General features: G+C 51.0%; 56 protein-coding genes (1 of these 56 running past the window's edge). 39 read left to right on the forward strand and 17 right to left on the reverse strand.

The window, feature by feature from the left end:
- Positions 1-277 precede the first annotated feature (277 nt).
- Positions 278-742 carry a tRNA (uridine(34)/cytosine(34)/5-carboxymethylaminomethyluridine(34)-2'-O)-methyltransferase TrmL gene (gene trmL, locus B3355_RS00785; protein WP_019881303.1) on the reverse strand — a complete coding sequence of 155 codons (465 nt, stop codon included), beginning with the start codon at positions 740-742 and terminating at the stop codon, positions 278-280.
- A gap of 143 nt (positions 743-885) precedes the next feature.
- Between trmL and B3355_RS00790 the strand changes: the two genes are divergently transcribed.
- From B3355_RS00790 to B3355_RS00860, 15 genes are all read left to right on the forward strand, one after another.
- A complete protein-coding gene (locus B3355_RS00790; RefSeq protein ID WP_349679989.1) occupies positions 886-2,538 on the forward strand; it encodes a GspE/PulE family protein in 1,653 nt (550 codons plus the stop codon).
- 22 nt (positions 2,539-2,560) lie between these two features.
- On the forward strand, positions 2,561-3,775 hold the full coding sequence (locus B3355_RS00795; RefSeq protein ID WP_292779267.1) for a type II secretion system F family protein: 1,215 nt from the start codon (positions 2,561-2,563) through the stop codon (positions 3,773-3,775).
- A gap of 149 nt (positions 3,776-3,924) precedes the next feature.
- Positions 3,925-4,368 carry a pilus assembly FimT family protein gene (locus B3355_RS00800; RefSeq protein WP_292779270.1) on the forward strand — a complete coding sequence of 148 codons (444 nt, stop codon included), beginning with the start codon at positions 3,925-3,927 and terminating at the stop codon, positions 4,366-4,368.
- Positions 4,369-4,376: 8 nt separating this feature from the next.
- On the forward strand, positions 4,377-4,850 hold the full coding sequence (locus tag B3355_RS00805) for a prepilin-type N-terminal cleavage/methylation domain-containing protein (RefSeq protein WP_019881307.1): 474 nt from the start codon (positions 4,377-4,379) through the stop codon (positions 4,848-4,850).
- Between the two features lie 32 nt (positions 4,851-4,882).
- Entirely contained in the window at positions 4,883-5,503 is a 621-nt protein-coding gene (locus B3355_RS00810; RefSeq protein ID WP_292779273.1) for a type II secretion system protein, read from the forward strand.
- 16 nt (positions 5,504-5,519) lie between these two features.
- On the forward strand, positions 5,520-6,263 hold the full coding sequence (locus B3355_RS00815) for a prepilin-type N-terminal cleavage/methylation domain-containing protein (RefSeq protein ID WP_047514930.1): 744 nt from the start codon (positions 5,520-5,522) through the stop codon (positions 6,261-6,263).
- Positions 6,260-6,730: a hypothetical protein gene (locus B3355_RS00820; protein ID WP_019881310.1), complete on the forward strand. Its 471-nt coding sequence runs from the start codon at positions 6,260-6,262 to the stop codon at positions 6,728-6,730. Before B3355_RS00815 ends, B3355_RS00820 begins: the two co-directional genes overlap by 4 nt.
- Before the next feature lie 12 nt (positions 6,731-6,742).
- Positions 6,743-9,757: a DUF6701 domain-containing protein gene (locus tag B3355_RS00825; protein ID WP_292779279.1), complete on the forward strand. Its 3,015-nt coding sequence runs from the start codon at positions 6,743-6,745 to the stop codon at positions 9,755-9,757.
- A 275-nt stretch (positions 9,758-10,032) separates the two neighbouring features.
- The gene (locus B3355_RS00830; protein ID WP_019881312.1) at positions 10,033-10,971 is read left to right on the forward strand and encodes a hypothetical protein; all 939 of its coding nucleotides are present in this window, start codon (positions 10,033-10,035) and stop codon (positions 10,969-10,971) included.
- On the forward strand, positions 10,968-11,816 hold the full coding sequence (locus B3355_RS00835) for a PilN domain-containing protein (protein WP_292779282.1): 849 nt from the start codon (positions 10,968-10,970) through the stop codon (positions 11,814-11,816). The genes B3355_RS00830 and B3355_RS00835 overlap by 4 nt, the downstream gene beginning before the upstream one ends.
- Positions 11,817-11,819: 3 nt before the next feature.
- Positions 11,820-12,539 carry a type II secretion system protein GspM gene (gspM, locus tag B3355_RS00840; protein ID WP_292779285.1) on the forward strand — a complete coding sequence of 240 codons (720 nt, stop codon included), beginning with the start codon at positions 11,820-11,822 and terminating at the stop codon, positions 12,537-12,539.
- 1 nt (position 12,540) lies between these two features.
- Entirely contained in the window at positions 12,541-12,933 is a 393-nt protein-coding gene (locus tag B3355_RS00845; RefSeq protein ID WP_292779288.1) for a hypothetical protein, read from the forward strand.
- A gap of 65 nt (positions 12,934-12,998) precedes the next feature.
- The gene (gene mshL / locus B3355_RS00850; RefSeq protein WP_292779291.1) at positions 12,999-14,774 is read left to right on the forward strand and encodes a pilus (MSHA type) biogenesis protein MshL; all 1,776 of its coding nucleotides are present in this window, start codon (positions 12,999-13,001) and stop codon (positions 14,772-14,774) included.
- An 8-nt stretch (positions 14,775-14,782) separates the two neighbouring features.
- Positions 14,783-15,673, forward strand: a complete 891-nt coding sequence (locus tag B3355_RS00855; RefSeq protein ID WP_019881319.1) for an ExeA family protein — start codon at positions 14,783-14,785, stop codon at positions 15,671-15,673.
- 19 nt (positions 15,674-15,692) lie between these two features.
- Positions 15,693-16,895, forward strand: a complete 1,203-nt coding sequence (locus tag B3355_RS00860; protein WP_292779296.1) for a tetratricopeptide repeat protein — start codon at positions 15,693-15,695, stop codon at positions 16,893-16,895.
- Positions 16,896-16,901: 6 nt separating this feature from the next.
- Here the strand turns inward: B3355_RS00860 and B3355_RS00865 are convergent, their stop codons facing one another.
- Positions 16,902-17,582, reverse strand: coding sequence for a ComF family protein (locus B3355_RS00865; protein ID WP_292779299.1), 681 nt, complete (start codon positions 17,580-17,582; stop codon positions 16,902-16,904).
- Positions 17,583-17,723: 141 nt separating this feature from the next.
- Here B3355_RS00865 and bioB point away from each other — a divergent pair, with 141 nt between their 5' ends.
- Genes bioB through B3355_RS00895 form a run of 6 tightly spaced genes read left to right on the forward strand, consistent with a single transcriptional unit; the run spans position 17,724 to position 23,303 of the window.
- Entirely contained in the window at positions 17,724-18,755 is a 1,032-nt protein-coding gene (gene bioB, locus B3355_RS00870) for a biotin synthase BioB (protein WP_024929417.1), read from the forward strand.
- A complete protein-coding gene (gene bioF / locus B3355_RS00875) occupies positions 18,755-19,939 on the forward strand; it encodes an 8-amino-7-oxononanoate synthase (RefSeq protein WP_292779304.1) in 1,185 nt (394 codons plus the stop codon). The genes bioB and bioF overlap by 1 nt, the downstream gene beginning before the upstream one ends.
- Positions 19,936-20,727: a pimeloyl-ACP methyl ester esterase BioH gene (gene bioH / locus B3355_RS00880; protein WP_292779307.1), complete on the forward strand. Its 792-nt coding sequence runs from the start codon at positions 19,936-19,938 to the stop codon at positions 20,725-20,727. The genes bioF and bioH overlap by 4 nt, the downstream gene beginning before the upstream one ends.
- Positions 20,728-21,603, forward strand: coding sequence for a malonyl-ACP O-methyltransferase BioC (gene bioC, locus B3355_RS00885; protein WP_292779310.1), 876 nt, complete (start codon positions 20,728-20,730; stop codon positions 21,601-21,603).
- A gap of 2 nt (positions 21,604-21,605) precedes the next feature.
- Entirely contained in the window at positions 21,606-22,250 is a 645-nt protein-coding gene (bioD, locus tag B3355_RS00890) for a dethiobiotin synthase (RefSeq protein WP_292779313.1), read from the forward strand.
- Positions 22,251-23,303, forward strand: coding sequence for a rhomboid family intramembrane serine protease (locus B3355_RS00895; protein WP_292779317.1), 1,053 nt, complete (start codon positions 22,251-22,253; stop codon positions 23,301-23,303).
- Here B3355_RS00895 and B3355_RS00900 read toward each other — a convergent pair.
- Entirely contained in the window at positions 23,293-24,432 is a 1,140-nt protein-coding gene (locus B3355_RS00900) for a glycosyltransferase family 4 protein (RefSeq protein ID WP_292779320.1), read from the reverse strand. The genes B3355_RS00895 and B3355_RS00900 overlap by 11 nt on opposite strands.
- A gap of 3 nt (positions 24,433-24,435) precedes the next feature.
- Here B3355_RS00900 and waaC point away from each other — a divergent pair, with 3 nt between their 5' ends.
- From waaC to B3355_RS00925, 5 genes are all read left to right on the forward strand, one after another.
- The gene (gene waaC, locus B3355_RS00905; RefSeq protein ID WP_292779322.1) at positions 24,436-25,431 is read left to right on the forward strand and encodes a lipopolysaccharide heptosyltransferase I; all 996 of its coding nucleotides are present in this window, start codon (positions 24,436-24,438) and stop codon (positions 25,429-25,431) included.
- A 151-nt stretch (positions 25,432-25,582) separates the two neighbouring features.
- Entirely contained in the window at positions 25,583-26,116 is a 534-nt protein-coding gene (gene grpE, locus B3355_RS00910) for a nucleotide exchange factor GrpE (RefSeq protein WP_292779325.1), read from the forward strand.
- Between the two features lie 103 nt (positions 26,117-26,219).
- Complete coding sequence (gene dnaK / locus B3355_RS00915; RefSeq protein ID WP_019881334.1) at positions 26,220-28,142, forward strand: molecular chaperone DnaK; 1,923 nt, start codon at positions 26,220-26,222, stop codon at positions 28,140-28,142.
- 117 nt (positions 28,143-28,259) lie between these two features.
- Complete coding sequence (gene dnaJ, locus B3355_RS00920; RefSeq protein ID WP_024929426.1) at positions 28,260-29,384, forward strand: molecular chaperone DnaJ; 1,125 nt, start codon at positions 28,260-28,262, stop codon at positions 29,382-29,384.
- A 457-nt stretch (positions 29,385-29,841) separates the two neighbouring features.
- Entirely contained in the window at positions 29,842-30,633 is a 792-nt protein-coding gene (locus tag B3355_RS00925) for a ParA family protein (RefSeq protein WP_292779332.1), read from the forward strand.
- A 4-nt stretch (positions 30,634-30,637) separates the two neighbouring features.
- Here B3355_RS00925 and corA read toward each other — a convergent pair whose 3' ends face one another.
- Positions 30,638-31,729 (reverse strand): magnesium/cobalt transporter CorA, encoded by a 1,092-nt coding sequence (gene corA, locus B3355_RS00930; RefSeq protein ID WP_292779335.1) that lies wholly within the window; start codon positions 31,727-31,729, stop codon positions 30,638-30,640.
- Positions 31,730-31,849: 120 nt separating this feature from the next.
- Here corA and aroC point away from each other — a divergent pair, with 120 nt between their 5' ends.
- Positions 31,850-32,941 carry a chorismate synthase gene (aroC, locus tag B3355_RS00935; protein WP_292779338.1) on the forward strand — a complete coding sequence of 364 codons (1,092 nt, stop codon included), beginning with the start codon at positions 31,850-31,852 and terminating at the stop codon, positions 32,939-32,941.
- A 57-nt stretch (positions 32,942-32,998) separates the two neighbouring features.
- Positions 32,999-34,171 carry an MFS transporter gene (locus tag B3355_RS00940; protein WP_292779341.1) on the forward strand — a complete coding sequence of 391 codons (1,173 nt, stop codon included), beginning with the start codon at positions 32,999-33,001 and terminating at the stop codon, positions 34,169-34,171.
- Between the two features lie 65 nt (positions 34,172-34,236).
- Here B3355_RS00940 and folE2 read toward each other — a convergent pair whose 3' ends face one another.
- The 8 genes from folE2 to B3355_RS00980 form a co-directional block, all read right to left on the reverse strand.
- Positions 34,237-35,043: a GTP cyclohydrolase FolE2 gene (folE2, locus tag B3355_RS00945; protein ID WP_019881342.1), complete on the reverse strand. Its 807-nt coding sequence runs from the start codon at positions 35,041-35,043 to the stop codon at positions 34,237-34,239.
- 49 nt (positions 35,044-35,092) lie between these two features.
- Entirely contained in the window at positions 35,093-36,937 is a 1,845-nt protein-coding gene (gene dxs / locus B3355_RS00950) for a 1-deoxy-D-xylulose-5-phosphate synthase (RefSeq protein ID WP_292779346.1), read from the reverse strand.
- Between the two features lie 2 nt (positions 36,938-36,939).
- Positions 36,940-37,830: a polyprenyl synthetase family protein gene (locus tag B3355_RS00955; RefSeq protein ID WP_292779349.1), complete on the reverse strand. Its 891-nt coding sequence runs from the start codon at positions 37,828-37,830 to the stop codon at positions 36,940-36,942.
- A gap of 27 nt (positions 37,831-37,857) precedes the next feature.
- A complete protein-coding gene (gene xseB / locus B3355_RS00960) occupies positions 37,858-38,103 on the reverse strand; it encodes an exodeoxyribonuclease VII small subunit (protein WP_292779352.1) in 246 nt (81 codons plus the stop codon).
- 83 nt (positions 38,104-38,186) lie between these two features.
- Positions 38,187-38,855 (reverse strand): alpha/beta hydrolase, encoded by a 669-nt coding sequence (locus tag B3355_RS00965; protein ID WP_414683404.1) that lies wholly within the window; start codon positions 38,853-38,855, stop codon positions 38,187-38,189.
- A 283-nt stretch (positions 38,856-39,138) separates the two neighbouring features.
- Positions 39,139-39,483 carry a pilin gene (locus B3355_RS00970; RefSeq protein ID WP_292779355.1) on the reverse strand — a complete coding sequence of 115 codons (345 nt, stop codon included), beginning with the start codon at positions 39,481-39,483 and terminating at the stop codon, positions 39,139-39,141.
- 456 nt (positions 39,484-39,939) lie between these two features.
- Positions 39,940-40,485: an SRPBCC family protein gene (locus B3355_RS00975; RefSeq protein ID WP_292779358.1), complete on the reverse strand. Its 546-nt coding sequence runs from the start codon at positions 40,483-40,485 to the stop codon at positions 39,940-39,942.
- A 157-nt stretch (positions 40,486-40,642) separates the two neighbouring features.
- On the reverse strand, positions 40,643-41,629 hold the full coding sequence (locus tag B3355_RS00980) for a beta-propeller fold lactonase family protein (RefSeq protein WP_292779361.1): 987 nt from the start codon (positions 41,627-41,629) through the stop codon (positions 40,643-40,645).
- A gap of 229 nt (positions 41,630-41,858) precedes the next feature.
- Here B3355_RS00980 and B3355_RS00985 point away from each other — a divergent pair, with 229 nt between their 5' ends.
- Positions 41,859-42,581 carry a hypothetical protein gene (locus B3355_RS00985; protein WP_047514859.1) on the forward strand — a complete coding sequence of 241 codons (723 nt, stop codon included), beginning with the start codon at positions 41,859-41,861 and terminating at the stop codon, positions 42,579-42,581.
- A gap of 152 nt (positions 42,582-42,733) precedes the next feature.
- A complete protein-coding gene (locus B3355_RS00990; RefSeq protein ID WP_024929439.1) occupies positions 42,734-43,282 on the forward strand; it encodes an RNA pyrophosphohydrolase in 549 nt (182 codons plus the stop codon).
- A gap of 1 nt (position 43,283) precedes the next feature.
- Here B3355_RS00990 and msrA read toward each other — a convergent pair whose 3' ends face one another.
- Positions 43,284-43,799 carry a peptide-methionine (S)-S-oxide reductase MsrA gene (msrA, locus tag B3355_RS00995; RefSeq protein ID WP_292779368.1) on the reverse strand — a complete coding sequence of 172 codons (516 nt, stop codon included), beginning with the start codon at positions 43,797-43,799 and terminating at the stop codon, positions 43,284-43,286.
- Positions 43,800-43,962: 163 nt separating this feature from the next.
- Between msrA and gap (B3355_RS01000) the strand changes: the two genes are divergently transcribed.
- A complete protein-coding gene (gap, locus tag B3355_RS01000) occupies positions 43,963-44,964 on the forward strand; it encodes a type I glyceraldehyde-3-phosphate dehydrogenase (protein ID WP_019881355.1) in 1,002 nt (333 codons plus the stop codon).
- Between the two features lie 99 nt (positions 44,965-45,063).
- Positions 45,064-46,257, forward strand: a complete 1,194-nt coding sequence (locus tag B3355_RS01005; RefSeq protein ID WP_292779374.1) for a phosphoglycerate kinase — start codon at positions 45,064-45,066, stop codon at positions 46,255-46,257.
- A gap of 39 nt (positions 46,258-46,296) precedes the next feature.
- Here B3355_RS01005 and B3355_RS01010 read toward each other — a convergent pair whose 3' ends face one another.
- Positions 46,297-47,286, reverse strand: a complete 990-nt coding sequence (locus B3355_RS01010) for a GGDEF domain-containing protein (protein ID WP_292779377.1) — start codon at positions 47,284-47,286, stop codon at positions 46,297-46,299.
- A 146-nt stretch (positions 47,287-47,432) separates the two neighbouring features.
- Between B3355_RS01010 and gap (B3355_RS01015) the strand changes: the two genes are divergently transcribed.
- From gap (B3355_RS01015) to ppa, 4 genes are all read left to right on the forward strand, one after another.
- On the forward strand, positions 47,433-48,494 hold the full coding sequence (gene gap / locus B3355_RS01015; RefSeq protein WP_292779380.1) for a type I glyceraldehyde-3-phosphate dehydrogenase: 1,062 nt from the start codon (positions 47,433-47,435) through the stop codon (positions 48,492-48,494).
- A 102-nt stretch (positions 48,495-48,596) separates the two neighbouring features.
- Complete coding sequence (locus tag B3355_RS01020) at positions 48,597-49,496, forward strand: phosphoribosylaminoimidazolesuccinocarboxamide synthase (RefSeq protein WP_292779383.1); 900 nt, start codon at positions 48,597-48,599, stop codon at positions 49,494-49,496.
- Positions 49,497-49,539: 43 nt separating this feature from the next.
- On the forward strand, positions 49,540-49,836 hold the full coding sequence (locus tag B3355_RS01025; protein WP_019881360.1) for a YkvA family protein: 297 nt from the start codon (positions 49,540-49,542) through the stop codon (positions 49,834-49,836).
- A gap of 71 nt (positions 49,837-49,907) precedes the next feature.
- Positions 49,908-50,456 (forward strand): inorganic diphosphatase, encoded by a 549-nt coding sequence (gene ppa, locus B3355_RS01030; RefSeq protein WP_019881361.1) that lies wholly within the window; start codon positions 49,908-49,910, stop codon positions 50,454-50,456.
- Between the two features lie 65 nt (positions 50,457-50,521).
- Here the strand turns inward: ppa and B3355_RS01035 are convergent, their stop codons facing one another.
- The gene (locus B3355_RS01035; protein ID WP_024929445.1) at positions 50,522-52,552 is read right to left on the reverse strand and encodes a sodium-translocating pyrophosphatase; all 2,031 of its coding nucleotides are present in this window, start codon (positions 52,550-52,552) and stop codon (positions 50,522-50,524) included.
- 163 nt (positions 52,553-52,715) lie between these two features.
- On the reverse strand, positions 52,716-53,162 hold the full coding sequence (locus B3355_RS01040; protein WP_024929446.1) for a DUF721 domain-containing protein: 447 nt from the start codon (positions 53,160-53,162) through the stop codon (positions 52,716-52,718).
- 108 nt (positions 53,163-53,270) lie between these two features.
- Between B3355_RS01040 and B3355_RS01045 the strand changes: the two genes are divergently transcribed.
- From B3355_RS01045 to B3355_RS01055, 3 genes are all read left to right on the forward strand, one after another.
- Positions 53,271-54,203 carry a M23 family metallopeptidase gene (locus B3355_RS01045; RefSeq protein ID WP_019881365.1) on the forward strand — a complete coding sequence of 311 codons (933 nt, stop codon included), beginning with the start codon at positions 53,271-53,273 and terminating at the stop codon, positions 54,201-54,203.
- A 135-nt stretch (positions 54,204-54,338) separates the two neighbouring features.
- Positions 54,339-57,071 carry a preprotein translocase subunit SecA gene (secA, locus tag B3355_RS01050; RefSeq protein WP_292779398.1) on the forward strand — a complete coding sequence of 911 codons (2,733 nt, stop codon included), beginning with the start codon at positions 54,339-54,341 and terminating at the stop codon, positions 57,069-57,071.
- A gap of 52 nt (positions 57,072-57,123) precedes the next feature.
- Positions 57,124-57,309, forward strand: a complete 186-nt coding sequence (locus B3355_RS01055) for a DUF1289 domain-containing protein (RefSeq protein WP_019881368.1) — start codon at positions 57,124-57,126, stop codon at positions 57,307-57,309.
- Between the two features lie 73 nt (positions 57,310-57,382).
- Here B3355_RS01055 and B3355_RS01060 read toward each other — a convergent pair whose 3' ends face one another.
- On the reverse strand, positions 57,383-57,671 hold the 3' portion of the coding sequence (locus B3355_RS01060; protein ID WP_029512308.1) for a MarR family winged helix-turn-helix transcriptional regulator. It continues 179 nt past the right edge of the window; only the last 289 of its 468 coding nucleotides appear in the window; its start codon lies off the right edge, out of view; the stop codon is at positions 57,383-57,385.

Below are 57,671 nucleotides of genomic sequence, written 5' to 3' on the forward strand. Positions count from 1 at the left end.
CTCGCCTAGAGGCGAAAAAGGCAGTATGTATGAGTAAGTGCTGACAGACTAAAGAATTGCTTTTTTAGATCATTCTAAGTCAGGTTGCCATGCCCATCCGTACTCAATTAGATTTATGGTGATAAATTATCGGAACTTTTCAAAACGCAGAAGACTCATATCAGCACGATGATGATGAATCATCTTTCCGCTTCTTTCCTCCCTGAGCGGAAGCCTTTACGATGAGGCCTGTTGCCCCGATTTACCCCTTAATCGGGGCTTTTTTTGCCTATTACTTTCACACGCCCCCGGGGAACCCCGTTTGACGCCAGGCTTCATACAGCAAAATGGCGGCTGAGTTTGACAGGTTGAGGCTGCGGCTGTGCGGCAGCATCGGTAGCCTGACGCGATGTTCTGGCGCAAATTGTGCGCGGATGTCTTCTGGCAAGCCGCGCGATTCTGGTCCAAATACAAAGACATCTTCATCTTTAAACTGTAAATCAGTGTGTCGCGTACTGCCTTTGGTGGTGAGTGCAAACATGCGCTTGTCCTGTAATGCTTGCTGGCATTCTGCCCAGTTCTCGTAGACGGTGAGTTCGGCGTATTCGTGGTAATCCAGTCCTGCGCGCTTGAGGTGTTTGTCAGAGAGCTCAAAGCCTAAGGGCTTGACCAGGTGCAGTTTTGCGCCGGCATTGGCACATAAGCGTATGATATTTCCCGTATTGGGCGGAATTTCGGGTTCGAAAAGGACGATATGAAACATTTTTTGCAGCTTGTTTACAAACGTAAGGGTAGAATGTTGGTGATATGATAGACGAAGAAAAGTCTATATAGATAAATAATTACAACGCCATGGCTCGTCCCGAGAAAATTAGATTAGGTGAAATTCTGGTCAGACAGAATTTCATGACCCAAGCTCAGCTCGATCAGGCGCTGGAAGAACAGCGCAAGTCGGGTCGTCGCCTGGGCCGCGTGATTGCTGAAAAAGGCTACGCCAATGAGCGGCAAATTGCCGAGGCTGTCGCTTCTCAGTTGAATATCCCATTTTTGGATCTGGGCCAGTACGAACTGGACGTGAAGCAGGTTCAAAAACTCCCTGAAGTTCAGTCGCGCCGTTTCCGCGCCATCCTGCTCGAAGAGCGCCCCAACAGTTTCCTGATCGCGATGGTTGATCCATCGGATGTGTATGCGTATGACGAGTTGGTCAGGCTGCTCAAACGCGACATTGATATTGTCGTCGTGCAGGAAAGTCTGCTCATGCAGACCATTGACCGCTCTTATCGCCAGACCGAGCAGATTTCTTCATTGGCGCTGGAGCTGCAAGAAGACCTCGCCGCCAGCAATGTTGATCTTGCCAGCCTGATGGGCGTTGACCTGGGCATAGATGACGCGCCTGTTGTTAAGCTGTTGCAGACTATTTTTGAAGATGCCGTGCAAGTGCGCGCGTCTGACGTACATATTGAGCCGCAAGAAAATAAACTGCTGATCCGTTTTCGTATTGATGGTGTGATGCACTTTCAGACGCAATCGGATAGCAAGATTGCCACTGCGCTGGTGATGCGCCTCAAAATCATGGCCGGCCTGGATATCTCTGAGAAGCGCTTGCCGCAAGATGGCCGCTTTGGTTTTACCGTAAAAGGCCGCGCGGTGGATATGCGTATCTCCACCATGCCTACCCAGTATGGCGAAACCGTGGTGATGCGTTTGCTGATCCAGAATACCGGGCATTTCCATCTCGAAAAACTAGGCATGCCGCCGGACTTGCTGGCACGTTTCCGTAAAATGATTGGCCGTCCAAGTGGCATGGTGCTAGTCACCGGTCCGACCGGTAGTGGTAAAACCACTACCTTGTATTCTGCGCTAAGTGAGTTGAATACACCCGAGACCAAGGTGATTACTGTAGAAGACCCGGTAGAGTATCGTTTGCCGGGCATTATTCAAACTCAGGTCAACGAAAAGATTGAGCTGGATTTTCCCAAGTTATTGCGCGCTATTTTGCGTCAGGACCCGGACATCGTATTGGTGGGTGAGATGCGTGATGAGGAAACTGCGCAAACCGGTTTGCGTGCCTCTATGACTGGTCACTTGGTGCTGTCAACATTGCATACCAATGATGCTTCCACCGCCCCAGTACGTTTGATCGATATGGGCGTACCGCGTTTTATGGTCGCCATGTCGCTGTTAGGCGTGTTGGCGCAGCGGCTGGTGCGACTTATTTGCCCACATTGTGCCGTCGAGCATACACCAACTGAGTCAGAGTCGGTCTGGTTAAATCAGGTCATACAGCAACCGGATGTGGTGACGAATTTCCGTCAGGGTAAAGGCTGCCAGCACTGTAACCGCACCGGTTATTTAGGGCGCGTTGGTTTATACGAATTTTTGGAAATGACCGATGAATTGGCGATGGCAGCCAACATGCCAGATACCAATGTCTTCATCAAAAAAGCGCGTGAGCGGCTAAAAGGCAAAACCCTGCGCGATCAGTCATTGCAGCTGGCGATAGATGGCAAGACCACGCTCGATGAAATCATGCGTGTCGATAATCAGTTTGAAGAGTAAGCCTTTTTAAAGAACGCCGCCTATGCCGATATTTGAATATAAAGGACGTACCGACGATGGCATGATGGTCAGTGGCGTACAAGAAGCGGCCGACCTCGACGCGTTGGGTGCAGCACTTATCCTCTCCAGAATTACCCCGATTGAAATCAAGCAAAAAGCGGCTGGTGCAGTTGCCTTTAATTTGTTTGAAGAAAAAGTCACCAGCCTGGATGTCATGCTGTTCAGTAAGCAGATGTATACCTTACTCAAGGCTGGTATCCCAATTATGCGTGCCTTAGCGGGTATTCAAAGCTCGGTTGGTAATGCCAAGCTGGCGCAAGTGGTTGGCCAGCTAAGAGTGAGTTTGGACTCTGGCCGCGAATTGTCAGTCGCTATGACTGAACACCCTAAAGTGTTTGATAGTTTTTATATCAGCATGATCCGTGTCGGTGAAGGCACGGGTAATCTGGATAATATCTTTTTGCGGCTGGCCGAGCATATTGAATTTGAGCGCTTTATGCGCGGGCAAATCAAATCTGCGTTGCAATATCCAACCTTCGTGCTCATCGCGATGGCGATTGCCATTGTCGTGATTAACGTGATGGTGATTCCGCAGTTTGAAAAAGTATTCGCCAACATGCATGCAGATTTACCATTCGTCACCAAAATGTTGATCGCGTTTTCCAGTTTTATGCGTAATTACTGGTTTGTGCTGATTGGCATGATTGTGGCTATCGTCTGGATGTTCAAATCGTACACAAGTACAGATAGCGGGCGTGCTCAATGGGATCGTCACAAGATGCGTATCCCGATTGCGGGAAAAATTATTTTCAAAGGTACCATGGCCAGATTTGCGCGTACCTTTGCTTTATCTACACGTAGCGGTTTGCCGATTCTTTCAGCTTTGCGTCTGGTCTCGCAGACGGTTGAGAATGATTACCTCGGAGCCAAAATTCTCAGTATGTCTGCTGGCATTGAGCGCGGTGAGACCATTTTAAGAACCGCCACGCAAACCGGCGTGTTTAATCCACTGGTGTTACAAATGATTGCCGTGGGCGAAGAGTCTGGCTCGCTCGATGATTTAATGCAAGAAGTTGCCGATATGTATCAAGCTGACGTGGAATATGACGTTAAGACATTAGGTGCGCAAATCGAACCGATTTTGATTATCTTCTTGGGTGCCTTGGTGTTGGTGTTAGCACTGGGTGTGTTCTTGCCGATATGGGATATGAGTTCGGTGATGTTGAAGGGTAGTTAATCATTTGCTCTGGCATATGAATGGTTTGTGATGCGTGATGAATATGGACCAAAATTGTCTGGCATAGATTTTGCTGATGGGTAATTAACGCAGTTATAACCTGCCGCTGTGATGATAAGGGCAGGGACTTTTGATTAGGAGTCTGAGTAATGAAAAAACAAGCTGGTTTTACATTGGTTGAATTGGTAGTGGTAATTGCAGTATTGGGTATTTTGGCAGCAACGGCTTTACCTAGATTTGTTAACGTGCAATCAAATGCGCGAGTGGCAGCGGGTAATGGCCTGGCGGCTTCTTTGCGATCAGCTGCCAATCTGGCACGTGCATCGTGGATTGCAGCTGGAAGTCAGGCTGCTCAAGTACAAGTGCAAATGGATGGTCAGGCCGTCACAGTAAATGCTGCAGGATGGCCAACTGGGGATGCGCCTGGTATCACTGCAGCCTTACAACAATTAGATGGGCAGTTTGTAGGTGGTTACAATAATGGTACTGCGACATATACCGTGGGTGGTTTTGCCGCGTGTACCGTTGTTTATACTGCGGCAGATGGACGTGTGGTCACTAACCTTAGCCCGGCAAATTGCGGCGGTAACTAATTGTTAAGATGCGATATGTTACGCAGGGATTCACTTTAGTTGAGCTAGTGGTTGTGATTGCTTTAACTGGAATACTGGTAGCAGTAGCCGCCCCTAGATTTGCAAGTGGTGATGTCTTCGAAACCCGCGGTGACGCGGGTTTACTTTCTTCTACGCTGCGTTATGCGCAGAAAACGGCCATCGCTCAGCGCAAAAGAGTGTTTGTGATACACAACGATGCAGTCGAGCCCAATACGGTCAGTTTATGTTTTGATCCTAATTGCGGCGCGGCGCAGGTGGTGATTAACCCGGAGACCGCAGGGGCATATGTGCTCACTTTTTCGCGCAGTGTTGTCGTTCAATCTTCTAATAAAGGATTGGGGTTTGATGGCTTGGGCCGTGCGGTCCCCGATGAGTTGGCTACTTATACCGTGACTAATCGCAAAAATGCCTTACAGTCTGTGGGCATTTCGGTCGAAGCAAACACAGGCTATATTCACTAACAAACCATTTGGTGCTTAACCAAATGAGGTACATGACTCAAACAGGCAATCACAACGACCATAAACACATACCAACCAGCAAACAAAACCATCGTGGTTTTTCGCTGGTTGAAATGGTCGTGTTTATTGTCATTGTGACCACTGCGATTGCCGGGGTCATTGGCGCGCTGGCGTTTATGAGTGGGCACTCAGCTGACCCGCTTGCGCGCAAACAAGCCATCGCGATTGCTGAATCACTCATGCAAGAAATCCAGCAAATGCCTTTTACCTTTTGCGATCCGGATGATCCGAATGCGTCTACGGCCAATGCCTCGTCCGATTGCACGACTTCACAAGCCAACCTGGGTGGCCCCTCTCCGGCCGGAGAGAGTCGTTACGGTGCGACAAACCCCTTTGATAATGTGGCTGATTATGGCGGTTTTACCATGCCGGGTGGTGGCTGCACGGGTATTTGCCGTATTGGGGATGCAACCGCAATTGCAGGTTTAAATGCTTATTCAGCTTCTGTTGCTATCGCACAAGCCGGGGGGGCTGGCGCGTTTGCCGGGCTGCCAGCCGATGCTGTGTTGCAAATCGTTGTGACAGTGAACGGGCCAGCCAATACGGTGATCCGCCTCACGGGTTTTAAGGTTCGCTATGCGCCGCGCATTTAAGCAGCCGGGTCTTTCTATGTCTGGTTTCACCTTGGTGGAGCTGGTCATTGTCATTGTTGTCATGGCCATTCTGGGCGGTATCTCAGTCAGTTTTATTAAAAACTCTGTCCTGGCATATGTGAATTCTGAAGCTTATTACGAGCTGGCCGACCGTGCCGATATTTCCTTGCGCCGTATGTCGCGCGATATTCGTAATGCGTTGCCTAACAGCGTGTGGGTGCCGGGTGGCTCCGGTAGTTATGTGCAGTTTGTGCCGATTAAAGCCGGTGGCCGTTATCAGCAGGAGGACTTCGATGCGGGCAGTCTCACACTGGATGTATTAGGGCCGATGGTGAATGTGGATGCCAATGACCAACTGGTGATTTATAACATGGGCATAGCGGGGGCCGATGTGTATGACGGCACCAATATTCGGCCAGTGAGTGCTAACGCAAGTTCGGTCACATATACTGGCGCACTTTTCCCATTTGCGTCACCGGGCGGCCGATTTTACGTGGTAAATGGCGCCGTGATTTATGCCTGCGATCTTGCTAATCGCCGATTGGTGATGTATTCAAATATCCCTATCACCGCCGGGCGTGTGGCTAACTTTAATGGACTGACGGCCAATGTTGTTGCTGAGGATGTGACTGAGTGTAGTTTTACCTATACGGAAGGCGTGATGCAACATTCCAGCGTGGTCACCGCGCAATTGACGCTCGCCAAAAACGGCGGCGTTGCCAGATTGGTTAACTTGATTAATGTGGTGAATTCGCCATGAAAAGCATTGCTTATCGCGCAAAGGGATTTATGTTGCCTGTGGCAATATTTTTACTGGTGACTCTTGCAGCACTGGTGGGGTATTCCATGCGGTTGTCGTTGCTGGCGCAAATGGGCACGATTCAGGATGTGCAAGGTGCCAATGCTTATTTGGCGGCGAGGGCAGGGGTGGAATGGGCTGCTTTTCAGGTGTTGGGGCCGGGTACAAATGCCATGAAATCCTGTATTGCTTCTCCAACAACTTTGACAATTAATAATTTTACTGTGTTGTTAACATGCAGCCGAACCGTACCAAAAGACAAAGGCAATACACAGGATATTGGCATGTATAGCATCACCTCCACTGCCTCGATAGGCGGGATAGGTGCACAAGATCGTATAGAGCGACAAATCGCTGTCACACTTAGTCGATGCTTATACCTAGATCCTGGCGCCCCTCCAGGCACGGTGGCAGAAGAGTGTAATTAACAGGAATTGATTATGAACAGATTGATTAAATATGTATTAATCAATTTATTGTATGTTGTGGTATTTGCCTTTACCGGGAGCGTGCACGCAACTGTAAGAGTGCTTAACAATGGTGGAGGTACTAACGCCAGTAATGCGTTAGAGGTCACTATTGCGGATTCAACGCAAATGCAAATTAAACGGCTTGGTTCCGGGCAGTTGTATCAACCAGGTACTTATCCAAGTGGATCCTATCCCTACAATTCATTATTAGATAATGGCGTGTATATTCGATATAACAATCGAATATATGGCGCTAACCATTTTGCCTATAGTGCCGCAACAATTTACAACAGTTTTAGCATCTCATCAGTGCAGCCAGGGAGCACTTCGCAAGGCGTGACACAATCGACGACCTCCAGTCTTTCGCTCACCTCTTCAATCTTAAGTAGTCCAACGGTGAGTATTGTCTGGAAGTATACGTATCCCCTTGACTACATCACTGCAGAAGTGACCGTCACCATCCCAGCAACAGCAACAGTCAGTACTGGTAATCCAATCCGCTATTATCATGCGGTGGATACCTATTTAGGGGGTAACGATAATGGGTGTGGTGTTCGGTATACCGATACTAATGGCAAGCTAGTAGTGGGTACCTACCCTTTAACGAATGGTACATGCCCTTCCAGTACTTCACTTCCTGCCAATTTGGATGTGGTTGAATCATTCCGTGAACGTAACGGTAAGTTTGACCATCATTGTGTTGGCTACTGGAGTGATTTCTGGAGTACTGCAACGTCAAACCCGCCCGCGTGTTCAATTAGTAAAAGCGGTAGCCTTGCTGACTCCATCACCACGACTTATCAAGATACCGGTGCTGCGATTGAGTTTGATTTTACTGCGCCTGGAATCTACACGTTTAGTTACGACTTTGTCGTTGGTTCCACTTTTGTGCCTAATTACGACCATTTCGAGATTCGTCATGCGGGGACTGCGACACTCTGCCCAACCGAAGTAAAAGTGCTGGCATGCTTATCCTCCACTGTGCCTTGTCCGGACGATCAACTGGTGAGTTCGGGTGAATTAAAAGGTAGTCTGACAGTGTCGCCAACGACACCAACAGTGACTGATACGCCTGATCCGTTCACATTGGGGTCAAATCAGTCCATTGGAACTGTCACGATGCAAGGTAGTGCCGCAGCCACCTATACCTTGGGTGTGAGTGGGCTGACTAAAACGCCACTGAGTGGCGTGAAGTGCTGGAACACGACCACTAGTTCACAGAGCTGTAGTTTTACCTTTACCAATACGCCTTGCGTAAACACGTTTGAGTGTATGGAGAACTCACTGACGTATAACAATCGCACGACCAATAGCTCCTTGCGCAATCCGCTTTATACTAAGGTAATCGGAGCTGATTTTGATATTGATGTGGTCGCGTTGCTGGCAAACGGCAATCAATCAGCATATAACTCAACCACAGGTTTAACTGTGCAGTTGGTGAGTGATAATGCGGGTGCATGCGGTGCTACCGTCGTTGCAACCAAGGCTCTGACTTTCGCAGCTTCTGATGGCGGCCGTAAAAAGGTTACTTTCAGTGCCAGTGATATATTAAGGCCGCACCCTAACTTACGATGCAAGGTTACTGATGCAGGCTTGGCTAAAACGGGATGTTCGTCTGATAACTTTGCGATACGTCCAACATCTTTATCCGTGACTAGTGTGAGTCCGCAACAACTGTCACCGAGCCATACATCTGCCCCTGTTCGTAGAGCTGGAACTGATACTTTTAGTGTGACGGTTTCAACCAATGAGTTAACTTATACAGGGACGCCAAAAGTGGATAGCGGAAAGTTGGAGACCCATGCGGCAGGTGTGACCTCTGTCGGGCAAGTGAATGGTACCTTTGGTGCAGCGAATTTGGGCGTTAGTTCAGGGTCAGCTTTTACTTATTCTGAGGTTGGTCATTTCAGGTTCAAGGTAGAGGGTATTTACGATGATACTTATGCGGCCGTTGATAGTGCCAATGGTGATTGCGAGAACTCTTTTGCAGATACCGATGATACTAGAACACCCAAGAAATTAGGTTGTAAGTTCGGCAATAAGACTGTAAGTAATTATATCGGCCGTTTTATTCCAGATCATTTTAAAGTGACTGCGGGTACTAGTTATACAGATGGCTGCGGAACTTTTACCTACTATGATCAAGACCCTGGCTTGATCACGCCATTCGTTCTGGAGGCTAAAAATGCGGCTGATGTTACTACTCAATATTACACTGGAAACTATGCCGTATTTGGCCTGAGCAACTGGAATAATTATTCGTTTCAGATGAAAACTGATGCGGGTACACCGATAACGAGTGGCGCGACGATAGCTGCCAGTAGTGTGAGCACATCGGGCACCTGGGGGGCTGGCATTGCAAATGTGCAAGCAGGGCATAAAGTCACTCGCCCTGCGAGTGCTGTACCACCAGAGATGATTAGGATTTCTGCGCAGCCAAGCGGTGTTGATGGTGGGGTCACGGTAAGTAGTGCAACCAGAGTAGATGTGTTCACTCTCTCAGCTTCTAATCCTACTTACCCAGCATTTAGGTTTGGTCGCTTGGCTGTGACCTCTGCGCATGGATCAGAGTTGCTGCCGTTGTCAGTTCCCATTGAGGCACAATACTGGAATGGAACTGGGTTTAAACGAAATATCAATGACAGTTGTACAACGATCCCGCTCTCAAGTATTGTCATGACCAATTACAGAGGTAATTTGAATGCCTGTGAGACTCAACTCACTGGTGCGTCTTCTATGAACAAAGGTGTGCTCTATATGCGTTTAAGCGCGCCTGGAATTACTGGAACGACTCCCAATACTGGGAGTGTGGACTTAGAGGTAAATCTGAGGGCGGCTGGTGGCGGCGAGATGACATGTAATAGCGCGTCTCAATCAGCCGCGACCAGTGGTTCAATTCCGTGGTTCGGTACCACGGATCCTATTGGCCGAGCCACCTTCGGTATCTACAAAGCGCCCATTATCTACATGCGAGAAAACTTCTAGCGATCACAAAACCACCTAATCAGGTGGTTTTGTTCTTTTTATCATGGGTTTAAACCATAGGCTCAGGCACTAAAGTTGCTATTGTTAAAATGAACTATCAAGCGTTAACAAAGTGGTATTCAGGCAACGTATGAAATATCAGTTATTTAGCGCAGTGGGTGATGGCTTCACCTGGGGGATTTTTTGTGTATACTAATCTCCGATAAAGCTTGAAGTTGTGGTTGTTATACTTTGATTTTAAATAAAAAAATATTTAGAAAGTCAGACTTACCTCTATGGAATGGTTTAAACGACAAAAGAACAAGCAGCAAGTGGGTATCAGCTACACCGATATGCATGTCAGCACTGTCGCCTTGACGCCGCCATCCGAAGGGGCCAAGCCGGTGGTGTCATTTGCCGCTGTTGAGCAGGTACCACTGCATGCGACGTCCACATTGCGTCACTTTGTGACCAAAAATGACCTCAAGACCTTGCCGTGCAACCTGGTGCTCAATGTTGACCAATACAATATTGTGCAGATTGATAAACCGAATATGCCGGACAACGAAGTGAAACCTGCGTTGCGCTGGAAATTGAAAGGCTTGCTGGACTATTCGGTCGAGCAAGCTGTCGTCGATGGCATTGATGTGCCGGTAGACCCTTCTTACGCTAATCGGCAGCCATTGATGTTGGCAATTTGTGCTAAAAAAGCCATCGTTTCTGCGGTGGGTAATCAATTATCCGAGGCGGGCTTTAATGTGAAGTCAGTCGATGTGCACGCACTGGTACAACGCAATATTGCCCATCTGCTCGAACACGAAGACCGTGCGCTGGTGACGCTCAGCATTTTGCCACGCGGATGTTTGCTGACGTTTACGGCCAAAGGCGAGTTATATCATGCGCGCCTGATTGAGCTCGATCGTGATTTTCTGAATGACCGCGGCGAGTTGTTTAAAAGTAACTTTGACAAACTGGTGCTTGAGCTGCAGCGCTCGCTGGACAGTTTCGACCGCCAGTTCCCTTACCTGAGCCTGAATCGCCTGGTGGTCGCGCCAGTAGCGAATCGCGACTACCTGGTCAGCGGCTTGAGCTCCAGCCTCTATGTGCCGGTGAATGTCTTTAACCTGGAAGATATTGTCGAGCTACCTGCCGACCAGGACTTCTCCAGCCTGGAAAAACAAGCCATGCTGTTACCCGCTTTAGGCGCTGCCTTGCGTCAGGAGACGGCGGCATGAGTCAGCAGATTAACCTGTTTGAAGGTGGGCTGGTTAAATCCAAAGACTGGTTCAATTTACCTTTTGTCGTCGTCATTTATGTGCTGGCAGCTGGCGTGATGTTTTACCTGTCTACCGGCCTTGAAGCAGAAAATGCTGCCTTGCAAACGCAGCGCAATCAGGCCGTGACGCAATATGAAACCATGCAGAAGAAGGTGGATCAGTTTGCGCAGCGCGTGACGCCAATTGATAACAGCAAACTTGAAGTCGAGTTAAAAACCCTCAAAGGCCGCTTTGATATGCAGTCGCAGATTCTGGCGATTTTCCAGCAATCCATCTCTGATGCCTCAAATCACCTGGTTGATTACATGCGTGCCTTTACCGCACAGCAACAAGCAGGGTTATGGTTGACTGGCTTCAGGATTGAGCCTGGTACTCAGCATATTTCACTGACCGGGCAGGCATTGCAGTCTGAAGCTATTCCGCAGTATCTGGATTTGCTGTCTGCACAACGTATTTTTGAGGGCACGCAATTCTCCGGCATCCAATTCAAGCAAGTGGAGTTGCAGCGGCCGCAATCGCCAGCAACGGCGCCTGCCGCTGCCGCATCACCGCCTGCTGCGGTGCCTGAATCAACGCCTGCTGGTAAAGGTGCACCTTATGCGGCTAGTAATGCCGCCCCGGCATCGGTAGCGCCGCCAGCAACCGCGAGCCAAAACGCGCATGAGGAAGAAGCTAAGTTGCAGGTATATGCCTTCGAAGTAAAAGGACGCGATTTGCAAAGCCAGGCAAAACGCGAGAACAGCGTGAGTTGGGATGACTTTGTGCGTCAAACCACCCAAGCTCAGCCGACGCCAGGGAAGTGACCGATGCGATTTGAGCAATTTCAGACAGTGAGTAACAAATGGCTGGCGCTTTCCCAACGGGAGCGCTGGATGATTTTTGGCGCCGGCTTGTTTGCCGTGGTGGGCCTGATGGATACGTTTTTGCTGGAGCCACAGCGTGTGCAACTGGCGAGTACGCAGCAGGAAGTGATTAAGATCCAGAACGATACAACGACCTTGACTGAGCAAATGACGACGATAGCCACGCAGGCCGCGCCGCCGCCAGCCACCAATGCATTGCAGCATGATATTAACGAGGCCACGCAGCGCATTAACAGTCAGTCTGCTGATCTGGTCAAGGTGTCTTCTTATATGGTGCCGCCACAAGACATGGTGGCATTGCTGAAAAAACTATTGCAACAGCATGCCGATGTGCAAGTGGTGGAAATGCAGTCACTGCCTGTGGTCGACTTTATCGAGAAGCAGAGAAAACAATTACAGACACAAGCCGACCCTGCGTCAGGTGGCGCGGCACCTGCTAATGCTGAGGAGGTGTGGAAGAATGTGCCGCACGTGTATCAGCATGCCGTGAAGGTGCGCCTGAAAGGTAAGTATTTTGCATTGATGGCTTATGCACAATCTTTAAAAGCCATTGGGCAAAAGCTGGCCTGGGAAAGTGCTGAACTCAAGGCTCAGTATCCAGACAGCGAATTGACGGTTCAGGTGTATACCCTGAGTGGTGAAAATGCATGGTTGGGGATTTAGCATGCGCTTGTTAATAATAATAGTTGTGATGATAGGCCTGGCACAGTCAGCAATGGCCGATGGCATGGTTGACCCAACCAAGCCGCCGGCATCCGTCATGGAATATTTGCCTAATACGCAGGCCGAGGCAGAAAGGCCCTGGGAGCTGACGGCGATACAGGAAAACGGTAAGAGTGGTTTTGCTGTGGTGAATGGCCAGATGGTACAAGTGGGTAATAGTTACGAGGGCTTTAAATTGTCGTCGGTAAAAAATCAGCAAGCTGTGTTTATCAGCAAGCTGGGCGAGAAGAAAGTACTCAGGATGGGCTTGTCCAGTTTTATGGAACCAGTGCAGCCATTGGCAGGCATCAAAAAAACGGCCAAAAAAATTAAAAGAACAAAGATTGAGAAATAAAGTGACAAACACTTGCAGGTCCCGCTTAACGGGATAAGCAAGGGAACATCAATAGAGAGACTGCTATGAAAACATTTGTGAATACCTTGGGTTTGATGATGATAGGTGCCGGGTTGGCTGGATGTACCAGTAATCCGTTTGCGCCCCCCAATACATCGATTAACCCTAAAATTCAGAACGAATTGGCGACATCAGCGGCCAAGGCTCAAGCGCAGGTGACGCCACCGCCGAAAGAGGTCACAGATGAATTGTTCGAACCACTCAAGATTGAGCCGCCCAAAGCATTAGCCAAACGCGTTGAGCCCAGGTTTGACCTGGTAGTGAACAAAGCACCTGCCGCTCAGGTATTGATGGGCATTGTGTCTGGCAGCCCTTACAGCATTGCATTGAGCCCGGAGCTTAAAGGTGAGATTTCAATCAACTTGCGCGATGTGACCTTGTTTGAAGCCCTCAATGCCTTGCGTGATTTGTATGGCTATGAATACAAAATGAGTGGCAAGCAGATTTTTGTCGAGCCGCAAACTTTGCAGACTCGTGTGTTCCAGGTGAATTACATTACGGGTGCGCGTAGAGGCACTTCCGCAACGCGCGTGACCTCTGGTACTGCCAGTGGCTCTGGTGCCGGTGGCGCGGCAGGCGTAGCTGGTCAGGCGGCAGCCATGACCGGATCAGGGACAGGTAGCGGTACGGGTACTGGCACCGCAGCAGGCAGTGGGAGTTCTGGCGCGTCTAATCTGCAAGTGTATGCCTCTGATGTGAGTATGCGTACCAATAATGACTTCTGGGACGAAGTTGCCGGTTCCCTGAGCAGCCTGATTGGTGAAGAAAACGGCCGTAAAGTCGTGATTAATGCGCAGTCTGGCCTGATCATGGTGAAAGCTATGCCTAAAGAAATCCGCCAGGTTGAGAAGTTTTTGAGCCTGATGCAGGTGACCGTAGACCGCCAGGTGATTCTGGAAGCCAAAATCATCAAGGTGCAGTTAAACAGAAACTCGCAACAAGGTATTAACTGGGCAGCCGCCAGACATACCCGTGGCCGCGATGTGACCTTTGGTAACATCAATGGCAATGCCTCATTGAGTGAAACTGGCGATTTAACCAATGGCACCGTGACGACGACTGAGCCTGGTGCATTAAGTAATAACGCTGTCACTTCTCTTGGCGGCTCAATGTTCGCGCTGGCGGTGCAGGGCAAAGGCTTTTCGGCTTTATTGAACTTCCTCGAAACACAAGGGAATGTAGAAGTGCTTTCCAGTCCGCGTATTGCGACCATTAATAACCAGAAAGCCGTGCTCAAGGTGGGTAATGACGCTTTTTATGTCACTAACGTGAAAACCAATGTGACAACAACAACAGGTGGCGCGATTGTGACACCGGATATTCAGCTGCAACCATACTTCTCTGGTATTTCACTGGACGTGACACCGCAGATTGATAGGGATGACAATATTATTCTGCACGTGCATCCGTTTATCAGTGATGTGACACAAGTGAACCGGACTGTGACTTTGTCCAGTGCCAACGGCGGGACTTACACCATTCCAACGGCGTCGTCTAACATTAACGAAACAGACAGCATTGTGCGTACCAGAGATGGCAGCGTGATTGCCATTGGTGGCCTGATGTCTGAAACTGTCGACAATACCCGTACCAAAGTGCCTGGCCTGGGGGATGTGAAGTTCCTGGGTAACTTATTCCGCCAGAAAGATCTCGCCAGCACCAAAACTGAACTGGTTATTTTGCTGAAATCGACCGTGGTGCGTAGTGGCGAAAGCTGGGCGCAAGATATGCTTGATAGTCAGGACCGGGTTGATAAACTGAAGAGTGATACCAGTTTTTAGGAGCGGGCATGTACCTGCAGCATTTTGGGTTGAAGGAATATCCGTTTACCATCACCCCGGATACCAGTTTTTATTATGCAACGCGTAGCCTGCAAGAGGCGCTGAATACGCTATTGATTGCGATTCAGTCCGGCGAAGGCTTTGTCAAAATTACCGGTGAAGTGGGTACCGGTAAAACCTTGTTGTGCCGCCGCCTGCTCAAGGCGTTGGCGCCCAGTTGCAAGGTGGCATTTATCCCCAATCCTTACCTTGATCCACATGCCTTGCTGATGACGCTGGCGACTGAGTTTGGCGTGGCGTTCAAGCCTGATTTTACCCATCATGACATGATTGATGCGCTTAACCGCAAGCTACTCACATTTGCTGATGAAGGCCGCCACGTGGTGGTGTGCCTGGACGAAGTACAAGCCATGCCGCTGGAAACACTGGAAGCTTTGCGCCTGCTGAGCAACCTCGAAACCGAGAAGCGCAAATTGATACAAGTAGTGATTTTTGGCCAGCCGGAGTTGGAAGAGCGCATTAATCATCCCTCCATTCGCCAGTTACGTCAGCGTATTGGCTTCGAGTATCACCTCAAAGGCCTGCAGTGGTCAGAATTGGGGTTTTACCTGAATCATCGTATGCATATTGCTGGGTATCAGGGAGGCATGGTGTTTACGCCTGCCAGCCTGCGTTTGCTCTACCGCTATGCCAATGGTATTCCCAGGCTGCTGAATATCCTGGCGCATAAATCTTTGCTGTCGGCATTTGGGCGTGGTCAGCAAGGCGTCTCCGCAGAAGATGTCAGGGCCGCCATTATGGATACCCAGGCAAGCGTCAAGGCGCAGCATCGCTGGTTAGGGCATGGCTTTAAATGGTGGGTGACATTACATACGGCCATGGCAGGTCTGGGTCGTTAGTTAACTATTGGGGAAGCACTTGAGCTTAATTAATCAGGTATTGCAAAATGTTGAGGCCCGTCAAGGCGGGGCAACGCTTGATGCCAGCGCTGGCAATGCCTGGGCTGGGCAGGTCAAGCCAGTGTTATCCCATTCAGGATCAGTTGCCACGGCCTGGATCGGTAAACTGGTATGGGGGCTGTTGTTCTTGACGCTGATCGGCGCATTGCTGGTCAATTGGCCAATGCTGGTGGCACGCCTTGATCCGAAGCCAGTGGTTGAACAGCCAGTGCCGTCAGCGGTAGCAATCCCTGTTGTGCCAGCCGCCGGGGCAGAGATCAGCACGGCGGCCGCGGTTGCCACTGCCGACAGTCCAGCTTGGTCGCATCCGCAGTTCACCAAAGCATTATTTAGCGCGTGGCAAACGCCAGTGAAAGACATTGCACAACCATCTCTTAAGCCGGTGGTGACTAAACCGGTCAGCGCTAAAACCATACCGCCGCAAGTGGAGGGGGAGTTTACGATTAACCCCGCTGAAGGTACGGCAGCCAACCCTGTAGTGACTGCCATTGAGCCAGGCAATGCCGTCAAACTCGCTAAAAACAGTGAGGATGAGTCAGGTCCTCGCGGTGTGGTGAACAAGCAGATACGTCCCGAGCAAGAAGTGAACTTGCTGATTCAACGCGCTGTAGACCAAGAGCAAAAAGGGCGTTTGAATGAAGCACTGGTCATCTTGCGCCAGGCCTTAACGACGTATCCGCAGTCAGAGGATGCGCGACAGTTGCTGGCAACTTATTTGTTCGAGTCCAAGCAGGAGCCGGAAGCGGTGGCTGTACTGCAAGCCGGAATCAAGCAGTTTCCGGGGCAAATTGGCTTATCCAAGTCACTGGCCAAATGGCAGTTGTCGCATGCTCAGCCTGAAGCCGTATTGCAAACGCTGAAGCCGGTTGCCAACCTGTTGATACAGGATGCAGAGTCGCAATGGATGCTGGCCATGGCCTATCAGCAGACCGGGCAGCATGCCGCCGCTTTACCGCACTTTGATCGCGCCAACGTGTTGCGGCCCGGGCATGCACAGTGGATAGTGGCTTATGCTATTTCTTTGCAAGCGGCGGGCCAGCCTGCACAGGCCTTGCAGCAGTTGCAACAAGCTTATAACCTGCCGTTAAGTGATCGTTTGTCAGAGTTTGTCGGGCAGCGTATCCGCCAGTTGGGTGGCGTTGCAGTCGTGCGTAGCGAGTAACATCCGTCACGCTTCATTTTTCAAGGTGCGGGCCAGCACCAGCGCCGTCACCTGCGTTGCCCCGGCCTGCTTTAATACTTTGGCCACCGCGTGCATGCTGGCACCCGTGGTCATCACATCATCCACAATCATCACATGCTGGCCTTGCCATGAGCGGTGCGTGGCAAATGCGCCGCGCAAATTGCGTGTTCTGGTTTTCATATCCATGCCTGCCTGTGTCGGCGTATCAATCACACGTACACAGCCTTCAAGATCTAAAACGATGCCACAATGATGATGCACCTGTTTGGCTAATTCCAGCGCATGATTAAATCCGCGCTGTTTAACGCGGTTGATGTGCATGGGCATGGCCATCACCACCTGTGGTCGTGCGGTCTCTGCGAAAATCGACACTTGTGTGAGCAGGCTGTTTGCCAGCACATTGCCCAAAGACAATTGTTGATGGTATTTGAATTGATGCAGCAGGCGATTCAACGGATAGGCGTACCGGAATGGCGTCAGCGTATGATCAAAGGCTGGCGCATGCTGCAGGCAGATGCCGCACAGTGCGCCTGATGAGGTGGGGAGTGCGCATTGCGCACAGCGTGGCGAGGTATACCAGGGCAGCAAGTCAAAGCAGTGACTGCAAAGTGCTGACTTGCGAGCGCTATCTGCGGTGGCTGGTGCATCACACAGTACACAGGGCAAGCTTGAACCAAGCCATTGTTGTAGTTGCTGGTAAAGTTGGATGTGATTAAATTTTAATCTATTGTAAAATTTTTTCACGTCATATTTTAAACAACATATAATTCGCCCGGATTATTCATACAATTTCATTGCGTGGTATTTATGGAACAACAAACCTCTGCTGCCGCTTGTGGCAGCGAAATACAAACCTCTATCATTAACCTGGATGGCTTGAAACCTTCGGCTGCGTGCCACCCGACGGTTGAGCGCTGGCGCGTAGAAGACATCATGGCACTGTTTGAACTGCCATTCAATGACTTGCTGCACAGAGCCCAGACGGTACACAGAGAACACTTTGACCCGAATGCGGTGCAAGTGAGTACTTTGCTATCGATTAAAACCGGTGGTTGCTCTGAGGATTGCGGCTATTGCCCGCAAGCCGCGCGCTATCATACCGAGGTGGAAAATGAGCCATTGATGAAGCTGGACGACGTGCTGGCTGCCGCCAAAGCCGCTAAAGACAGTGGTGCCAGCCGCTTCTGCATGGGTGCTGCCTGGCGTGGCCCCAAACAGCGTGACCTGGATCCGGTGTTAAAAATGATTTCTGAAGTGAAGGCGATGGGCCTGCAAACCTGCGCCACGCTGGGCATGCTTAAAGACGGCCAGGCCGAGCAGCTGAAAGAGGCCGGGCTGGATTACTACAACCACAACCTGGATACGGCGCCAGAGTTTTATGGTGATGTGATTACCACCCGCACTTACCAGGACCGCCTGGATACGCTGGATCGCGTGCGCAGCATGAATATCAATGTTTGTAGTGGCGGCATCATCGGCATGGGCGAAAGCCGTGCGCAACGTGCAGGCCTGGTCGCACAATTGGCCAATATGGAGCAACCGCCAGAGAGCGTACCGATTAACTTGCTGACACAGGTAGAAGGCACGCCATTACATGGTACAGATCCATTGGATCCGCTGGAATTTGTACGTACCATCGCGATTGCGCGTATCACCATGCCAACCAGTTTTGTGCGCTTGTCAGCAGGCCGCCAAAGCATGGGCGAAGCGGTACAGGCTTTGTGCTTCCACGCCGGTGCCAACAGTATTTTCTACGGTGAAAAATTACTCACGACAGGTAACCCGGAAGTGGAGTCGGATAACGCTTTATTCAGCAAACTTGGCCTGAAGAAGATCTAATGAGCGATTTGCTGGAGTCTTTACGCGCCGATCTGGATAAGCGGCAAACACTGGGCCTGATGCGTCAGCGCCGTTTGCTGGATTCGCCACAGGCCGAGCATATTACCGCCAATGGCCAGCCATTTCTGTCATTTTGCAGCAATGATTACCTGAGCCTGGCGAACGATACTGCGCTGGTGACTGCGCTGCAAGAAGCTGCGGCAGAGGCGGGTGTGGGCAGCGGGGCTTCCAACCTGATTACCGGCCATCACCGTTACCATGACCAGTTGGAACAGGCGTTGGCGGCGTTTGTCGGTCAACCGGCCGCCTTGCTGTTCTCGACTGGCTATATGGCCAATATTGGCGTCATCAGTGCCTTGATGGGCCGTGACGATGCGGTGTTTTCCGATAAGCTTAATCATGCTTGCCTCAATGACGGCGCGTTTTTATCACGTGCCACACATCACCGCTTTGCGCACAACGATGTGGCTGCGCTGGAGAAACTACTGCAAGCCAGCACGGCGCGCCACAAACTGGTGACCGCCGATGCGGTGTTCAGCATGGATGGCGATATTGCGCCACTGGCTGCTTACCTGGCACTCTGTGAGCGCTACGATGCCTATCTCTATGTAGATGATGCGCATGGTTTTGGTGTGCTGGGCCCACAAGGCCGCGGTTCGCTCAAGCATTTAGGGTTGCAGTCACCACGATTAATCATGATGGGCACGCTGGGCAAGGCCGCTGGCGTCGCTGGTGCGTTTGTCGCCGGTGAAAAAATTGTCATCGATTACCTGATTCAGTACGCTAATAGCTATATTTATACCACCCCGGCACCGCCGCCGCTGTCAGCCGCATTGCTGGCTTCGGTCAAGGAAATTGAGCACGGGGATGCGCGCAGAAAGCAATTGTTTGACATGATTGCCTTGCTCAAAAGTGAGCTGTCACTCTCACGCTGGCACCTGCTGCCGTCGGAGACGGCGATTCAGCCACTGGTGGTGGGTGATACCCACGAGGCGCTGGCACTGAGTCAATATTTACAGGCGCGCGGTATTCTGGTGCCTGCCATTCGTCCGCCAACCGTGCCTGCGCATACCTCCCGTTTACGCATTTCATTGTCGGCTGCGCATAGTGAGGCGAATGTGCGGGCACTGATTGCTGCATTGCATGCCGCAGAGCGTGAGATTCCGGCCGGGACGCAGCCATGAGTTGTTTTATCGAAATCATGGGCCAGGGCAAGCCATTGGTTTTGTTACATGGCTGGGGCATGAATAGTGCGGTCTGGGAGCGCGTGGTCAAGCGCCTGTCTGCCAACTACCGTTTGTTCCTGGTTGACCTGCCCGGCATGGGCCAAAGCCGCCCCGTTTATCCTTACCATTTGCACAGCCTGGCTGAAGCGGTAGCCGAAGAGATTCCCGGCGTGTCTACCATCCTGGGCTGGTCACTGGGCGGCCTGGTGGCCCAGCAGATTGCACTTAACCAGCCGGACCGTGTTGAAAAACTCATTCTGGTAGGGACCAACCCTTGTTTTGTCAGCAAGCCTGATTGGCCAAACGGCATTGCGGCCAAACATTTTGAACAGTTTAATGAGCGCTTCGAGCAGGATTTTAATGCCACCTTGCTGAACTTCCTGACCTTGCAATGCATGCATGCAAAGGATGCGCGTAGCACTGTGCGCCAATTACGCACAGCCTTTGCGGCCAAACCCACGCCGACGCAAGACAACCTGAACCAGGCGCTGGATATTTTGCTGCAAACTGATTTGCGTGAAGAGGTTGGCCGTTTGTTCCAGCCGACCTTACTGATCCATGGTGACCGTGATACTTTGGCGCCTCTCTCAGCGGCCCACTGGCTGGCCATGCATATGCAGCGCGCCCAGTTACGCGTGATTGCCGGCGCCGCGCATGCACCGTTCCTGTCGCATGCGGATGCTTTCTGCGAGTCTGTAGAAGCATTTATGGCTGACGACCTGACATCACCACCAATGAGTAGCTAAATGCAGGACGTTTACCAGATCGACAAGTCGCGCATGCGGCAGTCGTTTCACCGTGCCGCCAAACAGTATGATGCGGCTGCTATTTTGCAGCGCCAGGTGCGTGAAGAAATGCTGAGCCGCCTGGACGTGGTCAAACTCGAGCCTGAAGTCATCCTGGATGCCGGGTGTGGCACCGGCCATGGCTTGCATGCCTTGCTCGGGCAATTTAAAAAAGCACAGGGCATTGCGCTGGATATTGCCGAAGGCATGCTGGCGCGTAGCCGCACATTATTTCCCTGGTATCAATTCTGGCGGGCCAAGCCACGTTTCGTCTGTGCCGATATTGAATCGCTGCCCTTGGCTAACGCCAGTGTGGATATGGTGTGGTCCAACCTTGCCGTGCAATGGTGTAATGATCTGGATGCCGCGTTGCAAGAGTGGCGCCGTGTATTGCGCCCTAACGGCCTGCTGATGTTCGCCACGCTGGGGCCGGATACGCTCAAAGAGTTGCGTGCCGCCTCAGGTGCTGACCATACTCACGTCAGCCGGTTTATTGATATGCATGATATCGGGGATGCGCTCACACGCGCCGGTTTCAGCGCGCCAGTGCTGGATGTGATGCATTACACCTTGACCTACGATACGGTGGAATCCTTGATGCGTGACCTCAAGGCCATCGGTGCCCACAATGCCACCGCCGGGCGTGCCAAAGGCTTGAGCGGAAAAGGATTTTTACAGCAATTGCGGCAAGGCTATGAAGCGTTCCGCCGCGACGGTAAATTGCCTGCCACCTATGAAGTGGTATTTGTCCATGCCTGGACTGGCAGCCAGCCTTACACGGAGCCGGGGACCAGCACGGTACAGTTTATGTCACGTAAAACGGCGCATCCGGATTAAGCATGCGCACCTTGCCACGCCATTTTTTTGTCACCGGCACCGATACCAGTGTAGGTAAAACGACAGTCACCGTGCGTTTGATGCAGCAACTGGTGGCGCAAGGCCTGACTGTGATCGGCATGAAACCGGTGGCTTCCGGTTGCGAGTGGCGAGATGGCCGCTGGCAAAATGACGATGTATTGCAATTAACGGCAGCTTCCAATGTCAGCGCGCCGCCTGAGTTGATTAATCCCTATTGTTTCGAGCCAGCCATTGCCCCACATATCGCCGCCGCCCAGGCGGGGGTTGAGATCGATTTTAACGTCATTCAAGCGGCCTACACACAACTGGCCACTATGGCGGATGTGGTGATTGTTGAAGGCGCGGGCGGTTTGCTGGTGCCACTTAACGCCAGCCAAACCATTGCCGATTTGATTCAGGCATTGAATCTACCAGCATTGCTGGTAGTGGGCATGCGGCTGGGCTGTATTAACCATGCCTTACTCACGGCGCAGGTGCTCAAGCAGCGAAATATCGATTTCTGTGGCTGGGTAGCGAACAGCATAGACCCGCAAATGTCACGACCACAGGAAAACCTGCAAACCCTGATAGAGGGGTTGCAACAACCACCTTTGTTAGAAGTCCCTTTTCAGGAGTCACTTCACTAAATGGATCAGTCATTGCTCACCCGTATTGAGTTACGCGCACCAGTCCCGCCGATGACGCGATTGCTGATTATTCTGAATGTGCTGGTGTTCGTCGTCATGCTGTTTGGCGGCGCTGGCTTCTGGCATTCTCCGAATACCGTACAACTGACCTGGGGGGCCAACTTTGCCCCGGCCACGGCGGATGGACAGTGGTGGCGGTTGGCCAGTGCCATGTTTTTGCACTTTGGCGCCTTGCATCTGGGCATGAATATGCTGGCCTTGTGGGATGGCGGCAAACTGGTCGAGCGTATGTTTGGTGCCCTGCGTTTCCTGCTGATTTACCTTATCAGTGGCGTCGGTGGCAACCTGCTGTCGCTGGTCATCCAAGGCAATGATGCTGTATCGGGTGGCGCTTCCGGGGCTATTTTCGGGATTTATGGCGCGCTGCTGGCGTATGTCTGGTTTGGCAGAAAGCAAATGCAGGCACAGGAATTCCGTTGGTTGTTCTGGGGTGCGTTGCTGTTTTCTGCCCTGACCATTGCCATGGGCTACATCATTCCAGGCATTGATAATTCGGCGCATATTGGTGGCTTTGTCACTGGCATGGTGATGGCAACGCTTTTGTTACCGGTCGCCATTGTGCCCAGTAAACAATTAACACTGACGCAATGGTTGGCGGCCGTATCATGGGTGGTAGCGCTGTTTGTCTTGGTGACCCATTTGCCTACGCCCAAATATCGCTGGCAACAAGAAGTCGCGATACAAAAGCAGGTGCAAAAGCTCAATCAGGTGGACCAGAAAGCGCAGCAGAAATGGCGGCAGATCATACTGGAAGGCCGTGAGGGTAGTGTCAGCTTTGATGACATGGCGGCGCAGATTGACGCACAGGTCGCCACGCCTTATGAAGAAAGCTTTGAAAAGCTATCAGCGTTACCGGAAGATCCTAATTTGCCGTCTGCGGCGTTGTTAGAGCAGGCTAAAGCCTATGCCTTGCAACGCAGTGAAGCCAGCAAAGCGGCCGCAGACAAGTTACGCAATGTGCCGTTTATGCCGGGTAAACCGGCTACGCCATAATGTGTTTGCCGACTGTGGATGGCGACGCAATGATATTGGCTTCCGGATGGGCGATTTGAGCCGCCGCCATGTGTTGCACAAATGCTTTGGCGTTGTCTGACCAGTGCTCTGTGACTAACTGGCGCAGCATATCCAGTAATGTGTGATTCAATTCCGTCTGGCTAAAAGGCTCCGCCAGTACTTTACCTGCTTGGGCTTCTGCCACATACCCCGCATAACCGCATACCCCGCTGACCAGTAATGGCAGGCCCGCGGTCATGGCTTCAATCAGTACAATCCCGGCCAATTCAGAGCGCGCAGCATGGATCAGCAAGTCACAACCCAGCATCAGAGCTGGAATATCCGGCCTGCCGCCTGCTTCTATGCAGCGTTCGGCCACACCGCGTTGCGCAGCGTAAGCGTGCATATTGCTGCTGGACTCAAATTCACCGACGGCTAATAACCAGCAGCGTTGTTTCAGCGCATCTGGCAGGCTACTCAAGGCATCAATCGCGCGGTCTACCCCTTTGCGTATAAATGCCGACCCTACTGTCAGCAACACAATCGCATCGTCAGGCAGGTTAAACGTGTTGCGCACATACGTGCGGTGATCCTGGGCCGCCAGGCTGTTGAAACGCTGCAGTGGAATATTGGGTGGGATCAGGTGAAAACGCGCATTGTCTGTGCCATACCAGCGCTGAAACATAGCCTGGTCATGCTGGTTGAGTAACAAAATATGGGTAGAAGCCTGTTTGCCAAACACGGCATTTTCCATGGCTGAAAAAAACCGATAGCGGCCAGACAGTTTTTTGTACCAGGGCTCGTGGTACATGCGTTCGGCATAGCAGGGGTCGGCGGCAAAATACACATCCAGCCCCGGCATGCGGTTAAAACCGACCACGCGGTCAAAATGCCCTTGCGCCACGGCTTGCTGCATTTGCCGGATCAATGACTGATGGCGGTGATGATTCAGCCAGCCACGGGCTTTTAACAAGTGGACATCAATGCCTGGCGGCAAGTCACCACGCCATTCGCCGGTGAAGATGGTGACCTCATGGCCGAGGGCGACGCAGTCTCTGGCAATGCGCAGCATATCGCGCTGCACACCGCCGTAAGGAAAGTATTTGAATATAAGAAACGCAAACTTCATGCGATGGCATTGTATGCGAAAATAGCGGCCATGAAACGCATCCTGATTGTCAAAACCACCTCTATGGGCGACGTGATTCACGCCCTGCCTGTTGTTGAGGATATCCTGCAACACTTTCCTGATGCGCATATTGACTGGCTGGTAGAGGCCAGCTTTGCCGATATTCCGCGCCTGCATCCACGTGTAGCGCAAGTGTTTACCGTCGCCGTGCGTCGCTGGCGCAAACAGTGGTGGCGTCGCCAGACCTGGCGTGAAATTGCAGCCGTGAAACAGGCCGTCGCTGCTCAGCCTTATGATCTGGTGCTGGATTTACAGGGGTTGGTGAAAAGCGCCGTGATGGCGACTTGGGCCCGTGGGCCGCGCCATGGTTACGACAAACACTCCATTCGTGAGCCCTTGGCCAGCCGGTTTTACCAGCATCGGTATGCCATTAGTTATCGACAGCATGCTGTCGTGCGTATGCGCACGCTGGCAGCGCTGGCGCTCGGTTATGCCGTGCCGCACAATAAGCCTGCTTATGGGTTGGCAGGCCTGGGTCAGCACGCGCCAGCCGAGGCTTTTCTGGCGCTGCATGCGACTAGCCGTGATAGCAAGTTATGGCCTGAAGAGCACTGGGTGGCTTTGGGGCAGCACTATGCCAGGCAAGGTTTGCATATGTGGTTGCCTTGGGCCAGTGATAGCGAAAAAGCGCGTGCAGAAAGAATTGCGGCGCTAGTCTCGCAAGCCCAAGTACCGCAAGCGCTGGTGCTGCCTAAGCTCAGCCTGCAACAACTCGCCAGCCAGATGCCGCAAGTGCGCTTCGCTGTGGGGGTGGATACCGGTTTATCACACCTGGCTGCGGCGCTGGATATCCCCATCGTTGCTATTTATACCGATACCGAGCCTGCGTTTACCGGCGTGGCGGGCGGGCGCGTGGCAGCTGCCGTCAATTTGGGAGGCAAAGGGCAACTGCCTGCTGTGGCAGAGGTGATTGCTGAAGTCTCGGCCATGGTGCGCTAGATTCCCGGTCACATTTGAAAAATCATACACAAATTCACGCTTTACCCTTGAAATCAGTAGGGGCATCCCCAACCTTGGAAAGATATTGAGAGAAAAATGTTTCGATAGAAACCTCTCATGGTGAATAGTGTTGAATAAGAAGGGGAGCCCCATGCAAGAACCAAATACACCTTCCGAGGTGCCAGTAAACGAATCCGCCGTGCATGAAGAGGTGCAAGCCAGCGTGGCCGATGCACACGAAGCACGCATTGTGGCCCTGGAAGCCGCGTTGGAGGAAGCCAAAGCGCAAGTGTTGTATGTCAAAGCCGAAGGTGAAAATATCCGTCGCCGTGCTGCGGATGATATTGATAAGGCCCGCAAGTTTGCGCTGGAAAAATTCAGTGGTGAACTGCTGGCAGTGAAAGATAGCCTGGATGCAGCTTTGGCGGTTGAAAGCGAAGACGTGGCCAGTTATAAAAACGGCGTCGAGCTGACAGCCAAGCAACTGCTCAGCGTGTTCGAGAAATTCAATATTGCTGAAATTAACCCGCTGGGCGAAAAGTTTGACCCGAACAAGCATCAGGCCATCAGCATGGTGCCTGCCGAAGGTGAGCCGAATACCGTGTTGAGCGTACTGCAAAAAGGCTACAGCCTGAATGAGCGTGTATTGCGTCCAGCCTTGGTCACGGTGATTCAGGCCAAGTAAAACTAAAAACCATTTAAAGAACAGGGGCTTGAAATCTTTCACAGCATCCCAATGTTCACTGCATCAGCAGATTAAAGATTAACGAATTTAAGGAACATATAATATGGCAAAAATTATCGGTATCGACTTGGGGACAACCAACTCCTGCGTCGCCGTGATGGAAGGTGGCAAGCCACGCGTGATTGAGAATGCGGAAGGTGCACGTACCACGCCTTCTATCATCGCTTATCAGGAAGATGGCGAGATTCTGGTCGGCGCCCCGGCAAAACGCCAGGCAGTGACCAACCCTAAAAATACCCTGTTTGCGGTCAAGCGTTTGATCGGCCGTCGTTTTGACGAAAAAGAAGTGCAAAAAGACATCGACCTGATGCCTTACACCATTGCTAAAGCAGACAACGGTGACGCGTGGGTAGAAGTGCGTGGCAACAAACAGGCGCCACCGCAAATCTCCGCTGAAGTCTTGCGCAAAATGAAAAAAACCGCTGAAGATTACCTGGGCGAAGAAGTGACTGAAGCCGTGATTACCGTACCGGCTTACTTTAACGACAGCCAGCGTCAGGCAACCAAGGATGCAGGCCGTATTGCTGGCCTGGATGTGAAACGTATCATCAACGAGCCAACCGCAGCAGCTTTGGCGTTCGGTATGGATAAACAGGAAGGTGACCGCAAGATTGCTGTCTACGACCTGGGTGGCGGTACATTTGATATTTCGATTATCGAAATTACTGAAATCGACGGCGAACACCAGTTTGAAGTGTTGTCCACCAACGGTGACACCTTCTTGGGTGGTGAAGACTTCGATAACCGCATCATCGACTTTTTGGCCGACGAATTCAAAAAAGAGAACGGTCTGGACCTGCGCAACGATTTGCTGGCCAAACAGCGTTTGAAAGAAGCGGCTGAAAAAGCCAAGATCGAATTGTCCGGCGCACAGCAAACTGAAGTGAACCTGCCTTACATCACGGCGGATGCTAGCGGTCCTAAGCACTTGGTGGTGAAAATCACCCGTGCCAAACTGGAGTCCCTGGTTGAAGAGTTGATTGAGCGCACCATTGCACCGTGCAAAACGGCATTGAAAGATGCGGGCGTGTCTCCTTCTGATATTTCTGACGTGATTTTGGTCGGCGGTCAAAGCCGTATGCCAAAAGTGCAAGAAAAAGTGAAAGAGATTTTTGGCAAAGAACCACGTAAAGATGTGAACCCGGACGAAGCCGTAGCGGTAGGTGCTGCGATTCAGGGTGGCGTATTGAAAGGTGACGTTAAAGACGTGTTGCTGCTGGACGTGTCTCCATTGTCACTGGGGATTGAAACGCTGGGCAGCGTGATGACCAAGCTGATCAAGAAAAACACCACAATTCCTACCAAGGCGTCACAAGTGTTCTCGACTGCTGAAGACAACCAGAACGCAGTGACCATTCATGTGCTGCAAGGTGAGCGCGAAATGGCGTCTGGCAACAAGAGCCTGGGTCAGTTTAACCTGAGTGACATTCCACCGTCACCACGCGGCATGCCGCAAATTGAAGTGACGTTTGACATCGATGCCAACGGTATTTTGCACGTGTCTGCCAAAGATAAAGCGACCGGCAAAGAGAACAAGATCACTATCAAGGCCAACTCTGGATTGTCCGAAGAAGAAATTCAGCGCATGGAAGAAGATGCCGCTAAATATGCTGATGAAGACAAAAAACTGCGTGAACTGGTCGATGCCCGTAACCAGGCTGACAGCGTATTGCACAGCGTGAAAAAATCGCTGGCTGAACATGGCGACAAGATTGAAGCCGATGAAAAAGCCAAGATCGAGGACGCGATTAAAGAGCTGGAAGCGGTGGCCAAGGATGGTGATGATAAAGAAGTGATCGAAGCCAAAACCAATGCCTTGATGGAAGCTTCGCAAAAACTGGGTGAAAAAGTCTACGCTGAACAACAGGCGCAGGCTAACACCGAGAGCGCACAGCAAGCAGAAGGCGAAAAAACGGTTGAAGGCGATGTAGTGGATGCCGAGTTTGAAGAAGTGAAGAAAGACTAAGCTTGAAAGAGGCGAGTATTTAGGTGCTCGCCCTTTTTTCAATGATGCCGGCAAACACACTACGCTGATCGCGGGTGTGTTTGTCTTTATGGCGCAAGCGCATTAAACGGAAAAACTATGGCAGCCGCAAAAAAAGATTATTACGAAGTGTTAGGTGTAAACCGTGACGCCAGCGAAGAGGAAATTAAAAAAGCCTTTAAGAAGCTGGCCATGAAGTTTCACCCTGACCGTAACCCGGATAACCCGAAAGCCGAAGAAAGCTTTAAAGAAGCCAAAGAGGCTTATGAGATTCTGAGCGATGACCAAAAGCGTGCCGCCTATGACCAGTATGGCCACGCCGGGGTTGACCCTAGCATGGGCGGTGGTTTTGGCGGCTTTAACTCCGGCAATTTCAGTGACGCATTCGGCGATATTTTTGGTGATATTTTCGGCGGTGCGCGTAATCAGCGTTCTAACGTGTATCGTGGCGCTGACTTGCGTTACAACCTGGAAATTTCACTCGAAGATGCCGCCAAAGGCACCGAAACCAAGATTCGTATCCCGGTGCAAACCAGCTGCGAAACCTGTCATGGCTCGGGTGCGCGTCCAGGCACCTCGCCTGTCACGTGTACCACGTGTAATGGTCATGGCCAGGTGCGCATGCAGCAGGGTTTCTTCTCTGTGCAGCAAACTTGCCCTAAATGTCATGGCACTGGCAAAATGGTGAAAGAGCCTTGCCCAACCTGTCATGGCGGTGGCCGTGTGAAACAAAACAAAACCTTGAACGTTAAAATCCCGGCCGGTGTCGACGAAGGCGATCGTATCCGCCTCAGTGGCGAAGGCGAGGCGGGTGTCAATGGTGGACCAACCGGTGACTTGTACGTTGTCGTGCATCTCAAGGAACATCCGATTTTCCAGCGCGAAGGCGCAAACCTGCATTGCGAAATGCCGATCAGTTTTAGCACCGCAGCGTTGGGTGGTGAAATTGAAGTGCCGACGCTGGATGGCGCAGCCAAGATGAAAATCCCGGTTGAAACACAAACAGGTAGCGTGTTCCGCTTGCGCGGCAAAGGCATCAAACCGTTACGTTCCAGCGAGCATGGTGACCTGATGGTACATGTAGTGGTTGAAACCCCGGTGCGTCTGACAGAAAAACAGAAAGACCTGTTGCGTGAATTTGAAAGCAGCACCCAGGCTGATGCGGGCAAACACAGCCCCAAGAATAAAAGCTGGGTAGATAAAGCGCGCGACTTTTTCAGTTAATCAATTTGTCACAGGGTGGCCGATAGTCTGGCGGGTAAAACCCTGCTAAACTATTGGCCACTTCTTTTTTTACCGTTTTGCGTTAAACGGTGTCTGCAAGTTGTTGTTTTTATTAAAGTTACAATTTAATAACAATTGAATTTTGCCTTTTACAATTCAGTTACAGCTTGGTCAAATTACTGCAATAACTCCTCCCTATACTGGACTCATCTTTAAACGAAACACAAAATGTTTTGTTTGATGGCTGGTTTAGTTGATCTTCAACGACTAGCATTGATTTCCTCCTGATCCAAACCCCCTTTTAACCCGCATTAGCGGGTTTCTTTTTTTCTACCTGCACATTCTCCATGCACAAGCTCGCCGCGAGCGGGGTGGTCTCTGCTGTCAACATCGTTTATGATGACATGCATCGCTTGCAACATTTTGATGTTTAACACCGTGCCGAGCAAACTTGATCATGTTGAAAATTGCTATTTTTAATCAGAAGGCGGGAGTGGGTGCGACCACCACTGCACTTAATCTGGCCGCTGCCAGTTATCGTAAAAAGCGTCAGGTAGCCTTGCTGGATATGGATCCTCAAGCCAGGCTCACCGAGATGTACAAGCACACCGGCCTTGATCTGCAGCAGCACTTGTTCAGGTTTTATCAGGATGCGACACCACTGGATACCTTGTGCCAGCCTTTACGTAATGGCCTGCAATTGATTCCGGCCAACTCTGAATTAATGAAGGTCGACTCACAGTTTGGTCGTGGCCCGGCGACATTAGGCCGGCTGGGCCAAGGCTTGCGCGTTCTCGAAGACGCACAACCGGCGCTGGAAGTCTTTATGGATTGTTGCCCGTGTATTGGCGTGATTTCACTGAGTGCAGTATTTGCCAGTGATCTGGTGCTGGTACCGGTGTCCACCGACTATCTGTCAATCAATTCTGCCGTTAAGATGGATAAGGCACTGAATGCCTTGCAACCAGTATTAAAACGGAAAATACAGCGCCGCTATTTACTCACGCGTGCCGATAAACACAAGGCGATGGCCACTGAGGTAGAGCAGGAAATGCGCCGCCTGTTTGGCAGCGAGGTGCTGATCAGCAAGATACATGAGCATGCCGCATTGGCCGAGAGTGCGCGCATGGGACAACACGTGTTTGAGTATGATGCCGACAGTGCTGCCGCGCAAGATTACATGGCGTTGTATTACGAGTTGCAGGATGTGATCAAGCAATTGCCACGCCCTGAACTGCTGGCCGCTTAAGCTGCTAAGAATCGCGGCGGCTACTCAGCCATTGCCGTCGCCAGAACACCAGCAACATCGCCACCGCAATCAGTAACATCATCAATATTGCCCACCAAAAGCCATCGGGGTCTTTTAACCACGGCATTTCGTTAAAGTTCATGCCAAAAATCCCGGCAATCAGGGTGGCAGGCATAAACAGCATGGCGACGACGGTCAGCGCACGCACCTCCAGATTCACGCGCTGGCTGAGGCTGGTCATGTATATATCCATCAGGCCACTTAAGGTGTCGCGAATCGCTTCCAGTGATTCTGTGAAATGCACGGTATGGTCATACAGGTCACGCAAATAAGGCACCGTTTGCGGACTAAAAAATCCGTGTTCATTACGAATCAGGCTATTCAGTACTTCACGCAATGGCCACACCGCGCGCCGCAGCTGTATCGTGACATGTTTGAGGCGGTGGATATTTTGCAAGTCTTCTGGGCTGGGGCGATCCAGTAATTGGTTTTCAAGTTGCTCGGCATCCTCATTAATGGCTTCCAGCACCTGAAAGTAACGTTCCATCAGGCTATCCAGCAGGGCGTAGCATAAATAGTCAGGGCCGCTCTGGCGCAATAATGCCTGGCCTTGGCGCAAGCGTTCGCGCACTGGTTCAAAACTGCCGGAAGGTCTTTCCTGGAAAGTGAGCAGCCACTCACGTCCCAAAGCCATGCTGATTTGCTCAGAGCTGACGCTCATGCTTTCTGTATCGTAGTAAAACAGGCGTGTTTCCAGAAACAGGTAGTCCGGATAGGTGTCGAGTTTAGGCCGCTGCTCGGTATTTAAAATATCATCCAGTACCAGCGGGTGCAATTTGAACCGGCGGGCGACCGCTTGTAACAAGGGAATATCAAGTACGCCATGCACATTGATCCAGGCGACATGCCCGGCGGGTGGCTGCCAATTGACGATCTCCTGCATGGTGAGCTGGGCGGACAGGATATCTTGCGCGTTGTAGCAAATTTTGTGGATACAGGCAGCAGGTAGGGGCGGACCTGCAGGGTTCTCGATGAGTGCCGGGTTATCGGCGCCCAGCAGTCTGTGCTTACGGTGCGTATGTTTACGTTTTGCCATTGTCATCCCAGGTAAAATTGCCGTTCCAGCATAAGCGTTCACCGGCGGGAAATCAACCCGCGAACAGGTGGCTGGCCAGTCTATGCTAAAATAAAGAAAATTATTCAGTGGGAAAATCGCATGTCTGGCAATACCATCGGCACCTTGTTTACCTTGACCTCGTTTGGCGAGTCACATGGCCCAGGCATTGGCGGCATTGTCGATGGTTGCCCGCCTGGGCTGGAGCTGAGTGCGGCAGATTTGCAAGTGGACCTCGACCGCCGCAAACCGGGGACGTCGCGCCATGTGACCCAGCGCGCTGAGGCGGACGAAGTGGAAATTCTGTCTGGCGTGTTTGAAGGTAAAACCACGGGCACACCAATTGGCTTGTTGATCCGCAACACTGACCAGCGTTCGCAAGATTACAGCAAAATCATGGATACCTTCCGTCCCGGCCATGCGGATTATACCTATACGCAAAAATATGGCATCCGCGATTACCGTGGTGGTGGCCGCTCCAGTGCGCGTGAAACTGCTGTGCGCGTGGCGGCTGGTGCGATTGCCAAAAAATGGCTCAAGCAACAATACGGCGTGCAGATTCGCGGTTATTTAAGCCAGATTGGCGAAATCAAGATTCCGTTTGTGAACTGGGATGCACTGGCGCAAGAAGGCAATGCCTTCTTTTCACCCAATGTCGAGATCTTGCCGCAACTGGAAGCCTATATGGACCAGATCCGCAGCGAGCGCGACTCAGTGGGTGCACAGATTACCGTGGTAGCCGAGAAAGTGCCGGTCGGCTTGGGCGAGCCTGTATTTGACCGCCTGGATGCCGATATTGCGCACGCCATGATGGGCATTAACGCTGTGAAAGGCGTAGAAATTGGTGCTGGTTTTGCTTCAATTGCCCAGCGTGGTAGCGTGCACAGCGATGAACTGACACCTCAAGGTTTTGCTACCAATCATGCCGGAGGCATTTTGGGTGGGATATCAAGTGGCCAGGACATCGTGGTCAATGTCGCGTTCAAGCCAACGTCCAGCATTCCGCAACAAAGGCATTCTATCAACCAGGCAGGTGAGGCGGTGATGATGCAAACCACTGGTCGCCACGATCCATGTGTCGGCATCCGTGCGACGCCGATCGTGGAGGCTATGCTGGCGCTGGTGTTGATGGATCATGCCTTGCGCAACCGTGGCCAGAATGCAGACGTGCATTCCAAGGTGCCGACGCTGTAATGTCTTTCAACGCCCAGGCACAGTCTTGGGCGATATTTACCAACGCGCGAGTATGTTATGAGTCACGCCTTACACTTTAATCTCTCGCGTTTCTATTTTATCTATTACTTCTTTGTCGGTGCGTTTGTCCCTTACTGGGGCTTGTACCTGACCGCAGAATCCTTTTCCCCGGCCGATATTGGCATTCTGATGTCCTTGTTCCAGCTCAGCCGTATTGTGGCGCCTAATTTGTGGGGCTGGCTGGCGGATCACACACGACAGCGTGTACGCTGGATACGCACCACTGCTTTTCTTGGCTTGCTCGGATTTATCGCCATTTTCTGGGCGCATGATTTCACCACCATGTTTGTAGTGATGATCGCCCTCAGTTTGTTTACCAGCTCGACCTTGCCATTGTCAGAGTCACTGGTACTGGCGCATTTGGCCAGCACTAACGGCCATTACAGCAAAATCCGCTTGTGGGGCTCGTGGGGCTTTATTTTTGCCTCGGTACTGTTGGGATATCTGACTGACTGGTTTGGTATTGGCAGCCTGCTCTGGTTTATTTTACTGGTGCAATGTACCTTGTTTGGACTGACGTGGAAGTTGCCTGAAGCGCATGTGCCGCCGCATGCACATGACGATTTCTCCGTGTGGCAAATATTGAAGCAGCCTGCCGTGATTTCGTTGCTGGTGGGTTGCGCCATGATGGTGACAGCGCATGGTCTGATGTACAACTTTTACTCTATCTACCTGGCTGAGCATGGCTACAGCAAAGGCATGATAGGCTGGTTATGGGGACTGGGCGTGATTTGCGAAATTGGCATTTTTATCAAGATGCCTTGGATCATGACACACTTTAAACTCAAAACCATTTTGCTGGCGAGCCTGCTGATTGGCGTGGTGCGGTTCACCATGATGGGCCTGGTACCGGATCACTTATGGTTATTGTTGCTGGCGCAAACCATGCATGCCTTCACTTTTGGCAGTTTCCATGCGGCATCAGTAGAAGTCGTGACGCAATATTTTAATGGCCGCCACCAGGCCAAAGGGCAGGCCATTTATAACAGTGTGGCATATGGCATCGGCGGGGCGCTGGGTGGTTTGCTGGGAGGGTTTGCCTTACAATACCTGGGCGGGCAACTGACGTTTACACTGGCGGCTTTATTTCCGCTACTCGGTGCCATTATTGTGGCACTTGGCTTGCATCTATCACAACCCTATGCCCGTAAAGGCATGTTTAGCCATTGATGCAATGACAGCCGATCAAAGTAAAACAGCCCGCATGCGGGCTGTTTTTATTTCTATTGCGACGATTAATTGACGCGTTTATCACGCTCAATCAGAGCGTACGCGCTGTGGTTGTGGATAGACTCAAAGTTCTCTGATTCAACCACATATTTCACAATACGTTTTTCATCATTGAGCTGTGCAGCGACGTCGCGCACCATATCTTCGACGAATTTTGGATTGTCATAAGCACGCTCGGTCACAAACTTTTCATCCGGGCGTTTGAGTAAACCATACAGTTGGCAAGAGGCCTGATCTTCAATCAGTGTCACCAGGTCTTCCAGCCACATAAAGTCATTCAAGAGGGCTGTCACTGTGACATGCGAGCGCTGATTGTGTGCGCCATAGTCGGAGATTTTTTTGCTGCATGGACACAGGCTGGTAACTGGTACCATGACTTTGACGGTGATTTCAAAATTACCTTGTTTGATCTCACCAATAAAGGTCACATCATAATCCAGCAAGCTTTTGACGCCGGAAACCGGCGCGGCCTTGTTGATGAAATAAGGGAAACGCATTTCCACATAACCGGATTCAGCTTCCAGCCGTTCTACCATTTGACGCAAAATGGTTTCGAATGAGTCGATCGAAATGGCGTGCTCATTCATGTTCAAAATCTCGACAAAGCGAGACATATGCGTGCCTTTGAAGTTATGTGGCAAATGCACATACATATCAAACAGGGCCACAGTATGTTGCTCACCACCAGATTTGTCTTTGACAATCACCGGGTGGCGAATAGATTTGATACCGACTTTGTTGATATCCAGTCTACGCACGTCTGGCGTATTCTGTACATCTTCGATCGTTGTGGGGATCACGGGTTGATTCATCAGGGTTCCATCGCGGGCATTCCCGCCAGTTAATTAATAGTTGAGTTTACTACTCGGAAATTAATTTCTCAATAGCAGACTTGATACCGTTGTTGTCTAGACCACATTCGGCCAGCATAGTTTCGTGGCTGCCATGCTCGATGAATTGGTCTGGCAAGCCGAGGCAGCGTATCGGTTTGGCCATGCCATGCGCTTGCAAACATTCCATCACAGCTGCGCCAGCGCCACCCATCACGGCATTTTCTTCCACAGTGAGCAGGTAATCGTGCGTGCGCGCCATTTCCAGCACTATGGCTTCATCGAGCGGTTTGATAAAACGCATATTGACTACGCTGGCATCGAAGGCTTCTGCTGCTTGTAGCGCTGGTTGCAGCATGCTGCCAAAAGCCAGAATGGCGACTTTGTTACCGTGGCGCACCAAGTGTGCTTTGCCAATAGGCAGTGATTCTAAGGCTGGCGAAATACTGGCGCCTATGCCACTGCCGCGTGGATAGCGTACGGCGGCGGTGCCCGAATACTGGTAACCAGTCGTCAGCATTTGGCGGCACTCGTTTTCATCGCTAGGCGCCATGATGACGATATTGGGGATACAGCGTAAAAAGCTTAAATCAAAGCTGCCGGCATGTGTCGGGCCATCGGCGCCAACCAGGCCAGCACGGTCAATTGCCAGTAATACGTCCAGGTCTTGCAAGGCGATATCATGAATCAATTGGTCATACGCGCGTTGCAAAAAGGTCGAGTAAATCGCCACCACTGGCTTCAGGCCGTCACAGGCCATGCCCGCAGCAAATGTCAGCGCATGCTGCTCGGCAATGCCCACATCAAAATAGCGTTGTGGATAGGCGTCAGCAAAGCGGTTGAGGCCGGAACCATCACACATGGCAGGCGTGATGCCGACCAGTTTGTCATCTGCTGCGGCCATGTCGACCAGCCAGTCGCCGAATATTTGCGTATAACTTGGTCGCTCACTATGGCTTAGGCTATGCCCGTTTTGCGGGTCAAACTTGCTCACACCATGGTATTTGTTCGGATTCGCTTCGGCCGGGCTGTAGCCTTTGCCTTTTTGTGTCACGACATGCAAAAATTGGGGGCCTTGCAGCTGGCGGATATTACCCAGCGTATCGATCAGGGTGTCGATATCGTGGCCGTCAATCGGGCCAATATAGTTGAAACCGAATTCTTCAAATAGCGTTCCTGGCGTCACCATGCCTTTGGCATGTTCTTCGGCACGTCGCGCGAATTCCTTCACCGGCGGCATGATATCCAGCACTTTTTTGCCGCTGCGGCGCACGCTGTCATACAGTTTGCCGGACATTAAGCGAGCAAGGTAATTGTTAAGCGCGCCGACGTTGTTGGAGATGCTCATGTCGTTATCATTGAGGATTACCAGAATATTGGTATCCATGTCGCCAGCATTATTCAAAGCTTCAAATGCCATGCCCGCCGTCATGGCGCCATCGCCAATGATCGCCACGCTGCGGCGATTCGAGCCTTGTGCTTTGGCAGCAACAGCCATGCCTAACGCGGCTGAAATCGAGGTGCTGGAATGGCCGGTGCCAAACGTGTCGTATTCGCTCTCATCGCGCTTGGGGAAGCCGGCAATGCCTCCCGCTTTGCGCAAATTAGCCATGGCTTCGCGGCGGCCAGTTAGAATTTTGTGCGGGTAGGTTTGGTGGCCGACATCCCACACCAGGCGATCATCAGGCGTGTTGTAGATGTAATGTAATGCGATGGTGAGTTCAACCACACCCAGGTTAGAGGCCAGATGGCCGCCCGTTTGCGATACGCTTTGAATCAGGAATGCGCGTAGTTCTGCCGCCAGCACTTTGAGCTGCGAGCGCTCCAGCGTGCGGAGGTCGGTAGGGGAGTCAATGCGGGACAGCAGCGAAGTCATGATTAAAATGGGCGCTCACAAATAAATTTGGCAATGCCGCGTAGCGGGTCTGCCTGCGGGCCGAAGCTCGCCAGTAACTGCAATGTTTGCGCGTACAGGGTGTTTACCAGCGCTTTCGCCTCTTCCAAACCAAGCAGGCTGACGTAGGTCGATTTTTCCTGTAAAGCATCTTTGCCTGCGGTTTTGCCCAGTGTCTGTGTATCTGCGGTGGCGTCGAGAATATCATCGACCACCTGGAATGCCAGCCCCATATGCTGACTATATTGCTCTAAGGCCGTGATGAGTTGCTGATGCGTGTGGTCCGCTGCATAAGCACCCAGTAAGGCTGCTGCTTCAATCAGGGCGCCCGTTTTGTACTGGTGCATGGTTTGCAATGCCTCACGTGACAGCAATTTGCCGGTGCTTTGCAAGTCTATGCTCTGGCCACCACACATGCCGCGCGAACCGGTCGCTGTTGCCAATACTTGTACTTGTTTTAAAGCTTGCAGTGCACTGGTGCTGGCCAGGCATTCAAAGGCCTGGCTTTGTAACGCATCGCCCACCAGCAAGGCGGTTGCATCGTCATATTGTTTGTGGCAGCTAGGCTTGCCGCGGCGCAGGTCGTCATCGTCCATGCACGGCATATCATCATGCACCAGTGAAAAAGCGTGGATCAGTTCCACTGCCGCTGCTGATGCATCCGCCGCGTTTGGTGTCGCCCCAGCCAGTTCTGCCGCAGCATAACTTAACAAGGCGCGCACACGCTTGCCCCCGCCTAGCACCGCATAACGCATGGCCTCATGCAGGCGGCCAGGCAACGTGTTCTCACTTGGCAGCGTACGTGACAATACCTCTTCAACGCGTTGCTGATGTGCGCTGGCCCAATGATCAAAAACAAATGGAGGCTGAGTCATGACTAAAGACAAAAGAAAGCAGGCGCGTTAATTGGCCTCAAAAGGAGTCAGTTGTTGCTGCTGGTTCAAGATCATCACGGTTTGTTCGGCTTGCTGCAGTGATTCCTGACACACTTGCAATAATTGCATGCCCTCAGTGTAAGCCGTTAATGCGGCTTCCAGTGGCAGTTCGCCAGACTCCATACTTTTAACGATGGAGTCCAATGCCGCCAGTCGCTCAGCAAAAGTTTGTTGATCATTCACCGTAGACGGTGACTTTTTGGAAGCACTCATGAAAATTAGCCTGTGAAAACGCCAGCTATTTTAACAAAACTCCCCAAGCTTGCGGGATTATTCTCATGTGTACGAGGGATAGATCAGGCAGGTAAAACGCGCAGCAGAAATTGGCGAATATCGTTGATTTCTTCTTCACATACACTGTGCGGCATGTCGTATTCGTGCCATTCCACCGCATAACCCGCAGCCTCTAGCGTTTGCCGCGACGATTGCGCAGTCGCCAGTGTAATGACACTGTCTTGTCGTCCATGTGCCATCCAGATCGGTAATTGCTGGTTGGCAGGATGCTGTTTTTCTGTGAGCTGATTCTTTAAGGGCAAATAAGTAGAGAGCGCCAATACGCCAGCCAAAGGTCGATCAAAGCGCGTTGCCGTGTGCAAAGCCATTGCACCACCCTGTGAAAACCCCGCCAGTAAAATACGTTGCGAAGGGATGCCACGTGCAATCTCTGATTCAATCATGGCATTAATTGTTGCCTGCATATTGTTGATGCCAACTTCATCTTGAGTGCTTTCTGACTGCAACCCAAAAATGTCATACCAGGCACGCATTTCGTAACCGTTATTGAGGGTAACAGGCCTATAAGGCGCATGTGGCAGGATAAATTTGATATGCGGCAGATTGAGCATTTGAACCACGGGCTCAAAGTCATGGCCATCAGCGCCTAGGCCGTGGAGCCAGATGATGGTTGCAGTGGTGCCAGCTTGTTCGTTGATGCTGATACGCTGTAACATGAGTTTTTTAGACATAAAATATAGTCTTTTAGTATAACAGCAGCACGCTCATTCTCTGATGGATGCTTGCTAATCAATCGGTCCTATTAGTCTTGTAGCTGCAGGTTCTTGGCATGTACTTTTAGACGAGGTTGGCGCTTAATCTGAAGCGTAATTCTTTGTGATAATGCAATTGCATTTTTTGGGGGGGGTAGTTTGAGTGAGTTATCAATGATGCCATCACTCCTCTTTCCTCAGCAAAAACCCCTGCGTTTGTACGCAGGGGTTTAAGATGAGAAGCTCGAATGTTAGCGTTATATTAAGGGCCTACTAATCTGCAAGCACCAGCATTAGTCATAAGGCAGGAAACGGTTTTGCCAGTGCCCTGGTTGGGTGTGAATACCAATGGAGTGGCATTGATAGCAGTAGGGGCGACCACGCCTGCACAATTTGAGGCAGCGTAGTCAGTCATTACGTTGCCTAAGCTTAATTGTGTATATGCACGCTTGGAATATGCAGTCGCTTCTTCCATACATGCACCATCGTGTGCAGATTGTACGTAGTCGGTGTATGCCGGAATCGCTACAGAAGCCAAAATACCGATAATGGCAACAACGATCATCAATTCAATCAGGGTAAAACCTTGTTGTACGTGTTTTTTCATTATGTTTTCCTTTTGAGTCAAGTTTAAAGTGAACATCTTCTGTTTCATTCACTGCTTTTCCAACAGTGTTCGCTAAACCCTAAAGCAACAGCTGTGCCAGCTCCTTATTTCTGTTGTTAACTTGTTGAAAAATATGAATTAAAGGGGTTTTATGCTTTATTTCTTCGAATTGAATTCAAGATTTTTTGGCTAGACGGGCAAAATAAAAGATGACGTAAAGTGACAGCGATCGCCAATCTTTGGCAATGCAGGTGATGTTTTTGGTCAGGGGGCAGAGCGGGTGCTTCAGATGCAAAAAAGGGATTGTGTGGTACACAATCCCTTTATTTGGTGTCAGTGTTTAGCTTTTGACCAAACGCTGCATTTGCAAAAACTGTTGTTTACAACGTAAGACTTACCAGAACTTCCACCAGGGTTTGCTGTTGCCTTGCGTGCGCTTACCAGAACCCTGGCTAATTACTTTCCCGATTCGGCGACCTTTTTCAGGCTTTCCAGACCAGCATCAAAATAATCGTTGACTGCTTTGGTTGCAGCGTCGTCATTTTGTTCAGGTTTTGGGATGTTTGAAGAATCAGCACGTGTGTAGCTGCCTTTAACCGTTACCACTGATTCGTTGCCGCTGCCGGTCACAGTGATGCTTGGGTAAAAGTTAGACACTTGCAAGGTGCTTTTTTCAATCACGTATTCATATTTCAAGCGCATGCCTGCATCGTCGGCAGAGCGCAGTTTTTCGTACATCACGCCGCCGTTTTTCAGTTTAACGGTGCGATAAGTGGCGTCATCACCGTTTTCATCTTTTTTCTGCTCTACAGTGGTTGATTCAACGCCTGCGTGCCAAGCTTGTACATTGCCAAAGTCTTTGAGCAATGCCCAGACTTTTGCCGGTGCTGCCTTGATGGTGACGGTTTTTTCAAAACGTAACGCAGCCGCACCGTGTGCGCCAGCAGTCAGAGGGATCAGCGGCAATAAAGAAACAGCAATAATGCCTAGAATTTTTTTCATTACATTTCTCCTGATATTTACAGACTTTCAAAACTAAAAGTAAGCGGTACTTGATAAAAGTAAGCGGTCTTGGAGTTTCAAAAACAACCCGTGACTTTACCTAAAAAAAAGCTTCTTTGCGACTAATTCATGGGTCATCCTGTGAAAAAAACAAATTTTATTTGGCCTGAAGTATAAATTGCCCAAATGACCGGCATAGTTTGGGGCTGGCAATGGTGTGCGTGACGGTGTTTGTCTGGGCGTCAATCATTGAAACAGTGTCTGATCCCCAATTGGCAACGACGATTTGATTGGTCGCTTTGTCATACTCAATCCCTTCAGGGAACTCGCCGACGGTAACCGTTTTCACGGTTTTCCCTGTGTTTAAATCAATCACCGAAACGCTTTCTGCATGATTGTTGCTGACATAGGCCCAGCGACTGTCCGGGCTAATGGCAACGCCATAAGGGTGCTGCCCGGTTTTTACTGTGCTCGATTGGTAGGTATCCACATTCAGTAAGGTGAGTGTGTTGCTGACCACATTGACGACGAACAGTGTGCGGCCATCAGGACTGAGCGTTAAAGCGAACGGGTGCAAGCCGACCGGGATTTGCGCCAGCGTTTTCAGCGTATTAGTGTCGACAACGGTAATGTCGTTGCTATCGCGGTTGGCAATAAACAATTTTTTGTTGTCTGCGCTGATCAGCATGCCTGAAGGTGTTTTACCCGCCTTGAAGGCTTTTTGTTTTTCGGGGTGTGCCGTGTCTACGGCAATCACCTGTTCGCCGCCCCAGTCGGCCACATATAAGGTGTGCTCATCGCGGCTGAGTGTGATGCCTACGGCTTGTACTGGCACCGGGATGTCTTGCACCTTTTGCTGGGTATGGCTGTTGATGACGGAGACGCTTTGGCTATTGGCATTGCTGATGTAAACGCGCTGCTGCTTTGCCGCAATCGCTACGCCTACTGGCGCTTTACCAACGTCTATCGTCTGTATGACCTGTTTTTTTTGCGTGTCGACTACCGATACTGTGTCACTGCCCTGGTTGGTAATGTAGGCTAAATTACCTGCGTGACTGAGTGCGCTCCACACGAATAGCAAGAGCAGGCTACTGCACCGTTGGTACAGGCGATGTTGTTTGGGTGCGTGAGAGGTGTGTGTCATTGGCAAGTGCATAAAGATAAAACGGTTGTGAGCGTATCGGGTTGACAGATGTATTAATTATATGACCATAAATGCACTGTGGGAATTTGGCGTTTTATTTGTAAATGTATGAAAAGAAACAAAATATTCGCCTTTGACCCTAACGGACTATTTTATACATTCAGTCCGCTGACTTAAAATGGCAAAGAATTTTTTAATCCCAAATTGTTTAATCTATAAGGAAGTCACAATGAAAAAAATATTTTATGCTGGCCTTAAGTTGCTGCTGTCGGTGTCGCTACTGGCAACCGCGCAATCTGCCTCTGCCTTGACTACGGGCACCGTGGTAGGTTCCAATTTCGTGAACGGGCAATCTAGCTACCTGACGACATTCGCGGATGGTACCACTGCGACTTTTGCCGGTAGCAGCGCGTTCCAGAAGAAATCGCAAGCAGGTATTACTGGTGTTGGTATTGCTGGCGGTAGAACTGCTGGTGAAATCGATATCGGTGAAACATTGACCGGTACATTTTCTAAAGAAGTGATTGTGTCCTCTATTAACCTGGCATTGTTGTTTGATGGTCCAGAGTATAACGATGTGAAAGAAGTGGCAAAAATGCTGGTCAGTTTTGCTGACGGTGGCACAGGCGTTTATTATTTGACAGCCACTGGCGTACACACTGCGGCCTGGACTGGCGAAGGTAGTGTGGTGTCCATCGGTAGCGGTGCAGTAGATGGCGGTACAGGTGCCTGGCAATTGAACAACCCGTTTGGTTTCCGTTCAGTAGACAGCATCGTTTTCACGGCTGCAAAAGGATATCCTAACTCTCATTGTAAAAACTGTGATAACCAGTCTGATTACACTTTCGTCAACATGACTGTGATTCCAGTACCAGAAGCAGATAAGTCTGCCATGATGTTTGCTGGCCTGTTGGTTGTGGGTGGTTTGGCTGCGCGCCGTATGAAATCCTGAGTATTTCAGGATTGAAGTAAAAAAAGCTCACGGTCTGTGAGCTTTTTTTTTGCGTCAAGCAGGCATGGTTTTATGGCAGGCGCATGATGGTTGTCCTTTCATTAAAGGGCAAAGTGTGAAAAAATTGCAGGAAATATTGAAGGCAGTTTTTTATGTTAGATCGTGATGGATACCGTCCGAACGTTGGGATTGTGCTTTGCAATGCACATAACCAGGTGTTTTGGGGCAAGCGTATCAGAGAGCATGCGTGGCAGTTTCCGCAAGGCGGCATCAAATATGGTGAAACGCCGGAACAAGCGATGTATCGTGAGCTGATGGAAGAGGTAGGCCTCAAGCCCGAGCACGTCAAAATTCTGGGCCGTACCCGTGACTGGCTGCGCTATGAAGTACCGACCAGCTGGATAAAACGCGAGTGGCGCGGCAGTTATAAAGGTCAAAAACAAATCTGGTTTTTATTACGCCTGACCGGCCGCGACTCAGATGTGTCGTTACGTGCGACTGAGCACCCCGAGTTTGATGCCTGGCGCTGGAGTGAATACTGGGTGCCACTTGAAGATGTGATTGAGTTCAAGCGCGAGGTTTATCAATTAGCACTTAACGAGCTGGCGACCTTTTTGCACCATTCTGGCCGACGTCCGGGCGGCAAGCCACGCAAGCCTGCCGCGGCAAACAAGTTGCCACCCACCGTCACCCCTGAATAATCTATAGCCACACGGCCGCTGTGCGGTCTTGTGGCAAAATCCACTCCTGCCGCAAACCATGACAGGTATAGCCGGTGGGATATTTGACTAAATAATCCTGGTGTTCAGGCTCGGCCAGCCAAAAATCGCTGGCAGGCGTGACCTCTGTGACGACCTTCCCGGGCCAGATCTGCGTGGCATTCATGTCGGTGATCAGTTGTTCTGCCTCGGCTTTTTGTGCCGCATTGGCATAATAAATGGCCGAGCGGTAAGATGGTCCCAAATCATTGCCCTGGCGGTTCAAGGTGGTCGGGTCGTGAATCTGGAAAAAGAATACCAGTAACTGCCGCAGGCTGATCTGTGACGCATCAAACTCCACCTCTATGGCCTCTGCATGGTTGCCATGATTGCGGTAGGTGGCATGGGCAATGTCGCCGCCGGTATAGCCAACACGTGTGGAAATGACGCCGGGCAGGCGTCGGAACAGGTCTTGCATGCCCCAAAAACAGCCGCCAGCGAGAATAATGGTGTCTTGCATCAGGTTCTCTTTCTATCAGTTGGATGCTTCATGCAGGCATGAAGCCGTGTTTGAATGATTTTTCTGCTTTGTCGTGTATCAAATCAAATACTTACAATCTGTCCAGTATAGGTGGTTTAGGTTAAAATACTGAGTTTTAGTTCTAAGCAATGTTGGGGAGCATATGTCAGTCAAGGTAGGCATTAACGGGTTTGGACGAATTGGCCGTATGGCGTTACGCGCGGCGATTGAGCAGCAAGAGTTCAGCAACATCGAAGTGGTAGCGATTAATAGTTCATATGATGTTGAATACATGATGTATTTGCTCAAGTATGACTCGGTCCATGGCCGTTTTAATGCCAAGGTAGAAACTGATAATGGTGCACTGGTGGTAAATGGCAAACGCATTCATTTGACCGCAGAACGTGACCCTAGCAAGATTGACTGGCGTATTGGTGGTGCAGATATCATCATCGAATCTACCGGCGCGTTCCTGACACAGGACAACTGCCATCCGCACATTAGTGGCGGTGCGAAAAAAGTGGTGCAATCAGCGCCAGGTAAAGATGACACGCCTATGTTTGTGTTTGGCGTAAACCATAACGAATATGCAGGCCAGGCGATTATTTCTGCCGCGTCTTGTACCACCAATGGCCTGGCACCATTGGCAAAAGTATTGCATGACACCTTTGGTATCAAGCGTGGCTTGATGACCACTATTCATGCCGCGACAGCCTCACAACTGACTGTCGATGGCACATCCAAAAAAGACTGGCGCGGTGGCCGCAGCGTGTTTGAAAACATTATTCCTTCCAGCACGGGCGCTGCCAAGGCGGTAGGTAAAGTGATTCCTTCACTCAACAAAAAGCTGACCGGTATGGCCATGCGCGTCCCTTCAGCCGATGTGTCTGTGGTGGATTTAACCGTAGAACTGAATAACGAAACAACCTATGAAGCGATTTGCGCTGCCATGCAAAAAGCGGCCGACGGTGAGTTAAAAGGTGTACTGGAATTTACCAACGAAAAAGTGGTTTCCAGTGACTTCCGCAGCAGTGCAGCCGCCAGCGTGTTTGATGCCGATGCCGGTATTATGCTGGACCCGACTTTTGTCAAAGTCGTTGGCTGGTACGACAACGAATACGGTTACACCTGTAACCTGCTGCGCCTGGTTCAACACATTGCTTAATCATGCACGGGGCTTTATGCCCCGTTTGCTTTTGTCACTGATATTTTTATCCTTACCAGTTTATATTCAAGCGGCGGCGACCGCTCAAGGGAGACCTTCATGAAATTCATCAAAATGACCGACCTCGACTTGCGTGGCAAGCGTGTGTTTATCCGTGCCGACCTCAATGTGCCGGTGAAAGACGGCGTGGTGACCAGTGATGCCAGAATTGTGGCCAGCATGCCTACCATTGAGTTTGCCTTAAAGGCAGGCGCAAAAGTGATGGTGACTTCGCATTTGGGTCGCCCGGAAGAGGGTGTGTACAGTGAAGAGAACTCATTGCAGCCGGTAGCCGATGTGATGAGTAAGTTGTTGGGGCAGCCGGTGCGTCTGGTCAAAAACTGGCTGGCTCCAAACGCGCCTGAAGACAGTCTGACCACGCAAGATGGCCAGCTGATTTTGCTGGAAAACTGTCGCTTCAATGTGGGTGAAAAGAAAAACAATGATGAACTGGCCAAAAAATACGCCGCATTGTGCGATGTGTTTGTGATGGATGCCTTTGGCACTGCGCACCGTGCCGAAGCTTCTACGCATGGTATCGCCAAGTTTGCGCCAGTAGCTTGTGCCGGTATTTTATTGACACAAGAGCTGGATGCGTTGAGCAAAGCCTTGCTGGCGCCTGCACGTCCACTGGTGGCAATTGTTGGCGGCTCCAAAGTGTCGACCAAGTTGACCGTGCTCGAAAGCTTGTCTGATAAGGTAGACCAGTTGGTGGTTGGTGGCGGTATTGCCAATACCTTCCTTAAAGCCTCTGGTCAGGAAGTGGGCAAATCGTTATGCGAGAATGACCTGATTGAAACCGCGAAATGCCTGATGGGCAAAATGGAAGCGCGCGGCGCCTGTGTGCCGATTGCCAAAGATGTTGTGGTGGGCAAGCAATTTGATGCCAATGAACCTGCTGTGAGAAAGCCAGCGACCGACGTGGCTGCCGACGAAATGATTTTTGATATTGGCGCGCAATCTGCGGCTGAGCTGGTCGATATCATTATGAAAGCAGGTACGGTGGTGTGGAACGGCCCGGTGGGTGTGTTTGAGTTTGACCAGTTTGGTGAAGGCACCAAAACGATTGCCAAAGCGATTGCCGAAACCAAGGCCTTTACGCTGGCGGGTGGTGGCGACACCATTGCTGCGATCCAGAAGTATGATATTTATGACAAAGTGTCTTATATTTCTACGGCCGGTGGCGCCTTTCTGGAGTTTCTGGAAGGCAAAACATTGCCAGCAGTGGCTATTCTCGAAGAACGCGCAGCTTAATCTTCAAGCCTGGTGACGGTTTGCGCGCTACGTTGTTGGTTAAACGGAGAGCGGGACCGTCAGTCTATGGTGTTTATCGTAGACTTCAACGCGATTGCGGCCCTGTTTTTTGGCCACATATAAAGCCTTATCGGCCTGTTCAATCAGCAAATTGCCGTCTTCGCTGAAATTAAGCCAGTGGTTGCGCGCATGTTGCTCTTTGTGTGACTGCGATTGCTGAAGGCCTAGTGAAGCAACGCCGATGCTCACGGTCATCAGGCGATGGCCGGCGAAGCGGATATCCAGCGCCATGACTTTCTGCCGGATGCGCTCGGCAATTTTGGCGGCTTCCTGCTGTGTGGTTTGCCCCAGTACCAATACAAACTCTTCACCGCCGTAACGCGCGGCCAAGTCCCCCGGGCGGTTACTGTAACGTTTCAATATGCCCGCCAATTGGCGCAGGCAATCATCCCCCGCGCCATGTCCCATGCTGTCATTGAGTTGTTTGAAGTGGTCGGCATCGACCATCATCACGCTCAGGCTGGACTGATGGCGGATGGCGCGCGACCATTCATCACGCATGAATTGTTCCAGGCGGCGGCGATTGGCCAGGCCGGTGAGCGGGTCGGTTAAGGTGAGGGCCGAGATGCGGTCTTCAGTCTGTTTGTGGTGGGTGATATTGGTCAGTGACAGTAAAAATAACTTGCCATCTGCCAGGGTGGTTTGCATGGGTTGCAGGTTAAGTGTCAGCCAGGTGGGTTCTTGTGTTGGCGTGTGACACAAATAGTCAGTCGTGAAGTGCTCGATTGAGCCGCTGAGTACGCGCTCAATACCATCCACTAATAGCGGCTGATTGGTGTCTTCATTGGCCCGACAGAGGTCGAGGTAAGCGATACCAAACCAGTCTGTTTCCAGGTCCAGGCCGTAAAGTAGCCCGAATTTCCGCCAGGCCTGATTCACGTAAATAATGCTGCTGGTCTCATCAATCACTGCAATTTGCAGCGGTAATGTGTCCAGGATACCACTCAGTAATTGTTCTGCGATGTTCACAAAATATCCGATGGCCAGTTGCTTGCAACATTCAAAAGATTCAACTCTATTCTATTCAAGGCTTTCGCGCCTGTCTAATGCTAATTGGTGAAAATTAGCATCAAAATTGCTTGTTTTTTTTCTATCCAGAGACGAAGGAGTCAAAAATGGGCATTAGGGTGGGGATTAACGGCTTTGGCCGCATTGGTCGTATGGTATTGCGCGCCGCATTAAATCAGGCAGAGTTCAAGGATATGGAGGTCGTGGCCATTAACGGTATCGAAGAGCCCGACCATATGTTATATATGCTCAAATATGACTCCGTGCACGGCAGGCTGGCACAGGATGCACATTTAGAGGGCGACTTTCTGGTCATTAATGGCAAGAAAATACGCCTCACCGCGCATGCCAAACCGGCAGATATCGACTGGGGAGCAGAAGCGGTCGATGTGGTGATCGAATGCACTGGCGTTTTCCTGACTCAGGAAACCTGCGCGGCGCATATTGCGGGTGGCGCGCGCATTGTGGTGCAATCTGCACCCGGCAAAGACGATACGCCCATGTATGTCTACGGTGTCAATCACTATCATTATCATGGTGAAGATATCGTCTCGGCGGCGTCTTGCACCACCAATGGCCTAGCGCCTATCGTCAAAGTGCTGCATGACCATTTTGGCGTTAAGCGTGGTTTGATGACGACCATTCATGCGGCGACGGCTACCCAGAAAACGGTGGATGGTACCTCCAACAAAGACTGGCGCGGCGGACGCGGCGTATTTGAAAACATTATTCCTTCAAGTACCGGGGCTGCCAAAGCCGTGGGTAAAGTGATTCCGGCACTCAATAAAAAACTCACTGGCATGTCCATGCGGATTCCATCGGCCGATGTGTCTGTGGTCGATTTAACCGTGGAGTTGCAACAAAAAACTACTTACGAAGACATTTGCGCCGTAATGAAATATGCCTCTGAGCGTGATTTGAAAGGCGTGCTTGGCTATACCGAAGAGCCCGTGGTTTCCAGCGATTTCCGCGGTTTCCCGGCCGCCAGTGTGTTCGATGCGGGGGCTGGCATCATGCTGGATCCGACCTTCGTCAAATTGATCGGCTGGTATGACAATGAATATGGCTATACCTGCAACTTGTTACGGTTAACCCGCTACGTGAGCTATGCCAAATTGTCGATGACAGATTTGCCAGCGGCTGAAGAAGAGGTGGCCGAGGCCGCTTGATCCTGCGTGTGGAATTTGGCAGTTTGGCGCTGATAGACAATTTACTCGCCTGCAACGGCGTCGCGCATTTATAATGCTATTTTTACTTGTGTGATAGACATTATGCGTGCGCCTTTGCTCGAAACCTCCATCAAAAGCCTGAAAAAACTGCACCAGGGCAAGGTGCGTGATATTTACGATATCGACGCCCACACCATGCTGCTGGTGAGCACTGATCGTTTAAGTGCTTTTGATGTGATTTTGCCCACCGGCATTGCGCACAAAGGGGCCATGCTGACGCAAATGGCTAATTTCTGGTTTGAGCAATTGCAGGATGTGGTGCCTAACCATTTGACGGGCATTGCGCCTGAGTCTGTGGTCGCGCCGGATGAAGTCGAGCAGGTCAAAGGTCGTGCCGTGGTGGTGAAGAAACTCAAAGCCTTGCCGCTGGAGGCGATTGTGCGTGGCTACCTGGTCGGTAGTGGCTGGAAAGAGTACAAAGCCAAAGGCACTGTCTGCGACATTCCTTTACCAGACGGTCTGCAATTGGCGCAACAATTACCTAAACCGTTATTCACGCCTTCAAGCAAAGCCGCTGTTGGCGAGCACGATGAAAACATCAGTGTCGCGCAGGTGGAAGCGCTGATAGGCAAAGACCTGACGGCGCAGGTGGAAAAAGCCGCCATTGCTTTGTACACACGTGCGGCGGAATATGCGCGCACCAAGGGTATTATCATTGCTGATACCAAATTTGAATTCGGCGTCGACGCGCATGGTGTGTTGCATGTGATGGATGAAGCCTTAACGCCAGATTCGTCCCGCTTCTGGCCAGCGGACCAATACCAGATTGGCAGTAACCCGCCCAGTTATGACAAGCAGTATGTGCGTGACTGGCTGGAGGGCTGCGGCTGGGACAAAGTCGCACCGGGCCCTGAGTTACCGGCCGATGTAGCGCAACGTACTTCTGATAAATATATGGAAGCGTTTGCCAAATTGACCGGGCGTACCTTGCTGGTCGATTAATCACGGCAACTATTAATTACTGCCACCATTATTCACTGCAACTATGGGCTTTCGCGCACAATTAGCGACACTCGCCAGCCGGTTCAAGCAGGAGGTTGCGTTTTACCGCGCACTGCATGCGCATCCGCAGACGCCCAAGTTGGCCAAAGGCTTGTTATGGCTGGCGTTGGCTTATCTGGTGTTACCGTTTGACCTGATTCCGGACTTTATTCCGGTGATCGGCCAGTTGGATGAGTTAGTGATTATTCCATTATTGCTTTACTTGGCACTCAAGTTGACGCCAGTCGCGGTGCGGCAGGCGTGTCGCGATTCTGTGCCGCTTGTGCCGGATCAAAAATAGTGTTGTTTGACAGCAAATGTTCATATTATTCGCCTATAATGGCGCTTTTTTGTTGAAATGGGTTTGAGAAGATGTCTTTGAATTTGGTGCCAAGCGGCAAGGATTTGCCCCACGACTTTAACGTCATTATCGAAATTCCGGCTAACGGCGACCCGGTTAAATACGAAGTAGATAAAGAAAGTGGTGCGCTGTTTGTGGATCGTTTCATGGGTACATCCATGCAATATCCATGTAACTACGGCTATATTCCACACACCCTGGGCGATGATGGAGACCCGGTAGATGTGCTGGTGATTACGCCAGTGCCATTATTGCCAGGCGTCGTTGTACGCTGCCGTGCTTTAGGCATGTTGAAAATGACCGACGAAGCCGGTGGTGATGCCAAAGTGCTGGCCGTGCCGATTGAAAAAGTATGTGGCCTGTATGCCTACCAGAAAACATTGAGCGATGTTTCGCCTTGGCGTTTGGACATGATTGCCCACTTCTTTGAGCACTATAAAGACCTGGACAAAGGTAAATGGGTGAAGATCGAGGGTTGGGTCGGCATTGAAGATGCACATCAGGAAATTAATGATGGCGTGGTACGTTACAACGAAGCAGAAGTGAAGCCAGCGTTTTAATGTGAGCGCTGCGTCAAAAAAGTCGGCCTAGGCCGACTTTTTTATTTGCTGAAGCATAGCTTCTGTTAATGAAGCAGTGGGACAATCAACAGTGCCACGATATTGATAATCTTGATTAATGGGTTGACTGCCGGGCCAGCCGTATCCTTGTAAGGGTCGCCGACGGTGTCACCTGTGACGGCAGCCTTATGGGCATCAGAGCCTTTGCCGCCGTGATGGCCGTCCTCAATATACTTCTTGGCGTTGTCCCAGGCGCCACCGCCAGTACACATCGAAATCGCGACAAACAGGCCGGTGACAATCGTACCCATAAGCAAGCCACCTAGCGCGACCGGGCCCAGAAACAATCCCACCAGGATGGGTGCGGCGACGGGGAGCAATGAAGGCAGCATCATTTCTTTGATCGCCGCGCTGGTCAGCATATCGACTGCTTTGCCATATTCCGGTTTGGCTGTGCCCTCCATAATGCCTTTGATTTCGCGGAACTGGCGGCGCACTTCTTCAACCACGCTACCTGCGGCACGACCAACGGCTTCCATCGCCATGGCGGCAAACAGGAAGGGAATCAGGCCGCCAAGAAACAGGCCAATAATGACTTTCGGGTCGCTTAAATCAAAGCTGGCGGTAATGCCTGCGCTTTCCAGTTTGTGTGTGTAATCGGCAAACAGCACCAATGAGGCCAGCCCAGCTGAGCCAATGGCATAGCCTTTGGTCACCGCTTTGGTGGTATTGCCCACAGCATCCAGTGGGTCGGTGACATCACGCACGCTACTGGGTAACTCGGCCATCTCGGCGATGCCGCCAGCGTTATCGGTAATCGGGCCGTATGCATCCAGCGCGACCACAATGCCTGCCATGCTCAACATAGCCATGGCAGCAATCGCTACACCATAAAGACCGGCCAGGTGGAATGCGACGTAGATAGCGATACAGACCGAGATGACCGGCAGGGCAGTCGACTTCATGGATACGCCTATGCCTGCAATAATGTTGGTGGCGTGGCCGGTGGTTGAGGCTTGTGCCACGTGTTTCACTGGCGCGTAATCAGTGCCGGTATAGTATTCGGTGATCCATACCAGGGCAGCAGTTAAGACTAAACCTACCGCGCACGCGCCAAATAATGCCTGGCTGGAGACGGTCACTTCGCCATGGGTGTAGCCTTGCGGAAACACATATTGCGTGACAAAGTAAAACGCGATAAGTGACAGCAAGCCAGCGACGGCCAGGCCTTTGTACAGCGCAGGCATCACGTTTTTCATGCCGGGTGAGGCTTTGACGAAGAAGCAGCCAATAATGGATGCAACGATGGAGACCGCACCTAGCAGCAAGGGGTAAATGACACCATTAGCCCCTGCTTCTGCGGCCATCAGCCCGCCGAGCACCATGGTGGCGATCAGCGTCACGGCATAGGTTTCAAACAGGTCGGCGGCCATACCGGCACAGTCGCCGACATTGTCACCGACGTTATCGGCAATCACGGCCGGATTGCGCGGGTCATCTTCCGGGATGCCGGCCTCGACCTTGCCCACCAGGTCAGCGCCGACATCTGCGCCTTTGGTGAAAATGCCGCCACCCAGTCGTGCAAAGATGGAGATTAACGAAGAGCCAAAAGCCAGGCCGATGAGTGGGTTGAGGTCGGTCGCCTGTTCTGCCCCCAGGTAACTGTAAAAGCCAGCGACGCCCAGCAGGCCCAAGCCGACCACCAGCATGCCAGTAATCGCACCGCCTTTAAAGGCCACATCCAGGGCTGCACCTATACCTTGGGTGGCTGCCTGGGCTGTGCGCACATTGGCTTTGACCGACACATTCATGCCAATAAAGCCGCAAGCGCCTGATAAGATCGCACCGACTAAAAAACCGATAGCGGTTTGCAGGCTTAAAAATAAGCCGATCAAGATAGCCAGTATGATGCCGACCAGTGCGATGGCTTTATATTGTCGGGACAAATAGGCGGCTGCGCCCTGTTGAATAGCCCCGGCAATTTCCTGCATGCGGGCATTGCCTGCGGGTAACCCTGAAATCCATTGACTCATTACTACGCCATAGAGCACCGCCAACACTGCAGCACCGAGCGCTAACATTAATGCGACTGACATGACTTCTCCTGTTCCTGATGAAACTGCGTTAAACGTAATGACTGCTTAAAACCCTGCTACTTAATTTGTAAATAAAATGTAACAGGTTGAGCCATTATTGCACTATTAAAGTGCGTCTACAAGCGCGTTTTCAGGGCTATTTTGAGGGCGGAAAAAGCATCACTCAGTCGTCGCGTTGCTGGTCAATAAAGTGGCGTAAAGCAGCTTCCAGCGCCGGATTATTGGCCTCGTTAGCATAAGCTTCGAGTGTGTTTAAAGCGCGATTTGAAGGGGCTTTGATGCGTTTATGCTTGCTTTGCGGGCGAGATTTTACTTGCACTTTGACCTTAATTGCGTTAAGGTTTAAGCCTTTGATTTTCCTGGAATTTTGACAGAAATCCCGGATTTTTTGCAGGAGTTGGGTTTCCATTAACTTGATTCTGCTGGCCGCTGCGCCTGATTGTACGGCAATCGTCAGTGCACCATCATGTAGCGCCAGTACATGCGAAAACCTGGAGAATTCCGGGGCAACTGCTGACCAGCATTGCTGTAATTGCTGCCTATCATCCGCTTCTTGTAACAGCGGCTTGAGATCGTGATGATGCTTGAAAATCTGATTGATTTTGAACATGGCGGATTGTCCACAGAATGCGTGAATATTGTACACCACCAGGCCAGAAAGCGTTGAGTCACCCGTTGGGTCATCATTGCTAGCCGGTGAATAGCGAGAGTTCTTAGCATGATTAATATCATTATTGTTTCAGAAAAAATGGCCAAGCCAAAAACACTGGGTGTGTTTGAAAGTCTTGGCTTGCTCCTGGCGCTGATCCTGGTGCCTGTCGTATTAATCTTATTGTTTATTACGCCGCAGCAAGTGATCAAGTCGCAGGGCGTGAAAGCCATGTTGCCACCGCATTTGCGTGGCGCCATGTTGTCTACCCAGAATCACCTTGATGCCTATGCCAAGCAAATTGGCGAGTTGCAGGCGCGCATTTTGCGCCTGGATGCGCAGAACCAGCGTTTGTCAAAATTGGCGGGGGTTAAATCGACCGCAGAGCCAATCAATGAAAGAACGCCGGTGAATGAAGTGCCCGCGACTGAACCACCGGTCAGTGAATCATTGGGCCAGGGCGGACCGCTGGTCAAGGACTCGCCGTTAAGCGAAGAGGATTTGAAGGCCACGATTGAGCAAATGTCGGCGGACCTGGATTTCAGGGATGAGTATCAAGGCAAGATTGAAGCGAAATTGCTGCAGAAGAGTGTGCTGCGCGAAATGTTGCCTAACAGTAGCCCGGTTGCTGCGGCTTACAGTTCATCCAGCTATGGCTGGCGGATTGACCCTTTAAATGGTCATCGTGCCTTTCATGAAGGGCTGGATTTCCCAGCTTCTGTTGGCATGCCAGTGTATGCGGCGGCGGATGGCATTGTGACCACGGCTGTGCAAACACCCGATTACGGTAACCTGCTTAAAATTGATCATGGATCAGGCCTGGAAACCCGCTATGCGCACAATTCCAGATTGCTGGTGAAATCCGGTGAGCGCGTGATGAAGGGGCAGAAAATTGCCTTGATTGGCAGTACGGGGCGTTCAACCGGCCCGCATTTGCATTATGAAATTCGTCTTAACGGCAACCCGCTGGATCCGCGTGAATATCTCAGAAGCCATTCCTGAGGCAAGCCGCTGGAGTAGTCAATGCGTAAGGGAATGTTTGCTGACGTGCAATAATTGAGACAATTCCCCTCTATATCTTATACAATCTCGGTCTATTTCAATTTAACGCCGCACATGCGGAAATCGGTGTGACTCATGTTAGCCTCGTTGTTTAAAAAAGTTTTTGGCAGTCGTAACGATCGACTGGTCAAGCAGTATCAGCAAACCGTCAAACAAATCAATGCGTTAGAGCCAGAGACTCAAGCCTTGAGCGACGAGCAGCTACGTGCAAAAACCGAAGAGTTTAAACAGCGGTATAGCAATGGCGAGTCTCTGGAAAAATTGTTGCCAGAGGCATTTGCCGTGGTGCGCGAAGGCAGCAAGCGTGCGTTGGGCATGCGCCACTTTGACGTACAGCTGATCGGCGGTATGGTGCTGAATGCGGGCAAGATTGCCGAAATGCGCACCGGTGAGGGTAAAACCCTGGTAGCGACACTGCCAACGTATCTGAATGCCTTGACCGGCAAAGGCGTGCATGTGGTGACGGTCAACGATTACCTGGCCAAACGTGACGCGGAGTGGATGGGGCAGCTTTACAACTTTTTGGGCTTAAGCGTCGGCATCAACCTGTCACAAATGCCACACGATGCCAAGCAGCAAGCTTATGCTTCTGACATCACCTACGGCACCAATAACGAATTCGGCTTTGACTACCTGCGTGACAACATGGTGTTCAGTAAAGAAGAGCGCGTACAGCGTCCTTTGCACTATGCGCTGGTGGATGAAGTCGACTCCATCCTGATTGATGAAGCACGTACGCCACTGATTATTTCTGGCCAGGCTGAGCACAGCGTTGATTTATACGGCGCCATCAACGAAGTCGCCAAGCAACTGGTTCGCCAGCAAGTGGAAGACGGCGAAGGCGATTTCTGGGTCGATGAAAAAGCGCAAAGCGTGACCATGAGTGAAGCGGGCCATGAGCACGCGGAACAATTGCTGGAGCAAACAGGTTTGCTAACGGCAGGTTCCAGCTTGTATGAGCCGGCCAATATTACCCTGGTGCATCATTTGTATGCGTCCCTGCGTGCGCAAAATCTTTACCACCGTGACCAGCACTACGTGGTGCGCAATAATGAAATTGTGATTGTGGATGAGTTTTCTGGCCGTATGATGCCGGGCCGTCGCTGGTCCGATGGTTTGCATCAGGCAGTGGAAGCCAAAGAAGGCGTGGCGATCCAGAAAGAAAACCAGACACTGGCGTCCATCACGTTCCAGAACTACTTCCGCATGTACCAGAAATTGAGTGGTATGACCGGTACGGCAGATACTGAAGCGTATGAGTTTAACCAGATCTACGCACTGGAAACCGTGGTGATTCCTACGCACAGACCGGTGCAGCGTTTGGATGCGATGGACAAAGTCTATCGCACCGGCATGGAAAAATACAAAGCGGTGATTGAAGATATCAAACAATGCCAGGCCAAAGGCCAGCCAGTGTTGGTCGGTACGACTTCGATTGAAAACTCTGAACTTATTTCGCAATTGCTCACGCAAGCCAAGCTGGAACACCAGGTGTTAAACGCCAAGCAACATGAGCGCGAAGCAACCATCGTTGCCGAAGCAGGTCGTCCAGGCATGATCACGATTGCGACCAATATGGCCGGTCGTGGTACCGACATTGTCTTGGGCGGTAACTCAGAAGGTGAGATTCATGCGATTCGCAATGATGCCAATTTGAGCGATGCTGACAAAGAAAGCAAAATCGCCCAGCTGAAAGCTGAGTGGCAACAGCGCCACGATGCCGTGCTGGCTGCGGGCGGCTTGCATATTATTGGTACTGAGCGCCACGAGTCTCGCCGTGTCGACAACCAGTTGCGCGGTCGTTCTGGCCGTCAGGGTGACCCAGGCTCCAGCCGTTTCTACCTGTCTTTAGAAGACCAATTGCTGCGCATTTTCTCTGGTGAACGTGTGGCGGCGATCATGACCCGCCTCAATATGCCGGAAGGTGAAGCGATTGAGCATGCCATGGTGACGCGTGCGATTGAAAATGCCCAGCGCAAGGTCGAAGGCCGTAACTTTGATATCCGTAAGCAGTTGCTGGAATACGATGATGTGTCTAACGACCAGCGCAAGGTGATTTACGAGCAGCGTAATGAATTGCTGGAGTCGGTCGATGTGGGTCAAACCATACGTGCCATGCGTGAGGATGTGATTAACAGTCTGTTTAATACCCATGTGCCACCAGGCAGCGTGGAAGAGCAGTGGGAAGTGCCTGCGCTAGAACAAGCATTACAGGATGAGTTGAGCATCGGCTTGCCGGTCGCTGAGTGGTTGGAAAACAACCCTGACTTGCATGAAGAAACCTTGCGTGAGCGCATTCTGGATGCGGCTAACGAAAGCTATGGCTCAAAAGAAGCCCTGGCTGGCAATGACAATATGCGCAATTTTGAACGTGCAGTCATGTTGCAAAGCCTGGATAACCATTGGCGTGAACATCTGGCAGCGTTGGATCATCTGCGTCAGGGTATCCATTTGCGCTCCTATGCGCAGAAGAACCCCAAGCAAGAGTACAAGCGTGAAGCGTTTGAGTTGTTTGAGTCGTTACTGAATACCGTCAAGAGCGAAGTCACCAAGATTACCATGCAGGTGCAGGTGCGTTCTCGCGAAGAGCTGGAAGAGGAAGAGCGCCGTGCCGAAGAGGCCATGCGTGCGGCGGATGTGGGCAACTTGCAATATCAGCACACAGATTATGACTCTGCATTAACCAATAGCGGGGATGCAGCACAGCCAGCACAGGGCTTGCCAGAAGGCGTGCGTGTTGGCCGTAATGATCCTTGTCCGTGCGGATCAGGCAAGCGTTTTAAAAACTGCCATGGCGCATTAAGCTAACCATTGTATTGAACTAACATTGCATTGAACTAGGCAGCGAAAGGGATTCAATATGTCAGATCAGGAAATTCCATCCCCGTGTGTCGGGGTATGCAGTATTGATGACAGTAACGGTTTTTGCCAGGGCTGTTTTAGAACCATAGACGAAATCCGCCAGTGGTGGGATCTTGATCGCGCGGGTAAAGCGGAAGTGATCAAACTGGCTAATGCGCGTGAAGCTGCGGTATTTGGTGAATAGTGACTCGCCTCAAGTAACAAAGTAAAAAGCCGGCAATCGCCGGCTTTTTTATATTCAGATATTCGGAGTAGTGCTATAGATCTGCGAGTGGCTGATCACCCAAGGTATTCGATTGTGCGTCCAGTTTACCGATCACCATTTTGAGTGAGGCGTTCAGGCTTTGTAAAGAATCGGTGTCCAGGGTGGCCAGTACTTGCGGCAAAATACCATCGACCGGTTTAGGCGCTTTGGACAGCACAGCGTGGCCCGCTTCGGTCACAATCAGCCCGACTTTGCGTTGATCCTGGCTCAGACGCTGTTTTTCGACCAATTGTCTTTTGACCAGTTTTTCTACCAGTAAGCTACAGGTGGATTGATGAATG

Source organism: Methylophilus sp. UBA6697 (assembly GCF_002454655.1).
Classification (GTDB): Bacteria; Pseudomonadota; Gammaproteobacteria; order Burkholderiales; family Methylophilaceae; genus Methylophilus.

Bases quoted from the DNA above. Each gene is read 5' to 3' on its own strand.
- trmL (WP_019881303.1), bottom strand. From the start codon at position 742: ATGTTTCATATCGTCCTTTTCGAACCCGAAATTCCGCCCAATACGGGA.
- B3355_RS00790 (WP_349679989.1), top strand. From the start codon at position 886: ATGACCCAAGCTCAGCTCGATCAGGCGCTGGAAGAACAGCGCAAGTCG.
- B3355_RS00795 (WP_292779267.1), top strand. From the start codon at position 2,561: ATGCCGATATTTGAATATAAAGGACGTACCGACGATGGCATGATGGTC.
- B3355_RS00800 (WP_292779270.1), top strand. From the start codon at position 3,925: ATGAAAAAACAAGCTGGTTTTACATTGGTTGAATTGGTAGTGGTAATT.
- B3355_RS00805 (WP_019881307.1), top strand. From the start codon at position 4,377: ATGCGATATGTTACGCAGGGATTCACTTTAGTTGAGCTAGTGGTTGTG.
- B3355_RS00810 (WP_292779273.1), top strand. From the start codon at position 4,883: ATGACTCAAACAGGCAATCACAACGACCATAAACACATACCAACCAGC.
- B3355_RS00815 (WP_047514930.1), top strand. From the start codon at position 5,520: ATGTCTGGTTTCACCTTGGTGGAGCTGGTCATTGTCATTGTTGTCATG.
- B3355_RS00820 (WP_019881310.1), top strand. From the start codon at position 6,260: ATGAAAAGCATTGCTTATCGCGCAAAGGGATTTATGTTGCCTGTGGCA.
- B3355_RS00825 (WP_292779279.1), top strand. From the start codon at position 6,743: ATGAACAGATTGATTAAATATGTATTAATCAATTTATTGTATGTTGTG.
- B3355_RS00830 (WP_019881312.1), top strand. From the start codon at position 10,033: ATGGAATGGTTTAAACGACAAAAGAACAAGCAGCAAGTGGGTATCAGC.
- B3355_RS00835 (WP_292779282.1), top strand. From the start codon at position 10,968: ATGAGTCAGCAGATTAACCTGTTTGAAGGTGGGCTGGTTAAATCCAAA.
- gspM (WP_292779285.1), top strand. From the start codon at position 11,820: ATGCGATTTGAGCAATTTCAGACAGTGAGTAACAAATGGCTGGCGCTT.
- B3355_RS00845 (WP_292779288.1), top strand. From the start codon at position 12,541: ATGCGCTTGTTAATAATAATAGTTGTGATGATAGGCCTGGCACAGTCA.
- mshL (WP_292779291.1), top strand. From the start codon at position 12,999: ATGAAAACATTTGTGAATACCTTGGGTTTGATGATGATAGGTGCCGGG.
- B3355_RS00855 (WP_019881319.1), top strand. From the start codon at position 14,783: ATGTACCTGCAGCATTTTGGGTTGAAGGAATATCCGTTTACCATCACC.
- bioB (WP_024929417.1), top strand. From the start codon at position 17,724: ATGGAACAACAAACCTCTGCTGCCGCTTGTGGCAGCGAAATACAAACC.
- bioF (WP_292779304.1), top strand. From the start codon at position 18,755: ATGAGCGATTTGCTGGAGTCTTTACGCGCCGATCTGGATAAGCGGCAA.
- bioH (WP_292779307.1), top strand. From the start codon at position 19,936: ATGAGTTGTTTTATCGAAATCATGGGCCAGGGCAAGCCATTGGTTTTG.
- bioC (WP_292779310.1), top strand. From the start codon at position 20,728: ATGCAGGACGTTTACCAGATCGACAAGTCGCGCATGCGGCAGTCGTTT.
- bioD (WP_292779313.1), top strand. From the start codon at position 21,606: ATGCGCACCTTGCCACGCCATTTTTTTGTCACCGGCACCGATACCAGT.
- B3355_RS00895 (WP_292779317.1), top strand. From the start codon at position 22,251: ATGGATCAGTCATTGCTCACCCGTATTGAGTTACGCGCACCAGTCCCG.
- B3355_RS00900 (WP_292779320.1), bottom strand. From the start codon at position 24,432: ATGAAGTTTGCGTTTCTTATATTCAAATACTTTCCTTACGGCGGTGTG.
- waaC (WP_292779322.1), top strand. From the start codon at position 24,436: ATGGCATTGTATGCGAAAATAGCGGCCATGAAACGCATCCTGATTGTC.
- grpE (WP_292779325.1), top strand. From the start codon at position 25,583: ATGCAAGAACCAAATACACCTTCCGAGGTGCCAGTAAACGAATCCGCC.
- dnaK (WP_019881334.1), top strand. From the start codon at position 26,220: ATGGCAAAAATTATCGGTATCGACTTGGGGACAACCAACTCCTGCGTC.
- dnaJ (WP_024929426.1), top strand. From the start codon at position 28,260: ATGGCAGCCGCAAAAAAAGATTATTACGAAGTGTTAGGTGTAAACCGT.
- B3355_RS00925 (WP_292779332.1), top strand. From the start codon at position 29,842: ATGTTGAAAATTGCTATTTTTAATCAGAAGGCGGGAGTGGGTGCGACC.
- corA (WP_292779335.1), bottom strand. From the start codon at position 31,729: ATGGCAAAACGTAAACATACGCACCGTAAGCACAGACTGCTGGGCGCC.
- aroC (WP_292779338.1), top strand. From the start codon at position 31,850: ATGTCTGGCAATACCATCGGCACCTTGTTTACCTTGACCTCGTTTGGC.
- B3355_RS00940 (WP_292779341.1), top strand. From the start codon at position 32,999: ATGAGTCACGCCTTACACTTTAATCTCTCGCGTTTCTATTTTATCTAT.
- folE2 (WP_019881342.1), bottom strand. From the start codon at position 35,043: ATGAATCAACCCGTGATCCCCACAACGATCGAAGATGTACAGAATACG.
- dxs (WP_292779346.1), bottom strand. From the start codon at position 36,937: ATGACTTCGCTGCTGTCCCGCATTGACTCCCCTACCGACCTCCGCACG.
- B3355_RS00955 (WP_292779349.1), bottom strand. From the start codon at position 37,830: ATGACTCAGCCTCCATTTGTTTTTGATCATTGGGCCAGCGCACATCAG.
- xseB (WP_292779352.1), bottom strand. From the start codon at position 38,103: ATGAGTGCTTCCAAAAAGTCACCGTCTACGGTGAATGATCAACAAACT.
- B3355_RS00965 (WP_414683404.1), bottom strand. From the start codon at position 38,855: ATGTCTAAAAAACTCATGTTACAGCGTATCAGCATCAACGAACAAGCT.
- B3355_RS00970 (WP_292779355.1), bottom strand. From the start codon at position 39,483: ATGAAAAAACACGTACAACAAGGTTTTACCCTGATTGAATTGATGATC.
- B3355_RS00975 (WP_292779358.1), bottom strand. From the start codon at position 40,485: ATGAAAAAAATTCTAGGCATTATTGCTGTTTCTTTATTGCCGCTGATC.
- B3355_RS00980 (WP_292779361.1), bottom strand. From the start codon at position 41,629: ATGACACACACCTCTCACGCACCCAAACAACATCGCCTGTACCAACGG.
- B3355_RS00985 (WP_047514859.1), top strand. From the start codon at position 41,859: ATGAAAAAAATATTTTATGCTGGCCTTAAGTTGCTGCTGTCGGTGTCG.
- B3355_RS00990 (WP_024929439.1), top strand. From the start codon at position 42,734: ATGTTAGATCGTGATGGATACCGTCCGAACGTTGGGATTGTGCTTTGC.
- msrA (WP_292779368.1), bottom strand. From the start codon at position 43,799: ATGCAAGACACCATTATTCTCGCTGGCGGCTGTTTTTGGGGCATGCAA.
- gap (WP_019881355.1), top strand. From the start codon at position 43,963: ATGTCAGTCAAGGTAGGCATTAACGGGTTTGGACGAATTGGCCGTATG.
- B3355_RS01005 (WP_292779374.1), top strand. From the start codon at position 45,064: ATGAAATTCATCAAAATGACCGACCTCGACTTGCGTGGCAAGCGTGTG.
- gap (WP_292779380.1), top strand. From the start codon at position 47,433: ATGGGCATTAGGGTGGGGATTAACGGCTTTGGCCGCATTGGTCGTATG.
- B3355_RS01020 (WP_292779383.1), top strand. From the start codon at position 48,597: ATGCGTGCGCCTTTGCTCGAAACCTCCATCAAAAGCCTGAAAAAACTG.
- B3355_RS01025 (WP_019881360.1), top strand. From the start codon at position 49,540: ATGGGCTTTCGCGCACAATTAGCGACACTCGCCAGCCGGTTCAAGCAG.
- ppa (WP_019881361.1), top strand. From the start codon at position 49,908: ATGTCTTTGAATTTGGTGCCAAGCGGCAAGGATTTGCCCCACGACTTT.
- B3355_RS01035 (WP_024929445.1), bottom strand. From the start codon at position 52,552: ATGTCAGTCGCATTAATGTTAGCGCTCGGTGCTGCAGTGTTGGCGGTG.
- B3355_RS01040 (WP_024929446.1), bottom strand. From the start codon at position 53,162: ATGTTCAAAATCAATCAGATTTTCAAGCATCATCACGATCTCAAGCCG.
- B3355_RS01045 (WP_019881365.1), top strand. From the start codon at position 53,271: ATGATTAATATCATTATTGTTTCAGAAAAAATGGCCAAGCCAAAAACA.
- secA (WP_292779398.1), top strand. From the start codon at position 54,339: ATGTTAGCCTCGTTGTTTAAAAAAGTTTTTGGCAGTCGTAACGATCGA.
- B3355_RS01055 (WP_019881368.1), top strand. From the start codon at position 57,124: ATGTCAGATCAGGAAATTCCATCCCCGTGTGTCGGGGTATGCAGTATT.